Genomic DNA, 56,933 nt, shown 5'->3' on the forward strand with positions numbered 1-56,933 from the left:
CGGATCGAAGCATGTTTGAAACACTTCAACAGCCATAAGAACGCCGACGACGCAGTTGCGGCCGGCTGGATGATTGCCGCGATCCAGGAGCGGGTCAGCGAACGTGACCTTTACGGTTGGCGCAGGAAATCGTGGATGCGGCCGTGCACGAGCTCCTCTTGTCCGAACAGGCGCCGCCGCATTGAGTTGTCGAAACGTCGCTCGTTACAGCAAGCCTGATGGACTGACCAGCTCACCTTCCTTGGTAACAATGGTCGAGCCATAGGGCTCTCGGGAGGTGACGGTCAGTGCGTCATCCGGCAATGGGCGGGCCAGCTCTTTTGCCTCCTCCCATGGCGCCGTCATCCAGACATCGGTCTCTTCCCTGGTCAGCAGCAGCACTGGCATGGCCTTGCCATGAATGGGTTTGACCTCATCGCGTGCGAACCAGGTGTTCGGGACGTTGCCGCCTTCTTTCTGGCTTGCCGGATCCGGCTCGGCAAAGCTGGTGACAGGGACGAGACAGCGATTCTCGACACCGAACCACCGCTTCCAGTGTGGCAGCTTGAGATTACGAACATTGGTGACGCCGCGGTCGACCTGGTCGCGAATGGTCTCTCGAGCGAAGACCTCATGACCGGGAGCGGGGAGATCGTCACGATCAGCGGTGTCGACCGATGCTGGTCGAGCACTCGGACACACGCCGGTCGCTACCTCTCTTTAAAGGCCGCCGTCTGATCGTGGAGAAACTCCATTACCGCTCGCACTCGGGTTGGAAGCAGGGTCTGTTCACGTCGCAGGATGGACATTGGCATTTTGTTGCCGCGCCAGTCCGGCAACACCTCGATTACCGTTCCCGAGGCGAGGGCATCGGCCGCCAGCCACCTTGGCCCCCACATAATTCCCACGCCATTCTCCGCGGCCAACAGAGCGGATTCAGCATCGTCGGTAATGAAATGCCAGGGTGGTGACCGTGGAAAACTATCGGCGCGGAGCCGCCAGTGTTCGACCAACCCGGTGCGGGTGTTGCGGAAACCGATCAGGTCATGTGTGGCAAGGTCGGATGGCGTCCGAGGTGCCCCATACCGCTCCACGTAGCCAGGCGACGCGCATACGACCCAATCAAATTCGAACCACGGCAGACGAACGTGGCCGGGCAACCCGTCAAGCCGCCCGCTGCGGATCGCAAGGTCCAGCCCGACTTCTGCAAGGTCGGCGATCACGTCGCTGGCCCGCAAATCGAGAGCGATGTCGGTATGCTGTTCTTTGAATGCCGGTAGAAGTGGCACGAGGCAGCGGCGAACAAAGGCGGGAGACGCGCCGATCCTGACGTTTCCCGCTGCGGCGCCCTTACTCGCATGCGTCAGGATGGCATCGATGTTCGCGGCTCCGTTCAGCACGTCGCGCGCAGGTCCGATCAACAGCTCACCGGCGTCAGTCGGTGAGATCGAGTGGGTTGAGCGATGCAGGAGACGCAGCCCGTAAACGGCCTCCAGCCGCGAAATCGTTTTTGAAACTCCGGAGGTCGTCAGTGCCAGTTGGCGGGCTGCGCCAACGAATGATCCAGCATCGATCACGGCAATGAAGCATCGGAGCTGGGATAGGGATATGCCGTCAAGGGGCGTGGACATAATGTCAACACTATCCTGCCGAGCGCCCCGATACCAGTAGCTTCCTCCTAAGCTCATATTGGCGATGTAAACGAGCGCGCGGTGACAATCGCGATGCTCCCATCAATGCCCCGGGTCCTTATTCGTCAACTTCCAGGAGTTGCCGATAGTCGATTTGGGCGAAGAACAATGCAACCAGTGTGAGATGATGAAATGAACACCCATCACGTCGAAGCTTACTTCAAGGCCATGAGTGGCAAGGAAACCACGAAGCTCGCAGAGCACCTGTCTGAGAGCGTCATACTGCAAAGCCCTGTTTTCCCGGATCCTTTCGAAGGGAAGGAGACGGTCGTCAAAATCCTGTCTGGTCTGCTTGCCACAATAGACAGCCTCGACGTTGACTTGACGTTTGCCTCTGATCGAGACGTCGCCGTGTTCTTCACCATCCAATGCGACGGGATCACGGTCAAAGGAAACGAACATATTCACCTGGACGAAAACGGTCTGATCGATTTCTTCGAAGTCGCGTGGCGCCCGCTCCCCTCGGCGGTGCTCATTCAGGAAAAACTCGCGAATAAACTGGGTGGGCAGCCAATGCGGCTGGTTCCTGCAACATGACGTGTGCAGGGCGACGCTGAACGCAATGGCCGAGCCGTAGCCCCGGCGCGCCCGGCAACGCCAGCTCACTTTTCTGAGGCGCTGGGGCCGGTTAGCGGATCGGCGCACCGAGATCTGGAGGGGCCGAGAGGCAGACCAGCATCAGGATGGAGGCTCCGTCCTCAAGCCGAAATCCTCTTCACCCCCAACCGTGGACGTTTCATTCCGCGGCGGTGAGAAAGTCGATGATGCTGAACGGCGTCTGAACTTACGCATGGCTCGCATTCCGACGCGTCAGTCGTAGACAAGGCTTTCGAGGGGGGCATCCGCCGTCTTCTGGCTCTGCCCGCCGACGCGGCAGGAAACATCCGAAGCTGCAACGGTCGAATTCTCACGACCTGCAGCCGATGCTACCCAGTGGCACGGCATTCGCCATGTCGTTGCCGTAACGACTCTCGGCCGGGATACGCCCTGGCAAGATCGCGCAGACATGGCAACCGCTTCGATACGCATGGTCGATTTGTTGCGAACAACAGGCGCAGCCGTGCGCGGACTTGCTCTACCAGCCTCCATGGACAACGCGCTCCGTTTGACGGACAGCATTCGCGCGGGCTGCATCTATGGTTCCATTAGTCGGGACGTAAAACTGCCGCATGTCGCGACACGGGACGTGGGTGCCGCTGCAGCCAACCTGCTGCTGGACCGCTCCTGGATTGGACAAAAGGACGTTCCCGTGCTCGGACCCGAGGAGCATTCCTATACCGATATCTCCCGCATTATCAGCGAAGAGACCCGATATCGATGCGGCTATCAGCAGGTTCCATTTGACGAATGGAAAGCGCGGCTTGTTGGTGTCGGATGGCCCGAGCCCTTCGCCGCGGCTTACATCGTGATGTTGAAGGCGAAAGACGAAGGCATGGACAACGTTGCTCCGCGCTCCACTGCGATCATTGGGCCGACCAGTTTTCGGCAGTGGGTTCGCGAGGCATTGTCGTCGATCCTTTGAACTTTAACTTCGGGCTTGTTCGCAAGCGCCGCCTGCTGAGTGCGACGGTGCATTCCATCCGCCGACCGTTGTTGCTGGCTCTTGTAGCATTGAAGGGCGGTGGGTCCGAATCCGTTCAAGGCGAGATATCCAAAACTTGTCCGAGACCCTGAAGGAGTACCATTTCAGCATTCAGTTGGGCATGCTGGCTCGTAGGTGCAGTGCGGCGCCCACCTTTTCGGCCGCTACCCGCAGGCGCTTGTCTCTGGTCCATAGAGCGCTCGCTTGTCAAGAAGGACCGATGCGAGCAAATGGGCATCCGTGTAGCCAATGCCCGTGCTGAAAATGCCATGGCGATCGATCATCGCCATGACTTCGTCGTGCGTGGCCACGACCGCTACGCGTTGAGCCGACAGAAAAGCTATTACGCCGCCGCGATCGCGACGGCTGCCAAGCGCCAACTCACCAATCACGCACGGGTGGCAAAGTGGCGATCGTCCTCAACAATCCTGCGGAGCTCGGCATCGGCATGGCGGAAATGATCGATCCAGATCGAGGTGTCGGCCAGTATCACTTGGCCGCTGCGCTCCGGCGGCGCGGCGCTGCCTCGGCATCAGGCATGGTTCCTCCGAGTGCGATCAGGCGCTTTCCGGACTCCACACGAACAAGTGTCTAACGCTTGACGGACGAGAACTGCGGTTTCTTTAGTGCCGGTTAAGGACCTAGCCCTTTCGATAAGCGTGTCATCGAGGTTGATAGTCGATCGCATTGATCAGCTCCCTTATTGGCTGCGATTATCAGCACCATTTGGTGATAAAATCTACGCCTGGTTTTCGTTCCCATTGTTGGAAGCAGTCCTGTAACGGAAGTAGATAACACATCAGTTTGTTGAAAAACCGCTGGAGCCGCAATTCGTATCCCTTCACATCAAGCGCTTTTGGCCGCGCCCGCAGCTTAACGGAACGACTTCGAGCCCGCCGGCCCAAAGGATTAACAGTGCACTCTTCACCGCCACCCCGGCGTACGCAATGAAGCCGCCCATCTGGTGACGTGATCGGCGACGACGGTGACATGTTCGGCGATCGTGAGACCGGAGACGGCCTTTCTAGGCCGAAAGTCGTGATCTCCATCCTCTAGCCAGAGAATTTCGATCATTTTGGAAAGCGTGTAGCCCGAAACCTCCTCTCGCGATCCGAATAGATCACGTGTGCCCTGGCAGATGAGGGTCGGGGTCTTCATTTCCGCGAGATGGTCTGTCCGCAAGCTGTCAGGTTTTCCGATGGGATGGAACGGGTAACCCAGGCAGAGCAGTCCGGAGATCTTTCCAGTATCGTAGAGGTCATCCGCGATCATGCTGGCCACGCGACCGCCCATGGATTTGCCCGCGATGACGAGGGTTCCTCGCGCACCGAGTCCATCGATCACAGCTTCATATTCCTGCTTCAGGAGTTCGGCGCGTGGGGGCGGCGACCGTTTTCCGGTGGAACGTCGTGCTGCCATGTAATCGAACTCGAACCGGACGACCCGCAGGCCCTGATCGGCAAATGCGGACGACATGTTTTCCATCCACATCGTGTCCATTGCACCGCCCGCTCCATGAGCGAGAACGATCGTGATCTTGGCGTCTTCAGGGCCGGTAACGAGAAAGTCATGGGGCATTCAGATTTTCTCTTCGTTCGTGATACCACTGTCATACCGATGCAGGAGCCGCTGTAAAAGAGCCGGCTGCGATCCACAACAGCAGCAGGTGCCGTCTTGTCCCCGTGCCTGATGAACAGCCATCTCCCGTATCGTCGCGCATTTCCGTAGTCCTCTTCGACGTTTCGGAAGGGAAGCACCTTTGAGAGATCCGCGAAGCGTGGCGCACCTTCCCTCGAACGGTCCTGCACATTTTAGGTGGTGATCTAGTCTACCTATGAGGCCTTACCTGCGGAATGCACCGGGACCTTTGCCATTTCCACCGCATCCCGAGATAGCCACTGGTGGGCGGAAATTGCAGCCTGAAGTTCCGGAAGCGAGCGGTTGCCTTCCCTGAACAAGGTGACAACGGTGGCGGCCGCGATTTCGTATTCCGGGGCGGCACGGTCGATACCGATTGAAGTTCGCCACTCCTCGAGTGCCTGGCTGATGATGTCGAGTTCAACGGACCCGAACGTCGCATTCACAAAGTCTCTCATTGTCTCTCCCGAAAACAAGCGGCAGAGAGATGGGAGCCGCCATGGCCAATGTCAAAGGGAAGACGACGATCGAGTGGCTGTAATCAAATATTCACCATGACTTGCGAGCTTTACCGCGCCACGCAGTTGAATACCCGGCAATTGGGCAGGTGTTGGTTTTGCGTCACCTGCCCAGTAGGCCTGAATGTTCTCAAAGCCCAGAGGCCCGTTGCTGGCGGCGGCGCCGCGTCTCTAACCAGCTTTGACAAGTGAAATCAGGTGCTTACCTACCAGAGTGGACGGCGCAAGTTCAGATCCTTTTAAGAGCAGGTCCAAGATTCGTAAGATAGGAGAGCGGATGACGCGCGGAGTTCGAGCTCCGCTCGTCGTGGCTATCCTCAAGCGATGATAGCCTTTGGCTCCAGAAACGCCTCTAGGCCGAACACGCCATACTCGCGGCCGATGCCCGACTGCTTGAAGCCACCGAAGGGAGCAAGCGGCTCATGGGGCGCAGCGTTGATGACAACACGACCGCTGTCCAATCGATCCGCAAGTGCTTGCATGCGCGAGGCGTCGCTGCCATGTAGATAGGACTGAAGTCCGTAGGAAGTATCGTTGGCGATGGACACGGCTTCGTCGTCGTCACGATAGCCAATGACCGACAGCACCGGCCCGAATATCTCCTCGCGCGCGATGCGCATCTGGTTGTTGACGCCGGTAAATATGGTCGGCTTCGCGAACCAGCCACGATCCAGTCCGGTAGGCCGTCCGAGACCGCCCGTCAGGAGGCTGGCGCCCTCTCGTATCCCCAGCCCGATATAGGACTGGACGCGGTCGTACTGCTTCTGACTGACCATCGGCCCGATCATCGCGTCCGGATCATCGGGAGCGCCGACCTTGAACCTCTCAGTCTCCTGCTTCAGCCTGGCCAGCACTTTATCTAGCCGACGGTTCGGAACCAGAACGCGGGTGCCGGCGATGCAGGACTGGCCGCTGTTGATGAAGCCCATCCGCAGCACGGCGGGGATGGCCACATCCAGATCGGCGTCGTCGAGAATGATGTTCGGACCCTTGCCGCCTAGCTCCAGCGTGACGCGCTTGAAGGTGTCGGCCGCGCTACGCAGGATTTCCCTGCCGACCGCGGTGGATCCGGTGAAGGTCACCTTCGCGATATCCGGATGCCGGCTGAGTTCCGCGCCGACGACATTGCCGAGCCCGTTGACGATGTTGAACACACCTTTCGGCAACCCCGCTCCATGCAGGCATTCGGCCAGGACCTGCGTTTGTATCGCGCTCATCTCGCTCGGTTTGATGACGATGGTGGAGCCGGCGGCGATGGCAGTTGCGAGCTTCGAGGTGATGAAGCCGATGTTGCTGTTCCACGGCGTGATGGCGGCGGCGACACCGACCGGCTGCATGATCACGCGCGCTCGACCTATACGGCGCTCGAAGTCATAGTCCTCTAGAACCTTCGCGATGGTCAGGAAGCTTGAGGCGGCATGGGGAATGGCGAACCGCGTGAAGGTCTGCGGAGCACCGTACTCAAGCGCCATAGCTTCCGTCAGATCGGAGACGCGCGCGGCGACGGCGGCGTTCAACCGCTTTAGCATGTCGATGCGCTCACCTTTCGTGGTGCGCGAAAACGCGGGGAAAGCACGTTTCGCCGCCGCAACCGCCTCTCGCGCATCTTCGACGCTGCCCAGTCTGGCCGTACCGATCTTCTCCTCCGTTGACGGATTGTGGAGATCGGCCGTCTCTGTCGCGCGAGGCGTGACGAACTGCCCGTCGATGTAGATTTTGTCGATGTCGTACATTTCTAACTCCTTTTGGCTGTTGAGGCATATCTGGCATTTCGGGATTGTCCTGATAAGTTGGCCAAAAGTGCTCAGGCTGATAGGAAATTACGGACAATGATGCGTGGTTCGCTTGCTGAACTCGAGGCGGTTCTCGCCGTCTCTTCCCAAGGCGGGTTTAGGGCCGCCGCTCGCGAGCTCGGCATCTCGTCGTCGTCGCTCAGTCAGCAGATCGCTGCGCTAGAGACCCGCATGGGCGTCAGGCTGTTCAACCGCTCGACTCGTAGCGTGGTCCTTTCAGCCGCGGGTGAGCAGTTCGTGGCAAGCGTCGGACCGGCGCTGGAGGCGATCCGCAGCGCCGTCGAGCATGTCGATGAACATCGGGCAGAAGCTACGGGCACTTTGCGGATCAACACGTCGGTGGGCGCAACGCGGATGATCCTGACGCCCCTGATCCTGGAATACATGCGCCGGAACCCGCAGATGGCGGTGGAGATCGTCACGGAGGGCGCGTTGGTCGACGTCAACGCCAAGGGCTTCGATGCCGGAATAAGGATCCGGGAGGCCGTTCCCCCTGACATGGTGGTTGTCCCGATCGGCGACAGCATCCGCCCTGCCATCGTCGGATCGGTCGAATACTTCCGACGCTATGGAAAACCACAGGTTCCGGTTGACCTTCACGATCACCATTGTATCCGCGCCAGAATGGCGAGCGGCACGCTCTATCGCTGGGAGTTCGAGCGAAGGGGAGAGGCTTTCGCGCTCGACGTTCCGGGCAAGCTCACGCTCGACGACAGCGATCTGATGCTCCGGGCGGCCCGCGATGGAGCCGGACTTGCCTATCTGAACGAATGGCAGGTCGCCGATGACCTGGCCGAGGGTAGGTTGGAGCAGGTTCTTGCGGAGTGGACCCCGCCATACCCGGGGCTATGTCTCTACTATCCCGGAAGGCGCAATATCCCGGCAAAGCTGCGCCGGTTCATCGACCTGATCAAGGCTTTGAGGGCAAACCTGAACGTTGAGAGCCGTTCTTCAATTTAGAGGATTGCTCAACCGTGCAGATGCGAAGCTCACCTGTCATTCTCGGCGGTTACGGCACTGTTTCATGCAGCGTAACAGTCCAATGTCAAACATGAGTATTCAGCCGCGCGATCGCGCATTGCATCCTGTGTCCACGGATCGGGAACGAACCCGGCCTTCAAGCAGGAGCGATCACATGAAACTCTATCACCATCCGCTGTCCGGTCACTCTCACCGCGCCCGGCTTTTCCTTTCCCTGATCGGGCTTCCCCACGAGCTGGTCGAGGTCGATTTGCAAGCTGGCGCCCACAAGCAGCCCGACTTCCTCAAGATGAACCCCTTCGGCCAAGTGCCGGTGCTGGCGGATGGCGATGTCTTCATTTCGGATTCCAACGCGATCCTAGTCTACGTCGCCAAGAAGGCAGGTCAGACGGCATGGCTTCCTGAAGATGCAAAAGGAGCGGCCGACGTTCAGCGGTGGCTCTCTGTTGCAGCCGGTGAGATCGTATACGGTCCGGCAGCTGCGCGTCTGGTCACGGTGTTCGGCGCCAAGTTCAACCCGGAAGAGGTGATCGGGCGTGCCCATACCATCCTCGGCCGGATCGAGAACCAGCTGCAAGGGCGTGAATGGCTAGTGGGCAGCCGCCCGACGATCGCCGACGTCGCGATCTACAGCTATGTCGCGCGCGCGCCGGAAGGCAATGTCGACCTTAGCGCCTATCCGTCCGTCAATGCCCTCCTTGCCCGCGTCGAACAACTTCCAGGCTTCGTCGACTTCGTGAAAACGCCCGTTGGCCTTGCCGCCTAAGCCTCGATAGGGCGTGCGACGCCTCGCACGCCCCCGCTTCCTTCTCTGGAGAACGCCGATGTCTATGAACCTTACGAAACTGCCGACGTGGCATGAAGGCGAGACCTTTATCCAGGAAAAGCTCGGCGTAAAGGAACGCATGGCCTCGGTCGGCCAGCGTGTCGTTCGCGATTTCATGCCCGACCAGCACCGGGACTTCTACGCCCAATTGCCTTTCATCGTTCTTGGCAGCGTCGATCAATCTGGCGAAGCCTGGGCGACTTTTGTCGAAGGCCAGCCTGGTTTCATGTCGTCACCCTCTCCCATCGTTTTGGACATTGCCGCGACCCGAGATCCGAGCGACCCAGCAAGCGAAGGACTGGCCGACGGCTTGCCGATTGGTCTTCTCGGTATCGAGATGCACACGCGTCGCCGCAACCGCATGAATGGTTTTGTCTCGACGATCGATGGCGGTTTCCGCGTCGATGTTGACCAGAGCTTCGGAAATTGCCCGCGCTACATTCAGCTGCGCGACTTCGCGTTCGAACGCCAGCCGGGAACCTTGTTTAAAGGTGAGGTTGAGGAACTGCCTGCACTTGATGATCAGGCACGCACGATTATTCGAGAAGCTGACGCGTTTTTCGTTGCCTCCTACGTCGATCGCGAAGACCGGCGCCAGGTGGACGTCTCACATCGCGGCGGGAACGCCGGGTTTGTTCGCATCGGTGACGATGGGGTCCTGACAATCCCCGATTTCGACGGAAATCTCTTCTTCGCGACGCTTGGCAACATCCTGATGAACGGAAAGGCAGGACTTCTGTTCGTGGATTTCAACACCGGCGATATGCTGCAGATGACGGGGAAAGCCGAAGTCATTTTCGACTCGCCCGAGATCGCCGCCTTCCAGGGCGCTGAGCGCTTTTGGACATTCAAGCCGACACGTATCGTCCGTCGCCGCAATGCATTGGCGTTGAGATGGGCTTTCCAGAAGGACGGCTGGTCGCCGAGTTCCCTTATGACCGGGAGCTGGCAGCAAGCGGGCGACCGTCTTCGTGCCGCAGAGATTGCCACAAGCTGGCGGCCAATGACCGTCACCGCCATTGTCGATGAAAGCGCGACGATCAAATCTTTCCATCTGCAGCCTGGCGATGACGCGGGGCTACTCCCTCACAACGCGGGTCAGCATCTCCCTATACGCATCAAGCTGCCCGGCGAAGGAAAGTCGGTCATTCGCACCTACACGCTCTCGGTCGCGCCGTCCGACGGTATCTACCGCATCAGCGTCAAGCGAGACGGCCAGGTGTCGCAATTCCTGCACGATACTATTGCCGTCGGCGATGTCATCGAGGCGCGCGCGCCGGCCGGCGACTTCAGCATCGATGCCCGCTCGTCACGCCCGGCGGTTCTTCTGGCAGGCGGCGTCGGCATCACGCCGCTGCTCGCGATGCTCCGTCATATCGTTTACGAGGGGCTCCGCAAGCAACGTGTCCGTCCGGTCACGTTGTTCTACGCGGCTCGCTCCAAGGCCGATCGACCGTTTGACAAGGAGATCGCCGACCTTGTCGGTGCGACAAAGGGCGTCGTGCGCTTGGTCAGGATCCTCAGTGACACCACGGATGCTGAAGAGGGTAGCGACTTCGACGCGGCCGGGCGGATCGACACGGCCATGCTGACGCGGTTTCTTCCCTTCAACGACTATGATTTCTATCTCTGCGGACCTGCCCAGTTTACCCAAGGTCTTTATGACGGGCTGCGGGGTTTCAACATTGCTGACGATCGTATCCATGCGGAAGCCTTCGGTCCGTCGTCGCTCATTCGCACAGGGCAACCCACACCAGCAGCTGTGTCTTCCACCACGCAGCCGTCGGAAAAGCCTGTGCCGGTCATATTCACGAATTCCCTGAAAGAAGCGCGGTGGACCCCTGGTTCCGGCACTCTTCTGGAACTTGCCGAGGCACGCGGCCTCGAGCCCGAGTTCAGTTGTCGGGAAGGAAACTGCGGCACGTGTCGGACGAAGCTCATCAAGGGTGCCGTCGCTTACGTCAAGCAGCCCACCGCGAAGATCGACGCCGACGAAGTGCTTCTGTGCTGCACAGTTCCTGCCGACCAGGAAGGCGGTCTGCAGCTCGCCCTATGACATCGCGATTGCTGCGTCCAGCGTAACAGGCCCTTGTTCCCCTTCGATCTTCAGCGATCGGCGCCGCGGGGTCATATTCAATCTCAAGAGAGCGACATCTCTCTCAACCAAAAAAGGAGAATACAATGTCACGCATTCCTACCCCGGCAACCATCGACGAAGCACCCGAAGCCTCCCGTCCGATCCTTGAGACCGTCCAGAAGCAGATCGGTTCCGTTCCGAACATCTTCAGGCTGGTGTCCAACAGCCCCGCCGCATTGACGGGTCTGACATCGCTCCAGGGCGCACTCGGCAAAGGCAAGCTGCCGTCGGCACCCGCGAACGCATCGCGCTCGCCATGGCTGAGGCCAACGGCTGTGACTGCTGCCTCTCGGCCCACACCTTCACCGGTACGAAGTTTGCCAAGCTCGACGAGAGTGAAATCGCTGCCAACCGCAACGGCACGTCGAACGATCCCAAGGCAGCTGCCGCAGTCGAATTCACCCGGGCACTGACAGTGGCTCGCGGTTCCGTCGCTGTAGCCGAAATCACCAAGGCCCGTGATGCCGGCTACAGCGACGCTGAGATCGTCGAGATCATCGTCCATGTCGCCCTCAACACCTTCACGAACTACGTGAACGAGGCCCTCGATACCGAGATCGACTTCCCCCGCATTGATCGCGTCGCCGCATGACGCCAAGGCCAAGAGGCTGTGCAAGGCGTACCGTCCTTTGGCCCCCACGGTCAAACATCATCCTGAGAGGAATTTCCACATGTCCCGTCCCCCGCTTCCCCCATTCACTGAACAGAGCGCAATCGAAAAGGTCCGTCTGGCAGAAGACGGCTGGAATAGCCGCGACCCCGCCAAGGTGGCGCTTGCCTATACGCTCGATACACGTTGGCGCAACCGCACCGAGTTCGCAAAGAACCGTGCCGAGGCCGAGGCCTTCTTGACCCGCAAGTGGAACAAGGAGCTCGACTATCGCCTGATCAAGGAATTGTGGGCCTTCACCGGTAACCGTATCGCCGTCCGATATGCCTATGAATATCGCGACGACAGCGGCCAGTGGTTCCGCGCCTATGGTAACGAGAGCTGGGAATTTGCCGAGGATGGCCTGATGCGGGAACGTCATGCAAGCATCAACGAACACCCGATTGCTGAAGCGGATCGCAAGTTTCGTTGGCCGCTTGGCCGCCGGCCGGACGACCATCCGGGGTTGAGCGACTTCGGATTTTAGCCCGCACATCGGGGAGATTGAAAATGGTCGGCTCGTCAATTGATCCACGGGTGAGGCTTTCAATAGAGCTTGCTCTTGCCGGAACCAGTGCGGGCCAGCCCTTACTCGGGAAGCAGGAGGAAGCCGGCCGTGCGCTCGGCATGACCGGCGCTGAGATGGACGTTGCAAGGTGCGGTTCCAGCTTCGATTTCAAGATCTCGGTGGCGATCTCGCTTGCGCTGGATGCCTGCCAGGAAAGCCGCCAGCGCGCATTATACGCTGGCCTTTCTGTAGAAGCCTGTGCGGAAATAGAACGCATTGCGCAAGCCATCCGCGCTAACCCAATCAACCTTGATATTTGGCGTGATGCCCCTTGAGGCTTCGGTTTCGAGCACTTAAAGTATTGGAAAACCGAGTGCTTTGGGGGAGTAGATGGACCGTTGGCAGGCAATGCGGATTTTCGTGAAGGTTGCTGAAACCGAAAGTTTCGCAGATACCGCTCGCCAGATGTTCATGAGCGCCCCGGCTGTCACTCGTGCAGTCGCGTCTTTGGAAGACCTGATCGGGGCTCGTCTCTTTGTCCGAACAACTCGCTCAGTGAAGATGACCGAGGCCGGAGCGCGTTATTTTGACGATTGCCGCCGGATCCTGGCAGATATAGCAGAGGCGGAAGCGGCGGCCGGTGGTTCGTACGCCACTCCGACAGGAACTCTCTACATCACAGCATCAGTTTTATTTGGTCAGATGTATGTGCTTCCGATCGTGACGCGCTATCTCGACACATACTCCACGGTGAAGGCGAAAACGCTTTTCGTCGATCGGCCAGTTAACATCGTGGATGAAGGCATTGATGTGGCCATTCGCATTGGTCATCTCCCGGATTCAGGCCTTACCGCTATCAAGGTGGGAACCGTTCGTCGCGTGATGTGTGGCTCGCCCAAATACTTCGAACGCTACGGTGTTCCGAAATCGCCGGCCGATCTGAAAGACCACCGCATTGCTGCATCGACTGCAGCTTGGGCATCGCCTGAGTGGAGGTTTGCCGATGATCAGCGTGTGATGGTTGAGCCGGTTCTGCAATGCAATACCAATGAAGCTGTCATACATTCAGCACGCGAGGGATGGGGCCTCACAAGAGTGCTTCATTACCAAATTGGACCCGCATTGATGGCGGGAGAGTTGCAGATCGTACTCAGCGAGTACGAAGAACCGCCCATGCCCATTCACATACTGCATCCCGAGGGCCGGCATGCTCCTGCGAAGGTTCGAACGTTTGTTGATATGGCTTCGGCCAGCCTCCGTGAGAACAGGCTTCTCAATTAGCCCTTTAAGTCACCGGAATAGACCCAAATCCAGCTAAGCTGAATGCTCGGTCTCGCCGTCGATTTGTGCTGGATCAACGTTGAAGCAGACACAAGAGCCCGGTTGTTACTAAGCGCAATTGTTGCATGGACAAGCCGATCGCGTTGACTGCGATCTGGTCGAAAGGGACGTTCACCAACGCCGACGCAACTGTCACGGTTCATCCAAACGGCCGCTCTATCCGGCCACTCATATCACCAGACGTAATAATCCCTTGTCCAATACGAACATTCTTTTTCCACGCCGAAAGAGCGATGGTTGTTGCAGGCAACAAGCCGCCCGCAACCAGTCCTGAGGAGAACCACAATGTCTCGCACTCTTGCCGCCCTGCTTCTCGCATCCGCCAGCATCTTTGTTACCGCCCCCGCAAGTAGAGTGTTCGCCGAAACACCTGCGATCGCTCAGCAAGTACCTGCGACGGTCCATTATCGCTCCGTAAAGATCGATGGCGTGAACGTGTTTTATCGAGAAGCAGGCCCAGCCGACGGCCCTGTCGTCGTCCTGCTTCACGGCTTTCCGACATCGTCTCACATGTTCCGCAACCTGATCCCGCTGCTCGCTGATCGCTACCGCGTCATCGCTCCTGACTATCCGGGTTTCGGTCAGAGCGACGCACCCGATCACACCAAGTTCGAATATTCCTTCGGCCACTATGCCGATATCGTCGATACGTTGCTGACCAAGCTCGGCGCCGCCAAGTATTCGATGTATGTCATGGATTATGGCGCACCTGTCGGCTACCGGCTGGCGCTCAAGCATCCGGATCGCGTCACGGGACTGATTGTCCAGAACGGCAATGCCTATGACGAAGGCATCCGCGATTTCTGGAACCCGATCCGCGCCTACTGGAAGTCAGGAACGAAGAAGGACCGGGACGCACTCTCCGTGCTCGTCGCACCTGAGACGACCAAATTCCAGTATACCGATGGCGTCAAGGATCTGACCCGCATCAGCCCCGACAATTGGATTCACGACCAAGCGCTGCTCGACCGGCCGGGGAACAAGGATATCCAGCTCGACCTGTTCTACGACTACCGCACCAACCTGCCGCTCTATCCGCAGTTCCAGGCGTTCTTCCGCGACCGCAAGCCGCCGACGCTGATCGTCTGGGGCAAGAACGACAAGATCTTCCCGGAAGAGGGCGCGCATCCCTATCTTGGCGATCTTCCCGAAGCAGAGTTCCATCTCCTTGATACAGGCCACTTTGCGCTTGAAGACAAGCTGGACGAGATGGCACCGCTGATCCGGAGTTTCCTCGATCGCAATATCGCGAAATGAATAAGCACGGGCTTCCTGCAACTGCCGAACTGGTTGCAGGAAGCCCGATAGTAGCTTTCAATGCCCGCCAAAGATAGCTGTTCAAAAAGCCTGCCCCGTCGGCTCTGGAACCGCAGGTAACTGTTTTACCATAATACAGTCTTGTGTCAGGCAATAAGCATGTGAATCAGATACCTAGCTAAAGTAAGTCGAAGCCCAGCGGTCGAGCTCCCTTCATGCCGCACGATCCTCGCAGCCGTTGCTAAACGAACGGGCAGGCGTTGCCCGCATTATGCTTTTGCCAGAGCGAGCGCAGCTTGGACACCACCTTCCAACAGGGCTGACGCTTTTGATGGGTTGGACATAACCCGGGCAATCTGGAGAATGCCGACCATCATTCCAAAAATCGCTATCGCCCTGTCATGGGCTGAGAATGAAGGCGAAGCGGGAAGCTTCGATGCCAGAAGAGCGGTATACTTGCCCAATTCAACCTCATAAGCCTCACGGGTCGTTTCTGGCTGTCTTCCGATTTCGGGCAATAGCGCAGCTGAGGGGCAGCCGTTTTCCCGCCCGAACATATGAAACTGTATTCCGGGAGAGGTTCGGAACGCTCGATCGGTGGGTCTATGACAAGAACACCTCGGCGGCTCTTGACGACATCGCATTGAGATTTCGTAGAAGTCTCAGATGTTCGTGGCAGTGTAAAATTCAAACGGCACAATGTGCTGCGAAACGGTCGGTGATCGGTTGGTGTCGAGAGCTTGCGCCATTGCCCGCACTAGGGTCTCACCCAGCAGCTTTGCCGGGTGAGACAGGACGACCCTGATCAGCCCCTCAGCAAGACCGGCTCTCGTTTCATTCGTGAGCTCGTGTGCTATGACCACAAGGCGTTTGGCTGCCGGCCCACCGTCCTGCCGCAGGGCTCGCATCACGCCCGTGATGCCGCCGCCGGCAACGTAAAGCCCGACCCAATTCGGCTCGGTCTGCAGAAGGCGTCGCGTTGCTTCATAGGCGATTTCGGGCTCTTCAAGCGTGGCCACAGTCTCGAGCATCTGGAAGTCCGGCGCACTCTCCCGGAAATACGATCGAAACCCCATTTCGTTTAGTTCTTGCGCAAGATATCGGTGACTGCCTACGAAGACGGACACCTTGCCTCCATTGCCATTCAGCCCGGCGATGAACCACGCGGCCGTGCGCCCCTTTTTGACGCAGTCGTTGCCAACATAGGCTGCGCGGGAGGCAGTGGAAATATCGGAGATCATGGTCACGACCGGAATATTCTCTGCTGCAAGACCATCGACGGCGTGGTTCACCTGCGGGTGATCCGAGGTAATCATTCCAATGACGTCGGCTTCGCGACTGAGAGCGTAAATCGCCTCGGCAGCCTTGTCGGGCGCAAGATCGTCCATGAATCTAACGATGGCCCTTCCATGGGCGTCGGGGAATGCTTCAGTCGCAGCAACGAGAACGTCGCTCCACATTTGATAAAGCTTACGGTGAGACTGCTTGAGAAGAAAACCAAATTTGATCACCGGCTTGTCGTGCTCGAGTCGCCGGGCGATGGCCGTCACGCCATGAAAACCAATCTGGCGGGCGGCGTTAAGAACCCGCTCCGCCGTCTGTGGGCGCACGGGGTCGCGACCGTTCAGCACGCGATCGACTGTTGAAATGCTTACATTCGCGGCTTTTGCCAAGTCCGGGATCGTTGGGCGTGACATAACAAGCCTCTCATAATCTGACGCTAATTATGAGATGTTTTGGGAGAAAAATCCACCGGTTTGTTGACACTCAGTGGAATTTTCGCAATTTCGTCTTTCAGTAAAAGCCAATTCGGCGGGAGGGCTTGGGAGAGCTCTCTCATTTGGAGGAAATACTCTCATGTCTGCGACCTTGCAAAAGGTGGCGCCGCTTTCGGGCGGCGAAGGCCATCGCACGCCTATAGATAGCGGAGCCGGCGTCGTTCTTGAAATGCGCTCAATCACGAAGGCCTTCCCTGGCGTTCTAGCGCTCGATGGCATGAGCCTGAAGGTTCGTGCCGGCACGGTGCATGTCCTCGTCGGGGAGAATGGCGCGGGCAAGTCGACGCTTATGAAGATCCTGAGCGGTATCTACGCGATCGACGGCGGAGAGATCTTTTTCAGGGGCGAAAAGCTCGATCACCAGAGTGCTGCATCCGCGCTGGAGCGAGGGATCTCGATGATCCACCAGGAGCTCAGCCCCGTGCTCGACATGACGATCGCCGAAAACGTCTTTCTCGGCCGCGAACCCACTTATAGCCGGACGGGCGTTATGTCCCGGTTCGTCGATTTCGATCGCATGAATTCAGATACGCAGGCGCTGCTCAATCGTCTGGACCTGAAATACAGCCCCCAAACCAAAATGCGCGACCTGTCCATCGCGACGATGCAACTCATCGAGATCGTCAAGGCGATTTCGCGCGAGGCTTCTCTCGTCATCATGGACGAACCGACGTCGGCGATCAGCGACACGGAAGTTGCGATGCTCTTCAGACAGATTGCGGACCTGAAAGCAGCAGGCGTCGCGATCATCTACATCACCCACAAGATGGACGAGATCTTCCAGATCGCTGACGACATCACGGTCATGCGTGATGGCCAATTCGTCGCAGCCGCGCCCGCGAGCGAATACCAGCCGGCAAAGCTGATTTCCCAGATGGTTGGCCGCACGATCTCCAGCATCTTTCCGAAAGAGGAAGTGCCGATCGGCGATATCGTCCTTTCCGTCGAGAACCTCTCTCGTGACGGCGTTTTCGAAAATGTCAGCTTCGAGGTGCGTGCCGGCGAGATCGTTGGCCTTTCCGGCCTGATCGGCGCCGGGCGGACGGAGGTCGCCCGGGTGATCTTCGGCCTGGACGGGGCGGACGCGGGCGTCATCCGCCTGAATGGAAAGCCGCTAAAGCTCACGTCGCCGAAGGATGCAATTGCCAACGGCATCGCCATGGTCTCGGAAGATCGCAAAGCGGAAGGCCTGGTGCTTTGCCGGTCCGTCGGCGAGAACATCTCGCTTGCCAACCTCAAGAAATTCGCGTCCGGCCTCTTCATCAGCGAGCGGCAGGAAGAGACAGCATCCCAGCGCATGATCAAGATGCTCCAGATCAAGACGCCCGACACGGCAATGATCGTGGAGAACCTCAGCGGCGGCAATCAACAGAAAATCGTTCTCGCCAAGTGGCTGCTGGGTGATCTGAAGCTGCTCATTCTCGACGAACCCACACGCGGCATCGACGTCGGGTCGAAATCCGAAATTCACAGACTGATGACCGAGTTCGCTCGTCAGGGGCTCGCGATCGTCATGATCTCATCCGAGCTTCCCGAAATCCTCGGCATGAGTGATCGCGTGGTGGTGATGAGCGAAGGCCGGGTCACCGGCGAACTGACAAGAAACGAGGCCACGCAGGAAAACATCATGCGCCTCGCCACGGGAGGACACTGATGAGTATCGAACGTGCAGAAGCGGCCGTGAAACGAGAAGGCAAGGTCATCCGAGACTCTGGGAAGATGAGCTTTTCCCAGATCTACCGAAAGTACGGCACGGTCCTCATCTTCGTCGGAATTTGCATCCTCGCGTCGATTTTGAGCCCGACGTTCCTGACGGAAGCCAACCTGACCAATGTCCTGCGTCAAGTTGTGGTGGTTAGCCTTCTCGCATGTGGCGTCACTTTTATCATTATTCTGGGACACATCGACGTATCGCTGGGGTCTGTTCTCGCGCTCTGTGGTGTCATTGCGGCGAGCGTGATGGCCATGACCGGGAGCGTCATCCTCGCGATTGTCGCCGGCGTAGCAGTCGGCATGGTGACCGGCATCATCAATGGCTTCGTCATCACTTTTTTCCGCATCCCCTCGTTTATCATGACATTGGCCATGACGACGGTCGCACGCGGCACGGTGCTGCTTTACACGGGCGGTTCGCCGGTAACGGGACTGGGCAACCTCAAAGTGATCGGGCAAGGCTCGCTTGGGCCAGTACCGATCTCCGTGCTCATCCTCGCGATCGTCATCGTCATTTCCTGGATTCTTCTCAACAAGACCAAGTTCGGCCGATACGTCTATGCGGTCGGCGGCAATGAGCGTGCCGCTCGCGCTTCCGGCATCAATCCGGACAGCATCGTCGTGAAGGCTTTCATCTTCAACGGCATTCTGTGCGCCGTTGCAGGCATCGTCCTCATGTCTCGCATCAATTCCGGTCAGCCGGCCGGCGGCGTCGGCTATGAGTTCGACGCGATCACCGCGGTCGTCGTCGGCGGTACCAGCCTGATGGGCGGCACCGGAACCATCACCGGCACGATCATCGGATCGATGATCATCGGCGTCATCAACAACATGCTCAATCTCATGAATGTCAGCTCGTACTGGCAGCAGATCATCAAGGGTCTGATCATTGCGATCGCCGTGATCCTCGATGTTTGGACCAAGTCTGCCCGCAGCAAAAAGAAGGCATGACCGATGTTCTTCGGCGGGCTGGCGCCTGCTGCGGAACCACCTTTTTGTCGGCGGGGACTTCCCGCATCCGGAATGAACCTGAAACTCAATGGGAGGACCTTATGAAAGCCATTTCCAAACTCGCTCTCGCCTGCGCCATATCCCTTGCCGCCATCTCCACCGGCGCCGCGTTCGCAGCAGACAAATTCGTCGTCGGTTACGCCAACATGGCGGATACGGATGTCTTCGTCATGGCGCGCAAGAATGCCTTCATCGAAGCGTCGAAATCCGATCCGGCAGTCGAAGTGAGTTTCTCCGACGCGAACAACGACGTCAGCAAGCAGCTCGACCAGATCGACAACTTCGTTGCGCAGAAAGTCAACGCGATCGTCGTCGTGCCGGTCGACTATCAAGGCATCGTACCGGGCGTCGAGAAGGCGAACCAGGCGGGCATCCCCGTCATCGCTCTCGGCATCCAATCGGCGGGCGGCAAGTACACGTTCGTCGGCTCGAAGAACATCGATGCCGGCCGCCTTCAGGGCGAGTACATGAAGGAACACCTGCCGAAGGACGCCAAGATCCTCTACCTCGAAGGCACGCCGGGGCTCTCCCACACGCAGGAGCGCAAAAAGGGCTTCGAGGATGCGCTCGGCCGCTCTGACGTGACCACTCTCGCCAGCCTCTCAGCCAATTACGACCGCGCAGAAGGCATGAAGGTCACAGAGGACTGGATCCAGAGCTTTCCGAAGTTCGATGCAATCATCGCAGCCAACGACCAGATGGCGCTGGGCGCGCTGGAAGCACTTCAGGGCGCTGACCGCCTCAAGGGCGTGATGATCTCGGGTGTCGATGGCACGGCCGATGCTCTGAATGCGATCAAGGCCGGCACCATGTCCCAGACCATCTTCCAGGACGCTGCAGGCCAGGCGAAGGCCGCCTTCGAGGTCGTGGAAGGCCTGAAAAAGGGGGAGGACGCGCCGGCCGAAAAGCTGGTGCCGTTCGCTTCGATTACCAAGGACAACGTTGACCAATACGCAAAGAAGTAAGCCCTCCCAAGGGTGCGTGCCGGGATGGGATTCCGGCACGCGTTTCGCACAAGGGGCAGTGCTTGCAAGCCGCAAATCGCTGTTCTCCAAACGACAGGAAATATCGAAATGACAGTAAGGATCGCCGTCATCGGGGCGGGACTGATGGGAGCCGACCACGCGCGTATCGTGGCGGAAGATCTGCCTGGGGCGCACCTCCAGGTCGTCTGCGACATGGATGCGGACCGCGCCCGCAAAGTGGCAGACACTTATGGTGCTCACGATGTCGACTCTGACCCCGACCGGGTCGCCGCTCGTCAGGACGTGGACGCCGTTATCATAGCAAGCCCCGATTTCACACACGCACCCCTGTCGCTGTCCTGCATAAGAGCCGGCAAACGGGCTCTTTGCGAAAAGCCGCTGTCGCAGTCATCGCAAGAATGCCTGGAGATCATGCAGGCGGAAGAAGCCGCGGGAAAGAAGTTCATCATGCTCGGCTTCATGCGCCGCTTCGATCAATCCTATGTGGAAATGAAGCAGGCTCTGGAGCACGGTGCAATTGGTCGCGCCCTTATGATGCACAACTTTCATCGCAATGTCGCGACGCCCGCGTCGGACTTCACCGGAGCGATGGCGATCACCAATTCCGCCCCGCACGAGTTCGATGTCGTCCGCCACGTCCTCGACACCGAATACGTATCGATCTCCGCCTTCCAGCCGAAACGTTCCGACTCGCTGGTCGCACCGGTCTATATGGTGCTCGAAACGGCAGACGAACAACTCGTCAATATCGAGATCAACAACAACGCAGCCTACGGATACGACGTCCGCGCCGAACTGGTGGGCGAGAAGGCAACTATTGCCATGAACGCCGTCAACTACACTCGCATCGACCGGGAACTCGGACAGAGCACAAGCTATCAGGCGGATTGGCGCAGCCGCTACGCCGAAGCCTATCGCCGTCAGAACCGCGCCTTCATTCGTTTCGTCGAAACTGGAGTATTCCCGAACAATGCCTCAAGCAGTTGGGATGGATACTGCGCCGCAAAGGTCGCCGAGGCCGGCGTCAGAGCCTTGAACGACGGTTGCAAGATACCCGTGGAAATGATCGCCAAACCGGAGTTTTACGCATGAAACTGGGATTCGTATCAGACAGCCTCGGCGGACTTCCCTTCGAGGCGATGCTCGATCACGCTCAAAGGCTGGGAGTCTCCGGAGTCGAGGTTAATACCTGCGGCTGGTCGACGGCGCCGCATTTCGATCTGTCGACGATCCTGCGGGACAAGAATGCGCAGAAATCATTCCTGGGAGCCTTCGCTGACCGCGAACTGGAAGTGATCAGTTTGAACGCCAACGGAAATCCGCTGCATCCGACCGATCCTGCCCAGGGGCAGGATCTTGAGGATACGATCCGCGCGGCGGGCGAGCTGGGCATCAAGACCGTCTGCGCGATGTCGGGACTTCCAGCCGGGAATGCCACCGACACAGTGCCGAATTGGGTGGTCTCCTCCTGGCCGCCGGAGACGCAGGCGATCCTTCGCTACCAGTGGGAGGAGAAGCTCCTCCCGTACTGGACCCGGATCGTGGCGCTCGCCAGGGATCACGGTGTGGAACGCATCGCGTTAGAGCTGCATGGCAACCAGTGCGTCTACAATGTCCCTTCGCTGCTAAGGCTTCGCGAAGCCGTTGGCCCGGTCGTCGGAGCAAACCTGGACCCGTCGCATCTCTTCTGGATGGGTGCCGATCCTCTTGTCGCCGCAGAAGCGCTCGGCGACGCTGTATACCACGTTCATGCCAAGGATACTTTCCTAAACGCTCGGAAGCAGGCCGTAACCAGCCTCTTGGAGAACGGCAGCCTGATGGACATTCCGGCGCGCAGCTGGTCCTACATCACACTGGGCTTCGGCCATGGCGAAGAATGGTGGCGGCAGTTCTGCTACAGGCTGAAGATGGCCGGTTACGACAGCTGGCTCTCGATAGAGCATGAGGACGTCATGCTCAACAGTCTCGAGGGGCTCGAAAGATCCATCGCACTTCTCAAGAGCGTAATGCCAGTCGCCGCCAGCGATTATAAACCGCAGGACATCTGAACAGCTTTCAGACGTGGAACTTCGCAGCCGCGTACATTACCAGGCGGACGACCAATCGATCTTCACAAAGCAAGGACTGACTTTCCTGTAAACTGCCTGCCTTAGTGCAGTGAGTGTGATTTTCCCGGCAGAACGACGGTTGCCAGACAACACAACTGCCACGTCCCCATACAGTTCCTGTGAGGTTGAAATGCTGGATAAAGTTAGCGACAATGACCGTTTCGCACGAACATTGCAGCAGCTGAAAAAACTCATAGCTCAGGGGGAGATCCAATTCCCTCCTCAGCTGGAACGAGTGGTAAAGCGAATGTTAGAGGAGCCGGACCTCATTGCTTTCGAAAGCGCCGCGACGGTTGCAAAGGAATGCAGTGTTTCACAAACGACCGTCACGAGACTTAGCGTCCATCTCGGACTGCGGACATTCCGAAACCTGAAAAAGCTTTGTGAACACCATGTCAGGCGACGTTTCAACCACTTGTAAGGTGGAGTGCCCGGTAATTGACGAAGGAGGGCGCGGATGCGTCCTTATGAAGACGTTTGTACGTCATGCCGGACACTCGTTTTCGCGACCGTCAAGTTCCATAAATTGGCATTATGCCATGAGCCCACCTTTTCCGATGCTTAAGCTATTTCACCAACCCGTCGCCGATTCGAATCTAATCAAGGCGCCCAAGGCCGGCCGCAATAAAGTTCTCTACTTGCGGGCAGCATAAGGGGCGTGTCTATCGGTTCCCTTCAGGTGCCACGCTTCCCGGGCCAGGCCGTGAGTGCAACGTCGATCAGCCGTTTCAGCAGGGCATTGCAGGCGCCGTCGCAAGCCTGAGCGGACATGCCCTGGATGATCGCACCATAGAAGCGCGCGAGGGTATCGGTATCTGTATGTGTGGGTAGTTCGCCCTCCTCGACGGCCCGATCGAAGCAGGCTTTGAGGGTCTGCATCGACGTCTCGCGCAGTGCCGCCGTCATTCGCGCCACGGATGCATTCTCTTCCGCATGCTGCAGGACAGCGGTCGAGACCATGCAACCTCGTGGCTTGTCCGGCTGCGTGTCACCATCGGCGATATCGTAAAGGTAACGGCTCAAAGCCTCATAGACTGGAAGATCAGATTGCAGGATTTCCGATCGACGGCTGGTCTCCCGGGCAATGCTGAAGTCGAGCGCCTGGCGGTACAATTCTTCCTTTGAGCCGAACATCGAATAAAGCGTCGGCGGATTGATCCCCATGGCTTTCGTGAGATCGGCGGTCGATGTTCCTTCGTAACCGTGCTCCCAGAACAGCCGTGCCGCGATATCGAGCCCGACGTCGCGGTCGAGCACGCGTGGTCTGCCACGCTTGCGGGCTTGTTGATCCATTAAAATAGTGATCCCTATTAAATTGTTGACAGATGCATTTCGTTTCTTATTGTAGGGATCACTATTTATTTTGGCAACGGAGTGATCAATGTCCAAACGACTCGTAGACAAAATAGCCCTCATCACTGGAAGTTCGCGCGGCATCGGTCGGGCGACCGCCCTCGCTTTTGCGAGGGAGGGTGCCGCGCTGATCGGCGTGCACTACACCGCCAATGCGGACGCGGCCAATGCCACGATACGCGACGTTGAAGCGCTCGGCGTCAAGGCCGTCGCTGTGAAGGCCGATCTCAGACAGGGCAAGGACGCGGCCGACAGCCTCTGGGCGCAGTTCAGCGAAGCCGTGCGTACTGAGACGAGCTCGTCCTCTCTCGACATTCTGGTGAACAATGCCGGTATCGCGCCGGCGCTTCCGTTGAAGCAGACGAGCGAAGCTGATTTCGACGAGGTAATGACGATCAACTATAAGGCGCCGTTCTTCCTGATCCAGGCCGTGGCGGACGCCATCCGTGATAACGGCCGCATCATCAATGTCTCGACCGGGTTTACGCGGATCGCGGCGCCGACGCATCCCGCCTATGCGGCTTCCAAGGGGGCGCTGGAGACATTGACGCTGGCGCTGGCACCGGAATTTGCCGCTCGCGGGATAACGGTCAATGCCGTGCTGCCGGGTGTGACGGAGACGGACATGAATGCCGAATGGCTGGCTTCGCCGGATACACGCGCCGGCGCCGAGGCTCTCTCAGTCTTCTCACGTGTCGGAAAGGTGGAGGACGTCGCCGATGTCATCGCCTTCCTCGCATCCAACGATGCGCGTTGGACGACGGGCCAGATGATTGACGCGACGGGTGGCGCCCGGATCTGATCGATCCCGAGGCTCCGCTATATTTGCAACCATTCAAACCGCGGTAGAAGGCGTATTGTTGACGAGTGCCGAACAGGATCGCGCTCGCTGAGCGTCCGTTGTGGTGTCGACCAACGTTGGAGGGAGGGCGGAGCCGGCCGTGTGCTGCTGCGCATGATCGGTGCCGGTATTCTCGGCGTCGTCAATGGCTGGGAGGGTGCGTTCAAGGGGCTGCTGGCGCTGCAACCTCTGCGCTGCTGACACCAGCCATTGCCGATCTCGTCAAGGGCATGCTGCAAAATAGCACTTTGTCTGACCAAGATAAGGCTAAATTACTGGGTGGCCCGTCAGCTTAAAATGTTCTGGATAGCATTGCGGTTCGCGACGTTGCCTAATGGCGGCCGGAACTCTGCCATTGGCTCCCTCGTTTCGTTCGAGCGCCCAAAAGCTCGGAGGAAGTCGATTTGCCGATCATTGCCACTGCGGCCTGGTCCATTCCAAAAAAGGTAGCCGGCCGGTTTGCACAGGAGGGAAGTGCGTTGACTCGATACGCTTCGGTGTTCGATGGCGTCGAGATCAATTCCACCTTTTATCGCCATCACAAAACATCAACTTTTGCACGCTGGGCCGAAACCGTTCCCAAGAATTTCCGGTTTGCGGTAAAGATCCCCAAAGAGATTACCCATACTCGAGCGATGAAAGACATCGCCCAGCCGTTCCAGACATTTCTCGATGAGATCGCGCCCCTTGGAGAAAAACGCGGTCCGCTGCTCTGCCAGCTGCCACCGTCGCTGGCGTTCGACGCTGATGAGTTCGAGACGACGTTTAAGGCGATGCGGAACGCCGATAAGGGACCGATTGTCATTGAGGTAAGGCATAAGAGCTGGGCATCGGCCGAGGCATTGGATCTGATCAAAAGCTTTGCGATTGACCGGGTTCTCGCCGATCCTGCGCCGGTGTGGCAGGCAGAGGATTTCGACACGGTGCCGCGATACGTTCGTCTCCACGGGAAACCTAAAATCTACTACTCGAGCTATGCAGATGAGGAGATGCGATCGTTTTCGAAACTTTTGGCGCCGGACGGCTGGTGCGTGTTCGACAATACCGCTTCCGGAGCCGCAATCGAAAACGCGCTGGCGATGCGGGTTTTGCAATCTGCGCTGCGGCCCGCAGGATGTTCGGATGCGGCGACCTGCGGTGGAAGCTGAAGTGTTCAGACTTTTGCGCATCATAATTGCAAATCGGGCGGCCGGATCGATGGTTCGACTCCTTCCAAGAGCACAGATGTTCTCTGTCCTGATAACAGCCAATTTGTTTCGCTTCTTCAAAGGTCGCGGTACTCCTTGCGCTGCATTGGTTTTACCTGCCAGGTATTTATGCGTTCGTACCCGGCAGGCTGTAGGCCTGTTGGAAATAACGGCGGAAGGCAAGCATGGGCGGGCTGAACTCGACATTGGCTCGCCAGGCGAGTCCTACATCCATAGGCGGAACTGGGTCCTGTATGTTGACCGTCTCGATGCGCCTTCCCTCAAGCGACCAGGGGCGGTGCACCATGTCCGAAAGGATGGCGACGCCGAGGCCGTTTGCCACCATCGACCTGACAGCCTCGATCGAACTGGTCCTCAGAAGCACCTTGGGCTGATAGGAACTCTGGCTCCAGTAGCGCAGCGAAGAATGTGCCGCCTCATCGACCGTCAGCATGATGTAGGGTTCTTCGGCGATTTCACGCAGACCTATCCCGTCGCGACGTTGCAGGTCGTGGCCGGCTGGCAGCCAGAGGCGCCTGACCGAACTTAGAAGCGTTTCGGTCATCAGCATCGGATTGAGGATGTTCGAGGTCAGCAAGACCGAAATGTCGTAGCGATTGGTCAGCAAGCCTTCCTCGATTGACTCGCGATTGACCTCGTAGAGCTGGATTTTCAGCTTCGGATAGAGGCGGCGGATACGCTCGACATGCATCGGCAGGAAATAGCCGATGACGGTGTAGGTCGCTGCGACGACGAGTTCGCCTTCGATGTCGCTGCTAACGAGGTTGAGATGGGTCGCCTCGTCGACTTTCGCCAAGATCTCATAGGCATGGGACAGGAATTGCCGGCCTGCTGTCGTCAGGTCCATGCCCTGTGGCGTACGGTTGAACAAAGAGACGCCGACCGTGAGTTCGAGATCCTTGATTGCCGCAGTGACGGCAGATTGGGAGATCGAGAGGCTGACGGCCGCATGCGAGATTTGTCCATATTCCGCCGTTGCGACGAAGTAGCGAAGCTGCCGCAGGCTCAAGCTCATGATGTTATTCCCATCTATTTATCTGAAAACATCTGCTGCGATTCAGATTTCATGGATCTAAAACGGGCTGATTTTCGATAAAACGTGCGCAACTTTAATAAGTAGTTGATATTGCAAGATATTTTCCGATGCTATTTTAAGCATAGATATCAGTTTATCAGATATCATGGCTTTAAAAATTGTATTTTTCAACGGCAGCCTTTGCCTCTAGCGTTCACATATCGGTCCCGATTGGGATGCAGGTGCGAGGGAAGGCATTTTGAAGGAAGCTGTCGATATCAATTGCGACATGGGGGAGGCCTTCGGTCGGTGGCGGATCGGCGATGCGCATGACGAGGAGCTCATCTCGCTCATCAGTTCGGCCAATATTGCCACCGGATTTCACGCCGGCGATCCCAATCTGATGGATGAGACCGTGCGGATGGCCGCCGCCCACGGCGTCGGCGTCGGAGCTCATCCCGGCTATAACGATCTCCAGGGCTTCGGACGACGCAAGATTAACGGCACCAGCCGCGAGATCGTCAACGATCTGATCTATCAGGTCGGTGCGCTACGCGAATTTGCCAGACGCCATGGCGTGCCCGTCCAGCATGTAAAGCCGCATGGCGCTCTCTATATGGAATTGGCGGCGAACGCCGATCTCTCGCAGATCTTCATCCAATATATGCGCACCGTGGCGCCGAACATGTTTGTTTTCTGCATGGATGGCTCGGCCACTTGCCTAGCTGCGCACGAGGCGGGCCAACCTGTCGTGCGCGAGTTCTATGCCGATCGCGACTACGGTGATACGGGCTGGATCGTCTTTACCAGGGATGCCGGTCGCCCTGATCCCAAGGCAATTGCCCGCAAGGTCGTGAGAGCCTGCACCGAAGGTGTCGTTCGCACCGTCAACGGTGCGGATATTCCGATCGCCTTCGATTCCATATGCTTTCATTCCGATACTTTGGGTGCGCTCGATATCGTGCGCCACATGCGCAAGGCCCTCATTGCCGAAGGCATAAAAATTGCACCCGTTTCACAGATTTTGAACAGCGACGCAGCGCGGAGGTCCCATGAGCAGGCTTGAGATCAGATCACCCCTTCCGGGAACCTTCTACCGGGCTTCCTCTCCGGATACGCCGCCCTTCAAGGCTGATGGCGATGCCGTTACCGCCAGTGATACGATCGGCCTTATCGAGGTCATGAAAACCTTCCAGCAAATTCCTGCCGGGCTCGATGGCAAGAACATCACCTTCCTCGTCGACAATGAAGAGCCTGTCATGGCCGGGCAGATCATCGCGGAGGTGGACCCATGACGATCCGCTCGGTCCTCATTGCCAATCGCGGCGAAATCGCCGTCAGGATCATCAGGGCTGCCAAGGCGCTCGGCATCCGCACGGTGCAGGTCTATAGCGCCGCGGATGCTGACATGCTTGCGGTCAAGCTCGCGGATGAGGCGATCAATATCGGCCCGCCGGCCCCGAAGAAATCCTACCTGAACATCGAAGCCATCATCGCCGCAGCGCGGGCCGCCGGCGTTGATGCCGTCCATCCGGGATACGGGTTTCTGTCCGAGAATGGAGATTTTGCCGATGCCGTTGAGGCGGCGGGCATGATCTTTATCGGGCCGAGCGGCGAGGCCATTCGATTGCTCGGCGACAAGGTGGCAGCCCGCGAGATTGCGAAACGGGCCGGTGTTCCGACAGTTCCCGGAAGTGACGGTCGCGTGGCGGACATTGCCGCCGCTGAGGCGATTGCCGAGCGCATCGGCTTTCCCGTTATGATCAAGGCGGCAGCCGGCGGCGGTGGACGTGGCATTCGCATCGTGCAGTCGCTCGCCGAGCTTAGGGAGCAGTTTCCACTTGCCTCGGCGGAGGCGGCGGCCGCTTTCGGCGATGGCGGCCTCTACATGGAGAAGGTCATCACCCGCGCCCGGCATATCGAGGTGCAGATTTTCGGCGACGGACGGAATTTCGTCCATTGCTTTGAGCGCGAATGTTCGCTGCAGCGTCGCCGTCAGAAGGTGTGGGAGGAAGCACAAGCCTTCCTTCTACCCGATGACATCAGGCAGCGCCTCTGTGCCAGTGCCGTCGCGCTTGCCACCGAAGTCGGTTATCGCGGTGCGGGCACCGTCGAATATCTCTACGACGAGGATAGCAGGCAGTTCTACTTCATCGAAGTGAACACCCGCATCCAGGTCGAACACCCGGTGACCGAAATGATTACCGGCATCGATCTGGTGCGGGAGATGTTCAAGGTGGCCGGCGGCGCTTCCCTGTCGCTGTCGCAATCCGATATTCGCACGCGCGGTCACGCCATCGAATGCCGCATCAATGCCGAGGATCCGGCCAAGGGCTTTCTGCCGACGCCCGGCACCGTGACGCGGCTTGCAGTTCCGGAAGGCGAGGGCATTCGGTTCGATACGATGCTTTACGCCGGCTATACCGTGCCGCCCTTCTACGACTCTCTGCTCGGCAAGCTGATCGTCTGGGCCGAGGATCGCAATGCCTGCCTCGACAGGTTGGCCAGCGCTCTTTCCAACCTGACAATTGAAGGCTTGCCGACGACGATCCCTCTGCACCTCGCTCTCGCCCGCGATCCATCCGTGCGCAAGGGCGCATTCCACACGCGTTTTCTCGAATCCTGGCTGGAGACCGATTTTGCCGCGGTTGACGGCGTATCGGCGGAGGTTGCCTGATGCCTGCTCGTTTTACGTTCGGAGGTGACGAGCATCTCTTCGTCGAATGCAGCGACGAGATGTCCCTCGAAGCCTTCTTCAAGAGCCTGTCGATGGCCAAGGGGGTGCGCGAAAGCGGCATCAAGGGCGTCACCGAAATCTGCCCGGCCAACGCCTCCTTCCAGATCAAGTTCGATCCGGACCTGATCAAGCCGGACGATCTCTTGCGCGAGGTAAGGGCGATCGAGGGCGCAGCCGAGAAGGCGGAGCCGATCATTACGACCCGCATCGTCGAAATCCCTGTTTTCTACAATGATCCCTGGACGCATGAGACGCTGATGCGTTTTCGCGAGCGGCATCAGGAGCCGGCGGGGACCGATCTCGACTATGCCGCCAGGATCAATGGTTACGATGCGGTCGAGGATTTCATTTCGGCCCATGCCGGCTCGCCCTGGTTCGTCTCGATGGTCGGCTTCGTCGCCGGCCTCCCATTCATGTATCAGATGGTAGAGCGGCAACGGCAGATCGAGGTGCCGAAATATCTGCGCCCGCGGACCGATACGCCGCGGCTGACTGTGGGACACGGCGGCTGCTTCGGCTGCATCTATTCGGTGCGCGGAGCAGGCGGGTACCAGATGTTCGGCATCACGCCGATGCCGATCTTCGACCCTACGCAATCGACGAGCTATCTCCGTGATTTCATGGTGTTCTTCCGGCCCGGCGACATCGTGAAGTTCCGGCCGATCGATCGCGACGGCTACGACCAGGCGGTCGAGGATGTCGATAAAGGCCGCTTCGCTCCGCCGATCTGCGAGGTCAGCTTCGATCTGCGACAATACCAGGCCGATATCGACGGCTACAACGCCAAGCTGGAGGGTGCGCTGCATGGCCATTAAGGTTCTTCATCACGGCCTTTCGACCACCGTTCAGGATCTTGGACGGCCTGGCTATTTCCATCTCGGCATTCCCATCGGCGGCGCGATGGATCGCTATGCGATGCGGGCGGCAAATCTTCTCGTCGGCAATGATGAGGGTGCGGCCGGGCTCGAAGCCGTCTTCATGGGGCCTAAGCTCGAATTTCTCGACGATGCGTTGATTGCGGTCACCGGCGCCGATATGCCCGTCAGGATCGATGGCGAGCTGCAGCCGGGATGGACGGCACTCAAGGTCAGGGCAGGGCAGACCGTAAGCTTTGACTTTCTGAAATCTGGAGCGCGGATCTGCATTGCGGTGTCTGGCGGCATCGACGTTCCCGAAGCGCTCGGTAGCCGGTCGACCTATGTCATCGGCGCGCTTGGCGGTCTTAACGGCAAGGCTGTCGCTGCCGGAGATGAGCTTCCCGTTGGCTCCGGTTCCATGATGAGTGAGGGGCTATCCGTTGCCGAAGAGCTGCGCCGCAAGCCCGGCACGCCGGCCGAGCTCCGGGTTTTGCCCGGGCTTTATTGGGATCGGTTGACCGAACAGACAAAGAGCAACTTCTTTGCTGATCAATGGAAGGTGGCACCGGAGGCCGATCGTATGGGTTATCGCTTCCGCGGCGGCCGCAAGCTTGAATTCGTCGCGCGCAAGCAGCCCTTCGGCGCAGGCTCGGATCCGTCGAATATCGTAGACAGCTGCTATCCCTATGGCTCCATCCAGGTGCCAGGCGGAACGGAGCCGATCATCCTGCATCGCGACGCCGTCTCGGGCGGCGGCTATTTCATGCTGGGAACGGTGATCTCGGCCGACATGGATCTGATCGCCCAACTGCAGCCGCATATGCCGACTCAATTCGTGGAGGTCACCATGGATCAGGCGCTGGCGGCGCGGGCGGACCGGCAGGCATTGCTTGCGCGCCTTCGCGCTGCTCTGGCGTAAGGGATCAAGCGGATGACTGCTCCTTCGATCCCCCGTTTCCGGCATGGATGGAATAGGTCTGGGATCACGTGTGTCTCACTCGAGAACGCGGGTAAGATAAGCGGCGGTCACGCCGGGGCCAGGGATGATGGCGACGATTTTCATTTGCGCGATCGTGCGGTCGACGGAGGCTTCGAGATGGTTTTCCATCATCGCCGCCGCCGCCTTCACCGCGCCCCGCAGCAGCAGTTCCGCGATCAGGCGGAGCTCCGTGATGATCGCGGGATCGCCGGGCAGGCCAAGGCGCCGCAGCAATCGCTCCGTCGCCGTGACAGGCAGCAGATTGTTGCGGATGGATTCCTTCAGCCGCTCGTTCGGCGTTGCGAGAACGCAGATCTCGATAAAGTCGGTGTGGATAGCCTCCAGCGCCGCAAGGTGATCGGCCGGTTCGTGGCGCTCCAGATCGGAGAGGCGCTGGAACAGATCGCCCAGTCGCTCCCGGTCGACACGGCTGGCCCCAGCGACCAGCGCCTGCGGCTCCAGCATGCCGCGCAGGCCGTAATGATCCTTGATCATCTGCGCCGTCAGCGGGCCGGCGATCCAGTGGGACGATTGGTTCTTGCGCACGAGGCCACGCTCGCGCAGGCGTGTCAGCACGTCACGCACCACGGTACGGCTGACGTTGAAATGGTCGGCAAGTTCGATCTCGATGATGCGATACTGGCCGAAGACAACGCAGCCGGCGACATCGGCCTCGACGGTATTGTAGATGCGCTCCCAGGAGGCGCGGCTCTGCAGGGCCTCGTCCGCGTGGCGCGGAATGGTCAGGCCGAGGGTCTTGATATCGGTGCGCTTCGGCTCGATGCCCTGGCCGGCGGGACCGACGAGATAGCCGCGTCCGTTGAAGCGATGCACCAGTCCTTCGCTCTCCAGCGCCTGCAGCGCCCTCTGCACTGGCGCGCGCGAAATCTGCAGGATATCGGCGATCGGCCCTTCGAGCAGGACCACGCCGCGCGGCAGCGTATTGTCCTCGATATTGCCACGCAGAACATCCTCGGCGATCTCATAACGCTTTTGCGCATTCGGGCGCGCATAGTTTTCGGTCATCTGATGCAATGGACTCACGTCGTTCTGATGCCTCACTCTTACGCGTTTTGTCATTCTAACATAGCGCAAAAATAAATGACTATTGAATACAAAATATGTTTTCTGCTCACAGATGCAGTGAATCTCCTTTCGCTGATTGTTGACGCGTAGCGCAGCGATTGGCGCTATTTGCTGAATGTACCGGGTGCGGCGCGTCACGTTATGGCGGCTGTTAAAGTCATTTTGTCGCCAATTCTATGCGGAGGGCAAGAGTGCCCGTCGATATCGCCGCCTTTCGCCAATGTCCCTCAATCAGTTGTTACTTCGGGGTTCGTCATTTTCTGAAAAAGTCTATTGAATACAAAAATCATTTATGTAATGCTCTGAACATCAAGACGCTCGTCAGAAGCGTCGCAGGTGGAACTCTTTGAAACGCCAAGGAACATCTCTTTGACGCGCATGTGATCATGCGCGAGTGCAGGCTGACGTCTGAACGTCCGGATCAATGCGATCCAGGCGAAAGCGGAGCTTTGCCCGAAGGATGGTCCTTGCCTTGAAACTGGTGGGAATTCGGTGTCGACCGTTCTTCAGCTCAGCCAAGTCACCAAGTCCTATGGCGCGTCAGCCGCGCTGGACAGCGTGGATTTCTCTTTGCCTGACAATGCCTATATCTCGCTGCTCGGCCCCAGCGGCTCCGGTAAGACGACACTTTTGCGCGTCATCGCCGGCTTCGAGGAACCGGATGCCGGTTCGATCCTCTTTCACGGCAAACGGCTCGATGGCGTGGAGCCGCATGATCGCGGCATCGGCTTCGTCTTTCAGAACTTCGCTCTGTTTCCGCATCTTTCCGTTGCCGAGAACGTTGCCTTCGGCCTGCGCAATCGCAAGGTCGATCCGGTGACGGATGCGCGCGTCCTGGCAAAAAGGGTACAGGACATGCTGTCGCTGGTCGGCCTCAGCGGATTTGACGACCGCGCGGTGACGCAGATTTCCGGCGGGCAGCGCCAACGCGTCGCCTTGGCACGTACACTGGTGACGGAGCCGAAGATGGTGCTGCTCGATGAGCCGCTCGGCGCGCTCGACGCCAATCTGCGCGGCCGCATGCGCAATGAGCTCAAGATCATCCGCGAACGCTGCGGCGTAACCTTCCTGCATGTCACAGGCAGCGAGAGCGAAGCCCTGGCGATGGGGGACCTGGTGCTTGTGCTCGATCGCGGCCGCATCGCGCAGGCCGCCGCCTCGGACGCCGTTTACAATAGCCCGGCAACGGCCTCGGTCGCCCGCTTTCTCAATTGCTATAACCTCTTTGCCGGCGATGTCGTTGCGGATGCTTTCGTCGGGCCGGCCGGTCGCTTCCCCTTGAATGGTTCGCGCCGAAAGGCGCCGCAGCCAGCCTATGCGATCCGCTACGACCGCGTTTCGATCCGCTCCCGCGATGCAGTGCTATCGGATGACGAAGTGCGCATCGAGGCGGATTTCATCGCCAGCGAATATTCCGGCGCAGCGGTCAATTCCTTCTTTGCGCTCGATGGCGGCCACGTCTTCGAGGTCGAATCCCATCTGAGCCATGCCCGTCCGCCTGCCTTTGTCGAAAAGGACCGCTATGCGCTCGTTTGGAAGAAGGAGGATGCCCTTGTTTTCGGTTGATGTGAGCCCTTCGAACCCTTCCAGCGGACCCTCCAAGGAGAGCGAGAGATGACCATGGTCGCGACATCAGAGGAAGCCGTGCAGGAAGGCGCAGCCGTGCGCCGGAGATCGAGCAAGACATTCTGGCTTCTGGCGCCGGGCATGATCTGGATGGTCGCCTTCCTCGTCCTGCCGATGCTGATGATGGTCTATGTTTCCTTCTGGACGCAGACGACCTTCAAGATCGAACCGACGCTGACCTTGCAGAGCTGGATCACCTTCCTGACGAGCGCCACCTATCTCGGTGCGCTCTGGACGACGATCCGCATCTGGTTGCTGGTGCTGGTATCGACGCTTGTCGTCGGCTATCCGGCAGCGCTCTTCGTCGGGCTTCTCATCAAGAACAAGACGCTGCAGACCGTGTTGCTCGTACTCTGCGTCATCCCGTTCTGGACTTCCTTCCTGATCCGCGTGCTTGCCTGGCGGCCGATGCTCGGCACCGAGGGCGCGATCAACATGATCCTGATGAATCTGGGCGTTATTCGGCAGCCGATCGAGGTACTGTTGTTTTCGGAACTGTCCGTCATCATCGGCATGACCCAGATCTACTGCGTCTTCATGGTTGGGCCGATCGCCTTCATGATGGGTCGTATCGACGCCTCGGTCATCGAGGCTGCCCAGGATCTTGGTGCCGGCTTCTGGCGCATCTTCCGCACGATCATCCTGCCGCTTTCGATGCCCGGTGTAGTGGTCGGCGCGATCTTCGTCTCCGTCATGGTTCTGGGTGAATTCGCAACGTCCGCCGCCCTGTCCGGCCGCAAGGTCAATCTGCTGGGCAATATCATCGTCACCCAGGTCGGCTCGTTGAAATGGGCCTTTGCCGCAGTTGCCGGCGTTGTGCTGACGATCATCATGGGCGCTGCTGTCGCAGCCCTGCTCAAGGTCGTCGACCTCAGAAAGGAGCTCTGATCATGAATGCTGGCGGCATTAAGCTCGGCCTGGGCGTCTATACGACCCTCTTTCTGATCTTCCTCTACGGCCCGCTCGCGGTCCTTGCGATCCTGTCGTTCCAGACCGGTCCGGAGGGTGGTCCGCAATTTCCGATCATCGAATGGTCGACCTATTGGTATCGGCATCTCTTCGGTCTGACGCCGCCGTCGCGCATCGCGCCCCTGCCGATCGATCAGGCGCTGATCCGCTCGCTCTCGCTGGCGCTGATGACTATGATCGTCTCGACGGTGCTCGGCGTCATGTCAGCGCAGGCCTTTCGCCGCAAGTTCCGCGGTTCGGGCGTGGCTTTCTATCTGATCGTTCTCGGCATGATGGTGCCGGGCGTGCTCGTCGGCCTTGGCATGGCGCTTGTCGCCAACGCCTTCGGCATCGATCGGCACTGGTGGAGCACCGCCTTCGTCCTGCATGTCGTCTACACCTTCCCCTTCGCCTTCCTGGTCATGCTCGCGATCTTCAACAGGTTCGATCCGAGCATGGAGGAAGCCTCCTGGTCGCTCGGCGTCACGCCGGCGCGCACCTTCCGCAAGGTGACGTTCCCGCTGATCTTTCCGGGCGTGCTTTCGGCTATGCTCTTCGCCTTCACGCTCTCCTATGATGAGTTTTCACGCACCCTCTTTGCCTCCGGCCGCGAGTTGACCTTGCCGCTTGCGATCTACGGCACTTTCTCGGTCGAGGTGCATCCGAATGTCTTCGCTTTCGGGGTGCTGACGACGCTGTTTTCCTTCGCCCTTCTCGGCACCTACGCGATCCTGATGGGTCTGTCGGTGCGGCGCGCTAAGCGCGTCCGCATTCAGGAGGACGCATGATGGCTGATAAGTCTTCTGCCCCGATCTCCGCCATTGTCACCGGCGCCGGCTCCGGTATCGGCCGTGCCATTGCGCTACGCCTTGCCGCCGACGGCTATGCGGTTCTGGTCAACGATCTCTCGGGCGAGCGGGCGGAGGCCGTCGCCTCGGAAATCACCAAGGCGGGCGGCGCGGCGACCGCGATCGCTGGCGACGTCGCGCGGCCTGAGGATGTGGTGGCGATCCATGCGGCTGCGAAAGCCTCGCACGGCGACGTCGCGCTTCTGGTCAACAATGCCGGTATTGCGCATCAGGCAGCATTCGAGATCCTCGAGCTTGAGGATTTCGATCGGATGTTTGCGGTGCATGTGCGCGGCACCTTCCTGATGACCAAGGCCGTCTTGCCGTCGATGCTGGCGCGCGGCGAGGGCGTCATCGTCAACGTCGCCTCGCAGCTCGGGCAGATCGGCGGCATCGAGCTTGTTCATTATTCCGGCGCCAAGGCCGCGATCATCGGCATGACAAAGGCGCTCGCCCGCGAGGTATCGAGCCGGGGCGTCCGGGTCAATGCGGTAGCGCCCGGACCGGTCAACACGCCGCTGGTGCGCAGTCTTTCCGAGGAATGGCGCGAACGCAAGCAGCGTGAATTGCCGCTCGGCCGCTTTGGCGAACCGGAAGAGGTGGCTGCGACCGTGGCGTTCCTGGCCTCGCCGGCCGCGAGCCTTTTCGTCGGCCAGACGCTCGGGCCGAATTCCGGCGATGTGATGCTCTGAGGGAGACAAGCAGATGGACAGTTTAGAAAAGCGGGTGGTCATCGTCACGGGTGCGGGCATCGGTATCGGCCAGGCAACGGCGAAGGCTTTTGCAGCACTCGGCGACCATGTCGTCGTCACCGATATCCTCGAGAAGGAAGGCGAGCAGACGGTTCGCGACATTCTGACCGCTGGCGGCTCGGCCGAGTTTCATCTTTACGACGTGCGCTCAACGGAAGCGGCAAACCAGCTAGTCGCCAACGTCGAGGCGCGCTTCGGCAAGATCGATATCATCGTCGCCAATGCCGGCATCGCGCATCGGACACCCCTCGACAAGCTCACCGACGACAAGTGGGACCTGACGATGGATGTCGACCTGAAGGGCATCTTCAAGCTGGTGCGCGCCGCCGTACCCGGTATGCGCGCCCGCAGATCGGGCAGCATCGTCGCGCTCTCCTCGATCATGGGCGTCGCCTATGGCTGGGACGAGCATGTCCATTATTCGGCGGCGAAATCCGGTGTCGTGGGATTGGTGCGCGGGCTCGCCGTCGAACTGGCGAAGGACGGCGTCAGGGTCAACGGCATTGCACCGGGCTATATCCGCACGGCTCAGCTCCTTTCGGAAGAGAATTCGCTCGGCCCCGCAGGCGCGGAAAAGGCCGCCGAATTCATTCCGATGGGCCGGCTCGGCGAACCGGAAGACATTGCCGACGTGATCGCATTCCTCGCGTCAAACGGCGCGAGATACATGACCGGCCAGGTTCTGGTCGTCGATGGTGGCCTCCTTGTGGGGCGGTACTGATCGTCATCGTCCGGCGATGGCTGGGTAGAGGGCGATACGGCAATGAAGAGGCCCAACAAGGGCCAAGGGAACAGCAATCAGCACTGGAGAACAAAAATGTCCAAAATGGAATTGAACAGACGCTCTCTGTTGAAGCATTCGGCCGGCGTCATGGCGCTCGCGATCGGCGGCGGTACGCCCTTCCTGTCATCGCGCGCGGCTTACGCACAGGCTGCCAATCTCGCCAAGGAGCAGTTGCGCACCATCGGTCTATCGGTCACGGTCCAGGAGCGTATCCTCGATGAATTCCGTAAGGTGAGCGGCGTCGGCCAGACCTCGGGTACTGCGGCGACCTTTCCGGACGCTCAGACCAAGATCCTGTCTGGCTCCAAGGATTACGATTGCTGGGAGATCATCGGCGAGCGCCTGCCGTCGATCGTCATGACCAACAATGTCGAGCCGGTTCCGGCCGCCTCCCTGAAGAACTGGGCCAATATCCGCGATACCTTCACTACGCCCTCCGACAAGTGGGAGCCGAAGCAGCAGATCGTCGGCCAGATCTGGGCCGATGATGCCAAGACCACGCTGAACATGGTGCCCGCAGTCTATAATTATGATTCCATCGGCTACAATCCGGACGTTCTCTCCGCCGAGGAAGCCAATACCTGGGCGGCGATCTTCGATCCGAAGTTCAAAGGCAAGTCCGGCCTCAACACCGATCCGCTGATCGCCTTCGGTCAGGCCATCATGGCCATGAATACGCTTGGCCTTCTGAACGTGAAGAATCCGGGCAATCCTAGCACGGCGGAAATCGACGAAGCGGCGAAGTTCCTCGTTTCCAAGAAGAAGGACGGGCAGTTCCGCGCGCTTTGGGGTGATTTCGGCGAGCTGGTCAACCTGATGGCATCGGGAGAGATGGTCGTTTGCGACGCCTGGCAACCGGCTGTCATGGCGGTCAAGGCCCAGGGCAAGGCATGCAAATATGCCGTGCCGAAGGAAGGGTATCGCGGCTGGGCGATCGGCCCGTCGATGATCGCTGGCACGCCGAACAAGGAAGCCGTGATCGCCTATGCCGATTACTGGCTTTCCGGCGAGCCCGGCATCACCGTTTCCGAGCAGGGCTACTATTCGCCGTCGACCAATATCCAGAAGGTCATGGCGCCGGACAAATATGCCTTCTGGTACGAGGGCAAGCCATGGGTCGGCGCTGCCGAGCGCGGCATCAAGGAAGGCGACCTGCGCGATGGCGGCTCGCTGACGGAGCGCGCCAAGAATGTCGCCTACTGGCACCAGTGGCCGGACGAATACGACCATCTTGTCCAGAAATGGGATGAATTCCTCAATGCCTGATCCGATGGCTGCTGCCGGCCATCCTATGCCGCGCGGGGAGGCGATGTCCGCCTCCTCGTCCACGCCCGGAGATCTCTCATGATATATGATTTGGAACTCATCAATGTCGGCAAAGTCTATGACAATGGCACGCCCGCCGTCATCGACTTCAACCTTTCGATCAGGAAAGGTGAATTCATCGCCTTCCTCGGCCCATCTGGCTGCGGCAAGACGACGACGCTCCGCATGATCGCCGGCTTCGAAAGCATTTCCTCCGGCGACATGATGATCAAGGGCGAGCGCATGAACGATGTCAGGCCGCAGAAGCGGCCGACATCGATGATCTTTCAGAATTATGCTCTATTCCCGCATATGACCGTCCGGCGGAATGTCGGATATGGTCTTGAGGTCAAGGGCATGGCGAAGGCCGAGCGGGATGCGCGGGTCGATCGTATCCTCGCGACGCTTGGGCTGGAGGATATCGCCGAGCGCAAGCCGGACAAGCTTTCCGGCGGCCAGCGCCAGCGCATCGCGCTTGCTCGCGGCCTAGTGGTCGAGCCGGATGTGCTGCTTCTCGACGAGCCGCTGGGCGCGCTCGATGCCAATCTGCGCAAGGCGATCCAGAACGAGCTGAAGCTGCTGCAGAAGAAGCTTGGCGTCACCTTCGTCTTCGTCACGCATGCCCAGTCGGAAGCGCTCGCATTGTCCGACCGCATTGTGGTCATGAACCAGGGCAGGGTAGAGCAGATCAGCCCGCCACATCAGCTTTATACGCGCCCCGATACGCCATTCGTGGCACAGTTCATCGGCCGCAATACCATCTTCGAAGGCGAGGTCGCCGGCACCGAGGCCGATAGCACATTCGTCTCCACATCCTTCGGCACGCTTTCGGGCAGCGCCAATGGCGGCCTCAGCAGCAAGGTCAACATCGTCATTCCTTCGGAGGCGATCGAGGTTCACGCGGCGAGTGGCTCGGCGCGCGAAAATCTCGTCGGAGCTTTCGGCGGCAATGTGGTCGGCGCCCGCGTCGAGCGCTTCGACGTGGTCGGCCATATCTCGCAGATCGGCATCAGCCTGCCCGATGGCCGAGGCCTGGCGCTGGAAGCCCATATCGACAAATACCGGCCCGGCGCCTTTCCCCTAGGCGCCGAGGTCATGCTTACCTGGGATCCGGCCGACGCGACCGTCATCCCGGCTCACTGATTACAGAAAACTCAAATTGAAGGAGGTCATCCCATGGCAAAGGAAATCTTGTGCAGTTTTGGCGTCGACGTCGATGCTGTCGCCGGCTGGCTCGGCTCTTACGGCGGTGAGGATTCGCCCGATGATATCTCGAGAGGCCTTTTTGCCGGCGAAGTCGGCAGCCCGCGACTGGTGAAGCTCTTCGAACGCTTCGGCATCAAGACGACATGGTTCATTCCTGGTCACTCGATCGAAACCTTTCCGGAGCAGATGCAGGCGGTGGCTGATGCCGGCCATGAAATCGGCATCCATGGCTACAGCCACGAAAATCCGATCGCCATGACGCGCGAGCAGGAGACGGAAATCCTCGACAAATGCATCGAGCTGGTCACCAAGCTTTCCGGCAAGCGTCCGACTGGCTATGTCGCGCCGTGGTGGGAATTCTCCAACGTGACGAACGAGCTGCTTTTGGAGCGCGGCATCAAGTACGATCACTCGCTGATGCACAATGACTTCACGCCCTATTACGTGCGCGTCGGCGACAGCTGGACCAAGATCGACTATTCGCGCAAGCCGTCGGACTGGATGGTGCCACTGAAGCGCGGCCAGGAGACCGATCTGATCGAAATCCCGGCGTCCTGGTATCTCGATGACCTGCCGCCGATGATGTTCATCAAGAAATCCCCGAACAGCCACGGCTTCGTCAATCCGCATCACATCGAGCAGATGTGGCGCGATCAGTTCGACTGGGTCTATCGCGAGATGGATTATGCCGTCTTCCCGATCACCATCCATCCCGATGTCGCCGGCCGGCCGCAGGTGTTGATGATGCTGGAGCGGCTCTATGCGCATATGATCAAGCATCCAGGCGTCAAGTTCGTGACGATGAATGAGATCGCCGACGACTTTGCTGCCCGCTTCCCGCGCGGCAAATAGCCGGCTAGTCTGGGCAGGGCTCAGCCGTTTTCGGAAGGAATGACCATTATGTGCTCACTGTGCGGTGTTCTCGGTGGCAATGAGCATTGGACCGATGCGGCGGCCCGGCCGGGCGTCTTTACGCGCAATCACGCCAGCCCGGAGCGGCGGCGTGAACGCGCGGAACGGGTGCGCGCCGCCAATGAGATGCTTTCCGCCTTCGGGCTCATTCTCTCCGATTGGCAGGGCACCTCCTTCGTCCTGTCGACGAGAACGGGTAAAAGCGAGATCATCGAGGATCTCGGGCATCTCTGGCCGGGGGCTGAAAAGCTCGTCGGCCGGCCGTGTGATCCCCTTGATGTCGCCTTCGTTTCCAGAATGGAGGCACGGCATGATGATTGAGGCAGACGGCTTTCTGCCGGTCAATCTTCTCACGGGCTTCCTCGGCTCCGGCAAGACGACGCTCCTGAAGCGGATTCTTTCGGATCCGGCATTCGCCGATACTGCGGTGCTGATCAACGAATTCGGCGAGATCGGGCTCGATCATGATCTTGTCGAAACCGTTGATGGCGAGATGGTGCTTCTCCGGTCGGGCTGCGTTTGCTGCACAGTGCGCGGAGAACTCGCCACCGCACTCAAGGATCTCTATTCCAAACGCGAGCGCGGATTGTTGCCGCCGTTCCGCCGCGTCATCATCGAAAGCACGGGCCTTGCCGATCCGTTCCCGGTCTTGTCCACGATCAAGGCCGACCCGGTGCTTAGGCACCATTTCCGCGCCGGCAACGTGATCACGACTGTCGATGCCGTCAACGGATTGCGCCAGCTCGACACCTATATCGAATCCAACCGGCAGGCGGCGGTTGCCGATCGCCTCGTCATCACCAAGACCGATCTCGCTGACGATCGTACGACACAGGCCCTTAAGGCGCGGCTTCGCACCTTGAACCCCGATGCCTCGCTCGTGATGGCAACCGACGCCGATCTTGATCTGTCGTCATTGGCGGACATGCGTGAGAAAGCCTCGCTAGGCGACAATCTGTCGCCGAGCGGGTTTTACTGCGAAGAGTGGCTGCAGCTGGTTTCGGCTGATGGGGCGCCCCATCAAACGACGATTTCCTCCATTGCGCTGAGGGTCGACCGGCCGGTTGACTGGACCGCATTCGGCCTTTGGCTGACCATGCTTCTCAATCGTCATGGGGCTCGGGTGTTGCGCGTGAAGGGCATCCTCAATCTCAAGGGCGAAGAGCGTCCCGTCGCTGTGCATGGGGTTCAGCATCTGGTTCACCCGCCGGTGCATATGGAGGCTTGGCCTTCCGAAGATCGCGCCTCGCGTCTGGTCTTCATTCTGGATGGGTTGGATGGCGCGCTATTGAAACGGTCTTTCGAAGCCTTCACACTGGCCCGTATGCCGCCTGTCGCCCCATCCTTGGCAGCGGCGCAATAGGATAGTCGATCCGTTCATGAACAAGCATCAATCGATAACGAAGACCGCGCCTGCTCCAGCACTGCATCTGAAGGGCCGGCCGCGCCTGCGCGTTCTCGGCACCGCGATCTCGCTGCTGGAGGAATTGCGCCTGCGCGCGCAGGACGATCTCGGCATCGACGTTATTTTCGACAACAACGACTTCCTGACGACTCAATACAAGGCGGCCCGCGAGCCGGAGACCTACGATATCTACGACCAGTGTTTCCACAATCTCGATATCGTCTGGCATTGGCGTGCGATCCAGCCTGTGGACACCCAGCGCATCGTGCTCTGGGATGAGGTCAACGATCTGACGAAGACCGGCCACATCGGCCCCAATCCGCGATTGGGGCTCGGCGACGTGCCGGCGAAGAAGCTCTTCGTGCAGCCGAACCTCGCCTTGGGCGATACGCCGTCGCGCTTCATCTCCATGCTGCCGACGACGCATAATTTCGATAGCTTCGCCTATCGGACCGATCTGGCGCCCAATGGTGTCGGCATGCATTCCTGGGGCGCGCTCTTCGACGAACGCTGGGCGGGCAGGGTGGCGCTGGTCGATGAGCCCGCCATCGGCATTTTCGATGCAGCGCTCGCGGCACAGGCCGCTGGCCTCATGTCCTTCGACGATATCGGCAATATGTCCATTCAGGAGATCGACCAGCTGATCGATCTCCTGGAGCAGCGCAAGAAGGCTGGCTTCTTCCGGGATTTCTGGAAAACCGCGGAGGATGCGGCCCGGCTGATGATCGCCGGCGAGACCAGCGTCCAGAGCATGTGGTCGCCCGGCATCGGCATCCTGAATTCGAAGGGCGTGCCGGTCGAGCAGGCCATTCCCGCCGAAGGCTATCGCGCTTGGCATGGTGGCCTGTGTCTTTCGAAACAGTTGAGCGGCCGTCTCCTCGACGTTGCCTACGACTATATGAACTGGTGGATATCGGGATGGCCGGGCGCCGTGGTCGCGCGGCAGGGCTATTACATTTCGACACCGCAGCGTTCGCGGCAGTTCATGACCCAGGCCGAATGGGACTACTGGTATGAAGGCGCGGCGGCCACCGAAGACTTGCCCGGCCCGGATGGCCAGATGCGGATCAGGAAAGGATCGGTGCGCAGCGGCGGATCCTATTGGCAGCGCGCCAATTGCATTGCCGTCTGGAATACGACAATGGATGAGCACAATTATCTCGTGCGCCGCTGGATGCAGCTGGTTGGCTGAGAAGGAGAGCAGGACCTGTGACAAAGACACATCTCGGCAAATCGATCGCGCAACTCTCGGTCCTGATCCAGTCCGGCAGTCTCGACCCGGTCGCGCTGGCCGAGGAGACTCTCGACGCGATCCGGACCTATGAGGACCAGGCGATCTTCACGCAGCTTTTGGAGCGGCGCGCGAAGGAGGAGGCGGCTGCTTCGTCCAAGAGGCTGCGCGAGGGGCGTTCGCGCGGGCTGCTGGATGGCATTCCCGTCGCCTGGAAGGATCTCTTCGCCATCGCCGGCCTGCCGACGACGGCCGGCTCGGTCGTGCTTGCGGATGCCGCGCCTGCCGAACACGATGCCGACGTCGTCAGGGCGCTGCAAGCGGCGGGCATGATCGCAGTCGGCCGGGTCAATATGAGCGAATTCGCCTTTTCCGGTCTCGGCCTCAATCCGCATTACGGTACGCCGCTAAACCCGCTGGCAACGGATGTGCCGCGAATTCCCGGCGGTTCGTCCTCGGGTTCCGCCGTTGCGGTTGCGGCCGGTCTCGTGCCGGTGGCGATCGGCACGGATACCGGCGGCTCGGTGCGCATACCGTCTGCTTTTAACGGCCTTGTCGGCTATAAGGCGAGCCATGGCCGCTACAGCATGGGCGGCGTCTTTCCGCTGTCGACGAGCCTCGACTCGCTCGGTCCGCTGTGCCGCAGCGTCCAGGATGCGATCTGGGTCGATGCCGCGATGCGTGGACGTTTTGTCCCCGAGATAGAGCGCGCCGAAGCCGGCGGGCTTTCCATCGTGGTGCCGACAAATATCGTCATGGATGATGCGCAGGATGGTGTTCTTGCAGCTTTCGAGGCGACGCTGGCGAGATTGAGTGCTGCTGGCGTTAAGATCCGGCGAGCCGCGTTTCCAGCTTTCGAAAGGCTCTTTGAACTGATGGCCGAGTATGGGCCGTTGGTTACTGCCGAAGCCTTTGTGCTGCATCATCGTCGCTTGGCAGGGCCGGAGGCTCAAGCCATGGATCGGCGCGTTGTCGCGCGGACACGCCTTGGAGAGAGGACGACGCTGATCGGCTATCTGGAAACGCTCAAAGTACGTGAGCAACTGATCAAGGAGGTTGCCGCAACGCTTGGGCCGAATGAGTTCATCGCCTATCCGACGGTTGCCCATGTCGCGCCGGCGCTTGGCCCCCTGGAGGCCAATGACGAGCTGTTCATAAAGATCAATGGCAGAACGCTGCGCAATACGGCGATCGGTAATTTTCTTGACTGGTGCGGCGTTTCCCTGCCTTGCGGGGCGGGCGAAGGCGGCATGCCGGTCGGCTTTCTGCTGTCGGCTCCCAAGAACCATGATGAGCGATTGTTGGGGGCGGCTCTGACGCTGGAAGAGGCAGTAACTAATGTAGACTGTTCAAGAATGTACGGATGAAAACAACCGATGTCGGGGCGCGGTTGCGGCGCGATGCGGCCCTGTAGTCGCCCCTGCAGTGAGGTTGTTGCCGGCGCCGTGCCTCGGCGGGTCGCATCTCTTCTCAGTCGACGAAGCAGATAGTAGTCCTGGCAGACCGGTCTTGATCCAGGCCCGTTGCACCCTGTGTCTTTGACGGACCGATCAATGGCCAGTGCTTTCGAGCTTATGTCGAACGCCAACTCCTACCTGTTCTCAAACCCGGCGACGTCGTCATGATCCTTAGAGGCGTTGCAGTTGTTCGTCCACGCCACCTTGCTTCTCATTTCATGTCCCCCCTGCCAGCTATCGTCCTTGAAACTGATTAGAAAAAACCAAGCGTTGCTCACGTGGCTCGGCGGCACAACCGCCGCCGCCAAGCCTTGCTATAAGGGCTAAATCATACCTCCTCGGCCTTTGGCGCTATCGTCACGCAGCGTCCAAATCCAACCGAAAAATCCTCGCGGCCGGTCTTGCGATAGGCGAGAAAGCGGGGAGCCTCTTTCAGAGACGCCGGTGAGATAGTTGTGTCTCGCAAGAACGGGGCGTTTTGTCCTTCCTTGTTGATTTGTATTGGGTCAGCAGCAGCCCGGCAACCGAAACAACGATCATGGCAGCGCCGATGAGGATGGGCGTCGTTACGCTCTCCCCCAGAAATGTGCAACCAAGAGTAACGGCAATGACTGGATTGACAAACGTGTAAGTGGCGACCAACGAAGGCGATATTCGCTTTAACAGCCACGTATATGCAGCGAAGGCTATCACGGTGCCGAACAGAATCAGATAGGCCAAGCCGCCCAGCGAAACTGCGGAAATCCGGGTCGGCTGCAAAGTGTCTAACTCGCCCGACAGCGCGCTGATGACGGCCAAGGCAACTCCGCCGGCGAGCAGTTCCAGCCCCGCGAGCCCCGCCGAGGCAAATTTTGCGGAATGGCGCTCCGATATGACTGTTCCGACCGCCCATGAGAAGGAGGCCCCCAGCAGGAGAATCAAATCGACGGGGTGCACCGCGCTCGCGCCGGAAGATATTTCCTGCCATGCGATGAGAGCTACGCCTGCGATGCCGGGAACGAGGAGTGCCGCTCTCATCCCGGTCGGCCGCTCACCTCCGGGATTGAAAGCCTGCAGGAGTACGATCCAGAACGGGATCGTTGCCAGGAGCAGAGCCGCCACGCCGGATGGAACGCGTTGCTGCGCATATGCCAGAACGCCGTGGCATCCAACGAAGAACAGCAAGCCACAAACTGCCGCGATCCCCCACATCGTAACGGAGGGAGCTTCGGAACCCCTTACCCTCGCATAGGCATAGAGAATGGTGCCCCCTATCAAACAGCGTATGCCCATCAGAAGAAAGGGTGGCAGCGTTTGCAGACCCAAAGCTAAGGCAAGATAGGTCGATCCCCAAATGATATAGATCGCGGCAAAGGCCGCGCCAAGCGTGATATGTGTCCTTGAAAGCATCATGGCTGATCCTAACCTTTTATAGGGTTAGAGACCAAACCAGGATCAAGATCATGAGTTCCAAAGAATATCGACATTCAAGCGCCGACGGCGACCCCAAAGAGGAATTGGCGATCCGGTTTGTGAATACGGCAGCGTGGCGTTTGCGCTCGTCTCGTGAGGAACGGCTTCCGGATGCGCACGCACTTTTGCGCTGGCTGACTGCCAACCTACCTGGGAGTGAACAGCAGTCGGACCTGATGAGTGCGCGTTGGCACACATATCAAGATGATGGCGCCAAAGCCTATGAGGCGGCGATTGCACTGCGCGAGGCTATCTATGAACTCCTCGCCGCTCGCATCGCCGATGTGGCCCCGCCGATCGAGGCTCTCGAGTATTTCAACGCGTTTTTGGCTCGGCCCGCAGATGGAATAAGGCTCGCAGGGATGGCGGGTGAAATGGTCTGGTGTATCGATGAAGCCAGTGCCTCAGATCTGCTCAAACCCATCACTATTTCGGCGGCGAACCTCATGACCGGTCCTAAAGCGCATCGTATCCGCCAGTGCCAGGATGACCGCGGCTGCGGCTGGCTGTTTGTCGATGAGAGCAGGGCGATGAACAGGCGCTGGTGTTCGATGGGAGATTGCGGGAACCGTGCAAAGGCGCAGCGGCATTATCGACGTTCGCGCGGTAAAAGCGATAGTCCCTCCAGCTAGCGAGTGTTCTCTTACACTGGGTAGTCAGCAAACATGCCAGCATCATGCGGATCGATCGCAAGCGCGGCGTCGATGCGATGAAGACTATCGGTATGGAGGACCAATGATTGCGGCCGCCGGATTCCGGCTTGTTACTCGCCTTGGAGAAGAAGCCCGCTCGCAATTAGACTAAGGGTCGTGGTCAATGCGGTTCCTCCCCATTGCCAGTTGTCGAGATGGCAGCTCTCTGGCCTCCTCTCTTCCTCCCAAATCCTGTAGGCGCGCTCGCGGCGCTTTTCGTCATTTTGTTCTTCGTTGCCGGCCGTTGAAGTTTCTCCTCGTTCCTGAAGACGGATTGGTTTCCTTCGGACAAGCTGATCGTAAGGGCATCTCGTTCGTCAGTTCATCGAAGGAAAGTGTTTTGCGCTTCGCCGCCATGAGCAAATCAAGCTCGATCGAAGAAGGGCCGAACCGAACGAACAGATCCTCGGCCGTCACGTCATCGAGTCCGTATTTCTTCTGGAAATCCGCCAGACTATAGGGGGCGCCTCTTGTCGGTCGGCGCCGTTCGAAAGATCGTTGCATTTCCATATCTGATGATCCTCCTAACTCCGATCCAAGCAACTCGATCGGCGAGCTAAAAGTTCCTTCGAGCATGGAATATAACGAAAGGAGCACGCAATGATTGATATCGTCGCGGGGCCGAGTTGGCCGAGTTGCGTCAGCCCAGCGCTAATGGTCGCTGCGAGACAGCGAGGCGACCGATCCGCGCGGGATCAGACTTGTTTTTATGGTAGCGCGTCCAACAGGAATATCCTTGCCGCTCAGGCGCGAAATCAGCCGTTCGGCCGCCTCCTTGCCCATCTCGTAGACAGGCTGGTCGATGACGGTGATCGGCGGTGTCGTGACGGTTGTCCAATCGGCGTCCAGAAACGAAATCATCGAGATGTCGCGCGGTATCGATAACCCGAGGGTTTGCAGAGACTTGAAAACTCTAAGGCCGACGAGACTGTCCGAAGCGATGAGGGCGGTTGGGGGTGCTGCGTCTTGCAACAAGCGCTCGACGACACCATCCGTTTTCGGCTGGTCCGTGGCGCCGAGACGCACGTAATGCCGAGCCTCCTCTATGCCGGCGTCGGCTTGCTCCCTCAGAGCCCCCTCCACGCGTTCGCGCACCGCCGAATTGGAAATGCTGCTGATATCGTCAAGGAATTCGCTCTCAGCATCCATCGCCGATATATAGGCGATCCGCCGATGCCCCATGTCGATAAGATGGCGGGTCGCGCTCGCGGCAGCGTCAAAATCATCACCGGTGACCGCATCGACGCCTAGTTCCGGAATGGTTCTGTCAAACAGAACGAGCGGCACGCCGACGCGGCGTATATCCTGGAGATGCTCCATCCGGTCGCATCGTGCCGGTGTCACGATCAATCCATCGACACGCTTGCCAATGAGCAGGTCGACCGCTGACTTCTCCGCCTCGATCTCCTCGCCGGAATTGGCGATGATGACGTTGAAACCAGCCATGCGTGCGACATCGCTGATCCCTCTGACGGCGAGACTGAAGAAAGCATTCTCTATATCGCCGACCACAACCCCGATGATGCCGGATTTGCCTGTGGTCATGCTGCGGGCGAGTTCGTTGGGTCGATATTCGAGTGCCGTCGCCGCGGCTAGCACCTGCTCGCGAACCCTGTCGCTGACGACACCATAGCCACCGAGCACGCGCGCCGCAGTCGCCTTTGAGACATTCGCGGCTCTTGCGACATCGGCGACAGTGACGGAGCGTTTCGAGGTGAGGGATTCTTCCATTCGATGACGATTACAAGAGTTATTGACGGACGGTCAATCTCACGGTAACAAATAAAGTGAGACCGGTCTCTTTTTAGTGTGAAACCGGTCTCTTGTCCAGATGATCTCTTTCCGATGTATGGGTGAGGGATGGACGCGCATGCATGAATGCCAATAAGAGCATCCTTCAGAGCGGAGAACGAACATGAAACTATCTGCCATATTCTCGGCCTTTGCCGTGCCCTTGGGCGCCGGCCTGCTGGCCTGCCTCGTCGCAGCAAGCGCGGTCCCAGCAGTTGCGGCCGACAATCCCTATAATCTGATCGATCCGAACGTCATCAGCGTCGGCACGATGGGCGATTCCAAGCCCTACACCTTCACGACCGCCGATGGCCAATTCACCGGCTTCGATATCGAACTCTTTCTGAACGTCGTTTCGCGCATGGGCTTTCCCAAGGACAAGGTGACGTTCACCGGCCAGGAATTCTCGGCCCTGTTGCCCTCCGTTGCCAACCAGCGTTTCGACGTCGCCGTTGCCGCAATCGGAACCACCGAGGCACGCAAGAAGACGGTCGATTTCTCCGATGGTTATCTCGCCGGCTATCTCTCGGTTCTGACATCGGATGCCTCGATCAAGGATGCAGCCGGCCTTAAGGGCAAGCGCCTCGGCGTCGTGCAAGGCACGCTGCAGGAGATCTATGCGACAAAGAATTTTGCCGGCACCGATCTCGTCAAATTTCCGGACAACAATTCCGCCGTGGCGGCGCTGAACAACGGTACCATCGACGCGCATTTCCTCGACTATGAAGCCGCCAAGCAATATGGCGAACGCTATCCCGCGCTGAAAATCGCGGTGAATATCCCATCCTTCGACGCACCGGCGGGCTTCGTGGTCCACAAGGGCAACGACGCCTTCCGTCTGGCGCTCAACAAGGCGCTGCATGAGGCAATGCGGGACGGCACCTGGAAGACGCTCTATGAGAAGTGGTTCCCCGGCTCGCCGATGCCCGATCAATATCTTCCCAAGAAGTAAAGGCTGCGCCGCCGTCCGGGTGCTCTGGGCGGCGGCCATTGACCTGCCTCGCGAATTTCATGGGGAATTGAATGGATTGGCTTGAAAACCTCCGTCGCAGCTTTCTTGACTGGAATGCGATGGCCGAAGTCCTGCCGAGCATGATCACGGTCGGACTGAAGAACACACTTATCCTGGCGGCAGCCTCCACTGTGCTCGGCGTTGTGATCGGCATGGTGCTGGCCGTGATGGGTATCTCGCAGTCGCGCTGGCTGCGTTTGCCGGCGCGCATCTATACCGATATATTTCGCGGCCTGCCGGCGATCGTGACGATCCTGATCATCGGCCAGGGCTTTGCCCGCATCGGCCGCGAGATCTTCGGTCCGTCGCCCTTTCCGCTGGGGATCATCGCACTCAGCCTGATCGCCGGCGCCTATATCGGCGAGATTTTTCGATCCGGCATTCAAAGCGTCGAACGCGGGCAGATGGAGGCCTGCCGTGCGCTTAGCATGAGCTACGGGCAGGGGATGCGGTTGATTATTATCCCTCAAGGCGTGCGGCGCGTCCTGCCGGCTCTCGTCAACCAGTTCATCGGCAACGTCAAGGATTCGAGCCTTGTCTATTTTCTAGGATTGCTGGCTTCGGAGCGCGAGATTTTTCGCGTCGGCCAGGACCAGGCCGTCGTCACCGGCAATCTCTCACCCTTGTTGCTAGCCGGCGTCTTCTATCTCGTCATCACCGTTCCGTTGACCCACCTCGTCAACTATATCGATGCACGTCTGCGTCTTGGACGCCAGGGTCGCAGTTCCGGTGCGACAAGCGGTCTTGTCGAGGTCGGCGAACTCGAGGCGGCTTCGAATGTTCAGGCTTCCGGCGCCTTGCGCTTCAAGGGCGGGGCCGTTCAAATCCGCGATCTCAGCATGTCCTACGGTGACCTCGAAGTGCTGAAGGGCATTGATCTCGACATAGCAAAGGGCACCGTAACCTGCATCATCGGCCCGTCGGGTTCGGGCAAGTCGACACTGCTCAGATGCATCAACCGCTTGGTGGAGCCAAAACGCGGCGATATCCAGCTCGATGGCGAAAGCATTCTGTCGATGAAGCCGGAAAGCCTGCGCCGCCGCGTCGGCATGGTTTTTCAGCACTTCAATCTCTTTCCGGATCACACGGCGCTTGAAAACGTCATGCTGTCGCTGACGAAGATCAAGAAGATGCCAAGAAACGAGGCTCGCCGGATCGCCGAAAGCCGCCTCGCCGAGGTCGGGCTCGCCGGACGCAAGGACCATCGGCCCGCAGGCCTCTCCGGCGGCCAGCAGCAGCGCGTCGCCATCGCCCGGGCTCTCGCCATGGATCCGGAAGTCATCCTTTTCGACGAAGTTACGAGCGCACTTGACCCCGAACTGGTGAAGGGCGTTCTCGATTTGATGGCGAATCTCGGACGCCAGGGGATGACCATGGCGGTTGTCACCCACGAAATGGGATTTGCCCGCAGGGTGGCCGACCAGGTCGTCTTCATGGATGAAGGCCGCGTCGTCGAAGCCGGCACGCCGCAACAGATTTTCGACAGTCCGCAAAGCGAACGCCTGAAGCGCTTCCTCGCTGAGGTTCTCTGACAAACAGGGTCGGCGAGACTTCCGACGGCCTTTCGATTGCAACATTCAAACTGATAAGGTTTCCCAACATGCATGCTTCCACTCGCCCTTCGAAAGTCGTTGTCGTCGGCGGCGGTATCTTCGGAGTTTCCACGGCCGTTCATCTGGCTCGGCTTGGCGTTCAAACAACGCTGATCAATGACGGTCCTTTGGCAAATGGCGCATCCGGCCGCTCACTCGCCTGGCTCAATTCCGCAAGGCGTCGGTCCGACGCCTATCATCGGCTGCGCCTGGCTGGGATCGACCGTTATCGTACACTTTCCGCCAAATATCCGGATGCGGCTTGGCTGCGCTTCGATGGTGGTCTCACCTGGGATGCTGATGATGCCGGCAACGACATTGCCGCCGTTTTCGAGTATGAGCGTGACCTTGCCTATCACGCGCTGTTGCTGACGCCCGATCAGATCGCCAAGGCGACGCCTGGCGTCGATGCCGGCTCGGTGACCAGACAGGGAGCGATCTTCAATCCGGGGGAGGGTTGGGTCGACCTGCCTTCCCTGATCGGCGTTCTTGCTGAAGAGTTCCGGTCACTGGGCGGCGAAGTCGTCACCGATGCCGGCCGGGCAACGGTGAATGTGCGGAATGGCCGCGCTACGGGCGTTACGACAGCGAACGGTGCCGATTGGGCCGCGGATGCCGTGCTGCTGGCGGCTGGTGGTGAAGTGCCGGCGATCGTTGCGGAGGCAGGCCAGCATATCGGTGATGATACACCAATTGCGCTTCTCGTTCGCACGAAGCCGATCAAGCACCCGCTGAAGGCGGTCCTCAACACGCCGCGGGTTGCCATCCGCCCGACACCCGACGGCGCCTTTGCGCTGGATTCGGCCTGGTCGGAGGAAGAGGTGATTAAAAATGCCGACGGTAGCTACGAGATCAAGCCTTCAACGCTCGAAGGCTTGCTGCTTGAAGCCTCCAAGGTGCTGGAAGGGAATCCGAAGCTCGAAATCGGCGACTACGGCGTCGGCCCCAAACCTATTCCGGGCGATGGCGAGCCGGTATTCGGCGAATTGCAGGCGATCCCGGGGTACTTCGTCGCCTTCAGCCATAGCGGTGCCACTCTCGGCTTGATCGCGGGCGAGTTGCTTGCCGACGAGATCGCCGCCGGCAAACGGCATCCGCTTCTGGCTTCCTTCCGGCCGGAACGCTTCGCGAGGTAGTGTGATCGGAAAGTGCTGGATCTTCCGATCCTCGCCATTGCGGGAACAGGGCGAGGATCACACCCTCAGAAACATGTCGGAGATAGGCGGACGCCTACGCACGGAACGGATGGAACAATCGTAAAGGTCAGTGATTTACCGTGCGAAGATCACGTCATGTCGATCGCGAAAGACGCCGGCATTCAATGCTTGCGGAAAAAGGCATGCGTGAATGCCCCTGAATAGATGTAGGACATCTGTTCGGGCTTGTCGCACAGGAAATCGTCACAGGCCTTTTTTACGCCGGGAAGATAGTTCCATCCGTCCGGATTGATCTCGGTGTCGCAATAGTCATCAACAAGACAAATCCCGCCTTTCGAAAGCCGCGGATAAACATTTTTCAGGCTGATCATGATCGAGTCGTAGAGATCTCCATCCAGATAGGCGAAGCTTATCTTTTTTGGTAGCCCGTCGGCCAACGTATCCTTGAACCAGCCTTTGTGAATTATCGGGAGGCGTAATCCATGCAATTTGAAATTGTGAACCAGAACCTCTTCCGAGGTTGAGAGATCGCCCTCCCTGTAGGAAGCGCCATCCACATCGCTCGCCGGTGGAAGGCCTTCGAAACTATCGAAAACATGAAGCTGCTTTGAAGATCCGAAATCGCTGATCACCTTTGCGATCAGCACGGAGGACTGGCCCTGATTGCAGCCTACCTCCACCAGGTCTCCCTCCACGTCATAGGCGATTGTCTGGGAGACCAGATGGAACATGTTCATTCTCTGCTCGACATTGGTGGAAACACCTGAATGCACAGCAGAAAATTTCATGCCTGTTATCCGGTATAAGGCCGCATCGACAAAAGAAGCGGTTCGCGATTCGACGCCGAAGCGCCTTGTTATGAGATTAAGCGCTCGATCGGCATGAGACGATCTCCGTAAACCCCAATCGAAATTTCTTGTGATAAAGAAATTGTCCACGTTAATCCTCCCAATGTTCTCCCATGATGACAATATCATCATGACATTGTACTTTCTATGTTCAGTTGGCAGCGAGAATTGCAAATGTGAATTCTGCTTCCACAGGCGTTGCGAGCCCGTAAGATCTCTAAAGTGTATAGTGGCTGTTAAGCCGAAGGGATCCGTAACCTCGCTCTATTCAAGGAAACCATAGTGGGGAGGAATGGATGATCGCCATCACGAGAAGAGTGAATTCGGCGACACCTGCCGGAAGTAAGGTCGCATCGACAAAGCTGGGCGGCCAGTCCAGAGGCTGTCCTGTTCACTATGGCTTGCGATCATAAGCTGACATTCCGTTCTCGGCCTCCGGCACTCCATCGAGATCAAGCCGATGTATGCTATCGAAAAATTTGAGATGAAGAACTTTCTTAAAGTCGGATTCGACAGTTCGATCCCCATCAAGAGCTTAGATCATCTTCCGAACGCGTTTGCCTGCAGCGGAACACCACCATGGCAGCCACTGTTTGATAGACTTGTGCACCAGAGTCGCGGCCACTTTTCATCTCAGAAGTGTCGCTTCCAGTAGACGTGGCGAGTCGCGCGCCGAGTTGTGTTACACTTCAGATCGACTTTGAAGTTGTATATACAAATAAGAATTGGATATTTTGCTGTATTTGTGAATAGATATACATGTAGTTTCGTAATAATAATCCATTTCGATATTTATCCTCGGGCGACGATAAATGAAGGACTGAAGCTACATGGCTCTTCCGTCGAAAAAATTGCCTCGAACATTTCTGATGGCGGTGCTGACGTCCCTTCGAAAGGCGTTCTTCAGCATTGCGATTACGAGTGCCGTGATCAGCGTACTGGCCCTGACAGGTTCCTTTTTTATGCTTCAGGTCTACGACCGGGTAATTCCCGGTCACAGCCTTTCGACACTGGTCGGTATTGCGATCATCGCTGCAACCCTTTTCGTGTTTCACGGCGCTCTTGAGCTGCTGCGTTCGATGCTCCTGGCGCATGTTGGCGTGGCTCTGGACGAGCGGATGAACGATAAGGTCTTTGCCTCGCTGGTGCTTCAACCACAAGTAATGCCGGCGGCAGGCGATGGAATGCAGTCAGTTCGCGATCTGGACAGAGTTCGATCTTTTCTCTCCAGCACCGGTCCGATCGCCCTGTTCGACCTGCCATGGATACCGCTTTATCTCGGATTGTGCTTTCTTTTCCACTTCTGGATCGGGCTGACCGCGACCTGCGGCGCCATCGTTCTCATCGCTCTGACCGTTCTTGCCGAGATCTTGTCGCAACGTCCGGCAGCCGAGGCGGCCAAACAGTCGGCAGCGCGCCTTGCTTTTGCTGAAGGTGCACGACGAAACTGGGAAGCGGTTGTCGCAATGGGTTTCGTCGGTCGGATGGCGGAACGATGGGCCGATCTGAACGGCGCCTATCTCGAAAATCAACTTGCCGCCGCCAACGTAACCGGAATCCTGACGACCACCTCCCGCATCCTTCGCATGATGCTTCAGTCTGCCGTGCTTGCGGTTGGCGCAGTCCTCGTCATCCGGCAGGAAGCGACGGGTGGCATCATGATCGCAAGCTCGATCCTGGTCAGCCGGGCGCTCGCACCGGTGGAGCTTGCTATCGGCCAATGGAAGGCATTCGTTGCTGCCCGACAAAGCTGGTTGCGCCTTGTCAGACTGCTTGAAATCCTGCCTGCTGAAGAGCGGAGCATCAGCTTGCCGGCACCCAGATCAAAATTGACGGTGGACGGTCTAAGCCTCGCCTCCCCGGGAAGCCGTGAACTCATCCTTCGTAACATCTCGTTTGACATATCGGCCGGGACCATATTGGGGGTCATTGGTCCCAGCGCCTCGGGAAAGTCGTCCCTTGCCCGCGCGGTCACCGGCCTCTGGCCGACGACGATCGGCGCGGTACGCCTTGATCACGCCGCTCTCGCGCAATGGGATCCCCCGGAACTTGGGCGCCACATCGGCTATCTTCCACAGGATGTCAGCCTCTTCGATGGTTCGATTGCCGAGAACATCGCCCGCTTTGAAAAGCAGCCTTCATCGAAATTGGTTGTCGCTGCTGCAAAGTCTGCCGGCGTCTATGACATGGTCGTGGAGTTGCCGCAGGGCTTCGATACGATGATCGGGGAGGGCGGCTCCCGGCTTTCCGCTGGGCAGCGGCAGCGCATTGCGCTTGCGCGAGCGCTCTATGGCGATCCGTTTTTGGTGGTGCTGGATGAACCCAACTCCAATCTCGATGCAGAAGGCGATGCGGCTCTGACCCAAGCTCTCCTCGGCGTTGGTGCGCGGGGCGGCATCGCAATGGTCATCGCCCACCGGCCGAGCGCTTTGGTGGCGGCCGACATGTTGATGGTCATCGCCGCGGGACGGCTGCAGGCATTTGGACCTAAGGACATGGTCCTCGGAAAGCCGGTGAAGCAACCAATCAAACAGAGTGCAGTCCGCCTGATGGTCGCCGGCGAGGACGCCGGATCATGAGCACAGAAAAGCCGTCACCCAGCGAGCGTTCGATACGCCGGCTTTCCGTTGCGGCGTTTGGGACGATCGTCCTGCTTGTCGGCGTGATCGGTGGCCTTGCCGCGACCACCGAGATCTCGGGTGCGGTCATTGCCCCCGGAACGCTTGCGGTCGACAGCTATGTAAAATCAGTTCAGCATCTCAAAGGGGGAGTTGTCGGCGACATTCAAGTCAAGAACGGTGATCGTGTCGATGCTGGGCAGCTTTTGATCCATCTCGACGATACGCAAACGAACGCCAATCTCGCGATCATACGAAAACGATTGGATGAACTGTCCGCGAGAACGGCGCGGCTGGTAGCGGAACGCGACGGCGCGCCAGCGATCGCCTTTTCGGCGGAACTGCTTTCGCGGGCCGACGAAGACGAAGTCTCGCGCACGATCGCCGGCGAGACGCGTCTGTTCGAAGATCGATTGGCATCCAGGCAAAGCCGCAAATCACAGCTGAGCGAGCGTATCCAGCAACTGAGCCAGGAGGTGGAGGGTCTGGTTGCGCAAGAGAATGGCAAGCGCAGGGAGATCGATCTGATCGCCAAGGAGCTTTCCAGCCTTCAAGGGCTGTTCGATAAGGGCATCATCCCTGCGGCGAAGGTCTATGCGCTGCAGCGCGAAAGTGCCAGCCTGACCGGAGAGCTCGGTAATCTCGTGTCGAGCATCGCGCAAGCCAAAGGTAAGATGACCGAGACGGAACTACAGATCACCCAGGTCGACGATGATCACAGCGCC

52 protein-coding genes and 6 pseudogenes (1 of these 58 running past the window's edge) are annotated in these 56,933 nt (G+C 58.9%); 43 read left to right on the forward strand and 15 right to left on the reverse strand.

Annotated elements, in window-relative coordinates; translation table 11 throughout:
• Window positions 1–219 (forward strand): annotated as a pseudogene (locus FHT85_RS30345) (hypothetical protein); the annotation flags it as partial.
• Here the strand turns inward: FHT85_RS30345 and FHT85_RS04720 are convergent.
• A pseudogene (locus FHT85_RS04720) lies at window positions 205–636 on the reverse strand (SOS response-associated peptidase); the annotation flags it as partial. The pseudogenes FHT85_RS30345 and FHT85_RS04720 overlap by 15 nt on opposite strands.
• A 53-nt stretch (window positions 637–689) precedes the next feature.
• Complete coding sequence (locus tag FHT85_RS04725; protein ID WP_162709606.1) at window positions 690–1,610, reverse strand: LysR family transcriptional regulator; 921 nt, start codon at window positions 1,608–1,610, stop codon at window positions 690–692.
• 192 nt (window positions 1,611–1,802) lie between these two features.
• On the opposite strand from FHT85_RS04725, the gene FHT85_RS04730 reads away from it, so the two are divergent.
• Window positions 1,803–2,207 (forward strand): nuclear transport factor 2 family protein, encoded by a 405-nt coding sequence (locus FHT85_RS04730; protein ID WP_112339097.1) that lies wholly within the window; start codon window positions 1,803–1,805, stop codon window positions 2,205–2,207.
• A gap of 469 nt (window positions 2,208–2,676) precedes the next feature.
• A complete protein-coding gene (locus tag FHT85_RS04735; protein WP_112410159.1) occupies window positions 2,677–3,192 on the forward strand; it encodes a hypothetical protein in 516 nt (171 codons plus the stop codon).
• A gap of 171 nt (window positions 3,193–3,363) precedes the next feature.
• On the opposite strand, the pseudogene FHT85_RS30400 reads toward FHT85_RS04735, so the two are convergent.
• The 5 genes and pseudogenes from FHT85_RS30400 to FHT85_RS04760 all read right to left on the reverse strand — a co-directional run bounded on the left by FHT85_RS30400 (window position 3,364) and on the right by FHT85_RS04760 (window position 7,141).
• Window positions 3,364–3,745, reverse strand: a pseudogene (locus tag FHT85_RS30400) (type II toxin-antitoxin system VapC family toxin).
• Window positions 3,742–3,940 (reverse strand): annotated as a pseudogene (locus FHT85_RS04745) (type II toxin-antitoxin system VapB family antitoxin). The pseudogenes FHT85_RS30400 and FHT85_RS04745 overlap by 4 nt, the downstream one beginning before the upstream one ends.
• Before the next feature lie 236 nt (window positions 3,941–4,176).
• Window positions 4,177–4,830 carry an alpha/beta fold hydrolase gene (locus tag FHT85_RS04750; RefSeq protein WP_112410160.1) on the reverse strand — a complete coding sequence of 218 codons (654 nt, stop codon included), beginning with the start codon at window positions 4,828–4,830 and terminating at the stop codon, window positions 4,177–4,179.
• 254 nt (window positions 4,831–5,084) lie between these two features.
• Window positions 5,085–5,348 (reverse strand): hypothetical protein, encoded by a 264-nt coding sequence (locus FHT85_RS04755; protein ID WP_112410161.1) that lies wholly within the window; start codon window positions 5,346–5,348, stop codon window positions 5,085–5,087.
• 377 nt (window positions 5,349–5,725) lie between these two features.
• Complete coding sequence (locus FHT85_RS04760; RefSeq protein WP_112410162.1) at window positions 5,726–7,141, reverse strand: aldehyde dehydrogenase family protein; 1,416 nt, start codon at window positions 7,139–7,141, stop codon at window positions 5,726–5,728.
• A gap of 99 nt (window positions 7,142–7,240) precedes the next feature.
• On the opposite strand from FHT85_RS04760, the gene FHT85_RS04765 reads away from it, so the two are divergent.
• The 8 genes and pseudogenes from FHT85_RS04765 (at window position 7,241) to FHT85_RS04800 (ending at window position 14,900) form a co-directional block, all read left to right on the forward strand.
• Window positions 7,241–8,161, forward strand: a complete 921-nt coding sequence (locus tag FHT85_RS04765; RefSeq protein WP_112339401.1) for a LysR family transcriptional regulator — start codon at window positions 7,241–7,243, stop codon at window positions 8,159–8,161.
• Window positions 8,162–8,336: 175 nt separating this feature from the next.
• Window positions 8,337–8,948 (forward strand): glutathione S-transferase family protein, encoded by a 612-nt coding sequence (locus tag FHT85_RS04770; RefSeq protein ID WP_112410163.1) that lies wholly within the window; start codon window positions 8,337–8,339, stop codon window positions 8,946–8,948.
• 58 nt (window positions 8,949–9,006) lie between these two features.
• Window positions 9,007–11,064, forward strand: a complete 2,058-nt coding sequence (locus FHT85_RS04775) for a pyridoxamine 5'-phosphate oxidase family protein (protein WP_112410164.1) — start codon at window positions 9,007–9,009, stop codon at window positions 11,062–11,064.
• A gap of 125 nt (window positions 11,065–11,189) precedes the next feature.
• Window positions 11,190–11,737 (forward strand): annotated as a pseudogene (locus FHT85_RS04780) (carboxymuconolactone decarboxylase family protein).
• A 79-nt stretch (window positions 11,738–11,816) separates the two neighbouring features.
• Entirely contained in the window at window positions 11,817–12,281 is a 465-nt protein-coding gene (locus FHT85_RS04785) for a DUF1348 family protein (protein ID WP_112410165.1), read from the forward strand.
• Window positions 12,282–12,304: 23 nt separating this feature from the next.
• The gene (locus FHT85_RS04790) at window positions 12,305–12,637 is read left to right on the forward strand and encodes a hypothetical protein (protein WP_112400911.1); all 333 of its coding nucleotides are present in this window, start codon (window positions 12,305–12,307) and stop codon (window positions 12,635–12,637) included.
• 55 nt (window positions 12,638–12,692) lie between these two features.
• A complete protein-coding gene (locus FHT85_RS04795) occupies window positions 12,693–13,583 on the forward strand; it encodes a LysR family transcriptional regulator (RefSeq protein ID WP_112410166.1) in 891 nt (296 codons plus the stop codon).
• A 345-nt stretch (window positions 13,584–13,928) separates the two neighbouring features.
• Window positions 13,929–14,900: an alpha/beta fold hydrolase gene (locus tag FHT85_RS04800; RefSeq protein WP_112410167.1), complete on the forward strand. Its 972-nt coding sequence runs from the start codon at window positions 13,929–13,931 to the stop codon at window positions 14,898–14,900.
• 662 nt (window positions 14,901–15,562) lie between these two features.
• Here the strand turns inward: FHT85_RS04800 and FHT85_RS04805 are convergent.
• Window positions 15,563–16,597: a LacI family DNA-binding transcriptional regulator gene (locus FHT85_RS04805; RefSeq protein ID WP_112400912.1), complete on the reverse strand. Its 1,035-nt coding sequence runs from the start codon at window positions 16,595–16,597 to the stop codon at window positions 15,563–15,565.
• 160 nt (window positions 16,598–16,757) lie between these two features.
• Here FHT85_RS04805 and FHT85_RS04810 point away from each other — a divergent pair, with 160 nt between their 5' ends.
• The 6 genes from FHT85_RS04810 to FHT85_RS04835 all read left to right on the forward strand — a co-directional run bounded on the left by FHT85_RS04810 (window position 16,758) and on the right by FHT85_RS04835 (window position 22,917).
• A complete protein-coding gene (locus FHT85_RS04810; RefSeq protein ID WP_112339365.1) occupies window positions 16,758–18,332 on the forward strand; it encodes a sugar ABC transporter ATP-binding protein in 1,575 nt (524 codons plus the stop codon).
• On the forward strand, window positions 18,332–19,342 hold the full coding sequence (locus FHT85_RS04815) for an ABC transporter permease (protein WP_112410168.1): 1,011 nt from the start codon (window positions 18,332–18,334) through the stop codon (window positions 19,340–19,342). Before FHT85_RS04810 ends, FHT85_RS04815 begins: the two co-directional genes overlap by 1 nt.
• Before the next feature lie 101 nt (window positions 19,343–19,443).
• A complete protein-coding gene (locus tag FHT85_RS04820; protein WP_112339367.1) occupies window positions 19,444–20,367 on the forward strand; it encodes a sugar ABC transporter substrate-binding protein in 924 nt (307 codons plus the stop codon).
• A gap of 108 nt (window positions 20,368–20,475) precedes the next feature.
• Window positions 20,476–21,480, forward strand: coding sequence for a Gfo/Idh/MocA family oxidoreductase (locus FHT85_RS04825; RefSeq protein ID WP_112339368.1), 1,005 nt, complete (start codon window positions 20,476–20,478; stop codon window positions 21,478–21,480).
• The gene (locus tag FHT85_RS04830) at window positions 21,477–22,436 is read left to right on the forward strand and encodes a sugar phosphate isomerase/epimerase family protein (protein WP_112410169.1); all 960 of its coding nucleotides are present in this window, start codon (window positions 21,477–21,479) and stop codon (window positions 22,434–22,436) included. The genes FHT85_RS04825 and FHT85_RS04830 overlap by 4 nt, the downstream gene beginning before the upstream one ends.
• 190 nt (window positions 22,437–22,626) lie before the next feature.
• Entirely contained in the window at window positions 22,627–22,917 is a 291-nt protein-coding gene (locus FHT85_RS04835; protein ID WP_112410170.1) for a hypothetical protein, read from the forward strand.
• A 254-nt stretch (window positions 22,918–23,171) separates the two neighbouring features.
• Here FHT85_RS04835 and FHT85_RS04840 read toward each other — a convergent pair whose 3' ends face one another.
• Window positions 23,172–23,789, reverse strand: a complete 618-nt coding sequence (locus FHT85_RS04840; RefSeq protein WP_112410171.1) for a TetR/AcrR family transcriptional regulator — start codon at window positions 23,787–23,789, stop codon at window positions 23,172–23,174.
• Between the two features lie 88 nt (window positions 23,790–23,877).
• On the opposite strand from FHT85_RS04840, the gene FHT85_RS04845 reads away from it, so the two are divergent.
• Complete coding sequence (locus FHT85_RS04845; RefSeq protein WP_112410172.1) at window positions 23,878–24,651, forward strand: SDR family oxidoreductase; 774 nt, start codon at window positions 23,878–23,880, stop codon at window positions 24,649–24,651.
• A 443-nt stretch (window positions 24,652–25,094) separates the two neighbouring features.
• Window positions 25,095–25,838 carry a DUF72 domain-containing protein gene (locus FHT85_RS04850; protein ID WP_112400918.1) on the forward strand — a complete coding sequence of 248 codons (744 nt, stop codon included), beginning with the start codon at window positions 25,095–25,097 and terminating at the stop codon, window positions 25,836–25,838.
• 166 nt (window positions 25,839–26,004) lie between these two features.
• Here the strand turns inward: FHT85_RS04850 and FHT85_RS04855 are convergent, their stop codons facing one another.
• Window positions 26,005–26,913, reverse strand: coding sequence for a LysR family transcriptional regulator (locus FHT85_RS04855; RefSeq protein ID WP_112400919.1), 909 nt, complete (start codon window positions 26,911–26,913; stop codon window positions 26,005–26,007).
• A gap of 259 nt (window positions 26,914–27,172) precedes the next feature.
• Here FHT85_RS04855 and FHT85_RS04860 point away from each other — a divergent pair, with 259 nt between their 5' ends.
• From FHT85_RS04860 to FHT85_RS04880, 5 genes are read left to right on the forward strand one after another with little or no spacing between them, the layout of a single operon-like run.
• Window positions 27,173–27,979, forward strand: coding sequence for a 5-oxoprolinase subunit PxpA (locus FHT85_RS04860; RefSeq protein ID WP_112410173.1), 807 nt, complete (start codon window positions 27,173–27,175; stop codon window positions 27,977–27,979).
• Window positions 27,966–28,208 carry an acetyl-CoA carboxylase gene (locus tag FHT85_RS04865; RefSeq protein WP_112400921.1) on the forward strand — a complete coding sequence of 81 codons (243 nt, stop codon included), beginning with the start codon at window positions 27,966–27,968 and terminating at the stop codon, window positions 28,206–28,208. The genes FHT85_RS04860 and FHT85_RS04865 overlap by 14 nt, the downstream gene beginning before the upstream one ends.
• A complete protein-coding gene (locus FHT85_RS04870) occupies window positions 28,205–29,590 on the forward strand; it encodes an acetyl-CoA carboxylase biotin carboxylase subunit (protein ID WP_112410174.1) in 1,386 nt (461 codons plus the stop codon). The genes FHT85_RS04865 and FHT85_RS04870 overlap by 4 nt, the downstream gene beginning before the upstream one ends.
• Entirely contained in the window at window positions 29,590–30,465 is an 876-nt protein-coding gene (locus FHT85_RS04875; protein ID WP_112410175.1) for a 5-oxoprolinase subunit B family protein, read from the forward strand. Before FHT85_RS04870 ends, FHT85_RS04875 begins: the two co-directional genes overlap by 1 nt.
• On the forward strand, window positions 30,455–31,426 hold the full coding sequence (locus FHT85_RS04880; RefSeq protein WP_112410176.1) for a biotin-dependent carboxyltransferase family protein: 972 nt from the start codon (window positions 30,455–30,457) through the stop codon (window positions 31,424–31,426). The genes FHT85_RS04875 and FHT85_RS04880 overlap by 11 nt, the downstream gene beginning before the upstream one ends.
• Window positions 31,427–31,501: 75 nt before the next feature.
• Here the strand turns inward: FHT85_RS04880 and FHT85_RS04885 are convergent, their stop codons facing one another.
• Window positions 31,502–32,512: a GntR family transcriptional regulator gene (locus tag FHT85_RS04885; RefSeq protein ID WP_112410177.1), complete on the reverse strand. Its 1,011-nt coding sequence runs from the start codon at window positions 32,510–32,512 to the stop codon at window positions 31,502–31,504.
• 552 nt (window positions 32,513–33,064) lie between these two features.
• Between FHT85_RS04885 and FHT85_RS04890 the strand changes: the two genes are divergently transcribed.
• From FHT85_RS04890 to FHT85_RS04950, 13 genes and pseudogenes are all read left to right on the forward strand, one after another.
• Window positions 33,065–34,138: an ABC transporter ATP-binding protein gene (locus FHT85_RS04890; RefSeq protein WP_112410178.1), complete on the forward strand. Its 1,074-nt coding sequence runs from the start codon at window positions 33,065–33,067 to the stop codon at window positions 34,136–34,138.
• Between the two features lie 48 nt (window positions 34,139–34,186).
• Window positions 34,187–35,086: an ABC transporter permease gene (locus FHT85_RS04895; protein ID WP_112400926.1), complete on the forward strand. Its 900-nt coding sequence runs from the start codon at window positions 34,187–34,189 to the stop codon at window positions 35,084–35,086.
• A 2-nt stretch (window positions 35,087–35,088) separates the two neighbouring features.
• A complete protein-coding gene (locus FHT85_RS04900) occupies window positions 35,089–35,934 on the forward strand; it encodes an ABC transporter permease (protein ID WP_112339383.1) in 846 nt (281 codons plus the stop codon).
• A complete protein-coding gene (locus tag FHT85_RS04905; RefSeq protein ID WP_112339384.1) occupies window positions 35,934–36,686 on the forward strand; it encodes an SDR family NAD(P)-dependent oxidoreductase in 753 nt (250 codons plus the stop codon). The genes FHT85_RS04900 and FHT85_RS04905 overlap by 1 nt, the downstream gene beginning before the upstream one ends.
• Window positions 36,687–36,699: 13 nt before the next feature.
• Window positions 36,700–37,467 carry an SDR family NAD(P)-dependent oxidoreductase gene (locus FHT85_RS04910; protein WP_112400928.1) on the forward strand — a complete coding sequence of 256 codons (768 nt, stop codon included), beginning with the start codon at window positions 36,700–36,702 and terminating at the stop codon, window positions 37,465–37,467.
• A 96-nt stretch (window positions 37,468–37,563) separates the two neighbouring features.
• Window positions 37,564–38,796 carry a PotD/PotF family extracellular solute-binding protein gene (locus FHT85_RS04915; RefSeq protein WP_112410179.1) on the forward strand — a complete coding sequence of 411 codons (1,233 nt, stop codon included), beginning with the start codon at window positions 37,564–37,566 and terminating at the stop codon, window positions 38,794–38,796.
• Window positions 38,797–38,874: 78 nt separating this feature from the next.
• Window positions 38,875–39,978, forward strand: a complete 1,104-nt coding sequence (locus FHT85_RS04920; RefSeq protein ID WP_112410180.1) for an ABC transporter ATP-binding protein — start codon at window positions 38,875–38,877, stop codon at window positions 39,976–39,978.
• 33 nt (window positions 39,979–40,011) lie between these two features.
• On the forward strand, window positions 40,012–40,893 hold the full coding sequence (locus FHT85_RS04925) for a polysaccharide deacetylase family protein (RefSeq protein WP_112410181.1): 882 nt from the start codon (window positions 40,012–40,014) through the stop codon (window positions 40,891–40,893).
• A 48-nt stretch (window positions 40,894–40,941) separates the two neighbouring features.
• A complete protein-coding gene (locus tag FHT85_RS04930) occupies window positions 40,942–41,274 on the forward strand; it encodes a hypothetical protein (protein WP_112339389.1) in 333 nt (110 codons plus the stop codon).
• A complete protein-coding gene (locus tag FHT85_RS04935) occupies window positions 41,264–42,316 on the forward strand; it encodes a CobW family GTP-binding protein (protein WP_112339390.1) in 1,053 nt (350 codons plus the stop codon). The genes FHT85_RS04930 and FHT85_RS04935 overlap by 11 nt, the downstream gene beginning before the upstream one ends.
• Window positions 42,317–42,332: 16 nt before the next feature.
• Entirely contained in the window at window positions 42,333–43,550 is a 1,218-nt protein-coding gene (locus FHT85_RS04940) for a PotD/PotF family extracellular solute-binding protein (protein WP_112410182.1), read from the forward strand.
• Window positions 43,551–43,567: 17 nt separating this feature from the next.
• Window positions 43,568–44,956: an amidase gene (locus FHT85_RS04945; protein WP_183774007.1), complete on the forward strand. Its 1,389-nt coding sequence runs from the start codon at window positions 43,568–43,570 to the stop codon at window positions 44,954–44,956.
• A 158-nt stretch (window positions 44,957–45,114) separates the two neighbouring features.
• Window positions 45,115–45,216 (forward strand): annotated as a pseudogene (locus FHT85_RS04950) (IS630 family transposase); the annotation flags it as partial.
• A gap of 262 nt (window positions 45,217–45,478) precedes the next feature.
• Here FHT85_RS04950 and FHT85_RS04955 read toward each other — a convergent pair.
• Window positions 45,479–46,438: an EamA family transporter gene (locus tag FHT85_RS04955; RefSeq protein WP_112410184.1), complete on the reverse strand. Its 960-nt coding sequence runs from the start codon at window positions 46,436–46,438 to the stop codon at window positions 45,479–45,481.
• Between the two features lie 50 nt (window positions 46,439–46,488).
• Here FHT85_RS04955 and FHT85_RS04960 point away from each other — a divergent pair, with 50 nt between their 5' ends.
• Entirely contained in the window at window positions 46,489–47,130 is a 642-nt protein-coding gene (locus FHT85_RS04960; protein WP_112410185.1) for a CGNR zinc finger domain-containing protein, read from the forward strand.
• Window positions 47,131–47,409: 279 nt separating this feature from the next.
• Here the strand turns inward: FHT85_RS04960 and FHT85_RS04970 are convergent, their stop codons facing one another.
• Entirely contained in the window at window positions 47,410–47,700 is a 291-nt protein-coding gene (locus FHT85_RS04970) for a hypothetical protein (protein WP_112410186.1), read from the reverse strand.
• A 141-nt stretch (window positions 47,701–47,841) separates the two neighbouring features.
• A complete protein-coding gene (locus FHT85_RS04975; RefSeq protein WP_112410187.1) occupies window positions 47,842–48,921 on the reverse strand; it encodes a LacI family DNA-binding transcriptional regulator in 1,080 nt (359 codons plus the stop codon).
• Between the two features lie 184 nt (window positions 48,922–49,105).
• On the opposite strand from FHT85_RS04975, the gene FHT85_RS04980 reads away from it, so the two are divergent.
• The 3 genes from FHT85_RS04980 to FHT85_RS04990 all read left to right on the forward strand — a co-directional run bounded on the left by FHT85_RS04980 (window position 49,106) and on the right by FHT85_RS04990 (window position 52,721).
• Window positions 49,106–49,933 carry an ABC transporter substrate-binding protein gene (locus FHT85_RS04980; RefSeq protein ID WP_112339397.1) on the forward strand — a complete coding sequence of 276 codons (828 nt, stop codon included), beginning with the start codon at window positions 49,106–49,108 and terminating at the stop codon, window positions 49,931–49,933.
• A 71-nt stretch (window positions 49,934–50,004) separates the two neighbouring features.
• Window positions 50,005–51,525: an amino acid ABC transporter permease/ATP-binding protein gene (locus FHT85_RS30785; protein WP_112410188.1), complete on the forward strand. Its 1,521-nt coding sequence runs from the start codon at window positions 50,005–50,007 to the stop codon at window positions 51,523–51,525.
• Between the two features lie 68 nt (window positions 51,526–51,593).
• Window positions 51,594–52,721 (forward strand): NAD(P)/FAD-dependent oxidoreductase, encoded by a 1,128-nt coding sequence (locus FHT85_RS04990; RefSeq protein ID WP_112410189.1) that lies wholly within the window; start codon window positions 51,594–51,596, stop codon window positions 52,719–52,721.
• 182 nt (window positions 52,722–52,903) lie between these two features.
• Here the strand turns inward: FHT85_RS04990 and FHT85_RS04995 are convergent, their stop codons facing one another.
• Window positions 52,904–53,680: a TylF/MycF/NovP-related O-methyltransferase gene (locus FHT85_RS04995; protein WP_112410190.1), complete on the reverse strand. Its 777-nt coding sequence runs from the start codon at window positions 53,678–53,680 to the stop codon at window positions 52,904–52,906.
• Window positions 53,681–54,420: 740 nt separating this feature from the next.
• On the opposite strand from FHT85_RS04995, the gene FHT85_RS05000 reads away from it, so the two are divergent.
• Both FHT85_RS05000 and FHT85_RS05005 read left to right on the forward strand, forming a co-directional pair.
• Window positions 54,421–56,169 (forward strand): type I secretion system permease/ATPase, encoded by a 1,749-nt coding sequence (locus tag FHT85_RS05000; RefSeq protein WP_112410191.1) that lies wholly within the window; start codon window positions 54,421–54,423, stop codon window positions 56,167–56,169.
• Window positions 56,166–56,933 carry the 5' portion of an HlyD family type I secretion periplasmic adaptor subunit gene (locus FHT85_RS05005; protein ID WP_112410192.1) on the forward strand. The gene runs 543 nt beyond the window's last position, so only the first 768 of its 1,311 coding nucleotides appear in the window; the start codon lies at window positions 56,166–56,168; its stop codon lies beyond the right edge, outside the window. The genes FHT85_RS05000 and FHT85_RS05005 overlap by 4 nt, the downstream gene beginning before the upstream one ends.

This window comes from Rhizobium sp. BK312 (assembly GCF_014193605.1).
GTDB lineage: Bacteria > Pseudomonadota > Alphaproteobacteria > Rhizobiales > Rhizobiaceae > Rhizobium.

Bases quoted from the DNA above. Each gene is read 5' to 3' on its own strand.
- FHT85_RS04725 (WP_162709606.1), bottom strand. From the start codon at position 1,610: ATGTCCACGCCCCTTGACGGCATATCCCTATCCCAGCTCCGATGCTTC.
- FHT85_RS04730 (WP_112339097.1), top strand. From the start codon at position 1,803: ATGAACACCCATCACGTCGAAGCTTACTTCAAGGCCATGAGTGGCAAG.
- FHT85_RS04735 (WP_112410159.1), top strand. From the start codon at position 2,677: ATGGCAACCGCTTCGATACGCATGGTCGATTTGTTGCGAACAACAGGC.
- FHT85_RS04750 (WP_112410160.1), bottom strand. From the start codon at position 4,830: ATGCCCCATGACTTTCTCGTTACCGGCCCTGAAGACGCCAAGATCACG.
- FHT85_RS04755 (WP_112410161.1), bottom strand. From the start codon at position 5,348: ATGAGAGACTTTGTGAATGCGACGTTCGGGTCCGTTGAACTCGACATC.
- FHT85_RS04760 (WP_112410162.1), bottom strand. From the start codon at position 7,141: ATGTACGACATCGACAAAATCTACATCGACGGGCAGTTCGTCACGCCT.
- FHT85_RS04765 (WP_112339401.1), top strand. From the start codon at position 7,241: ATGCGTGGTTCGCTTGCTGAACTCGAGGCGGTTCTCGCCGTCTCTTCC.
- FHT85_RS04770 (WP_112410163.1), top strand. From the start codon at position 8,337: ATGAAACTCTATCACCATCCGCTGTCCGGTCACTCTCACCGCGCCCGG.
- FHT85_RS04775 (WP_112410164.1), top strand. From the start codon at position 9,007: ATGTCTATGAACCTTACGAAACTGCCGACGTGGCATGAAGGCGAGACC.
- FHT85_RS04785 (WP_112410165.1), top strand. From the start codon at position 11,817: ATGTCCCGTCCCCCGCTTCCCCCATTCACTGAACAGAGCGCAATCGAA.
- FHT85_RS04790 (WP_112400911.1), top strand. From the start codon at position 12,305: ATGGTCGGCTCGTCAATTGATCCACGGGTGAGGCTTTCAATAGAGCTT.
- FHT85_RS04795 (WP_112410166.1), top strand. From the start codon at position 12,693: ATGGACCGTTGGCAGGCAATGCGGATTTTCGTGAAGGTTGCTGAAACC.
- FHT85_RS04800 (WP_112410167.1), top strand. From the start codon at position 13,929: ATGTCTCGCACTCTTGCCGCCCTGCTTCTCGCATCCGCCAGCATCTTT.
- FHT85_RS04805 (WP_112400912.1), bottom strand. From the start codon at position 16,597: ATGTCACGCCCAACGATCCCGGACTTGGCAAAAGCCGCGAATGTAAGC.
- FHT85_RS04810 (WP_112339365.1), top strand. From the start codon at position 16,758: ATGTCTGCGACCTTGCAAAAGGTGGCGCCGCTTTCGGGCGGCGAAGGC.
- FHT85_RS04815 (WP_112410168.1), top strand. From the start codon at position 18,332: ATGAGTATCGAACGTGCAGAAGCGGCCGTGAAACGAGAAGGCAAGGTC.
- FHT85_RS04820 (WP_112339367.1), top strand. From the start codon at position 19,444: ATGAAAGCCATTTCCAAACTCGCTCTCGCCTGCGCCATATCCCTTGCC.
- FHT85_RS04825 (WP_112339368.1), top strand. From the start codon at position 20,476: ATGACAGTAAGGATCGCCGTCATCGGGGCGGGACTGATGGGAGCCGAC.
- FHT85_RS04830 (WP_112410169.1), top strand. From the start codon at position 21,477: ATGAAACTGGGATTCGTATCAGACAGCCTCGGCGGACTTCCCTTCGAG.
- FHT85_RS04835 (WP_112410170.1), top strand. From the start codon at position 22,627: ATGCTGGATAAAGTTAGCGACAATGACCGTTTCGCACGAACATTGCAG.
- FHT85_RS04840 (WP_112410171.1), bottom strand. From the start codon at position 23,789: ATGGATCAACAAGCCCGCAAGCGTGGCAGACCACGCGTGCTCGACCGC.
- FHT85_RS04845 (WP_112410172.1), top strand. From the start codon at position 23,878: ATGTCCAAACGACTCGTAGACAAAATAGCCCTCATCACTGGAAGTTCG.
- FHT85_RS04855 (WP_112400919.1), bottom strand. From the start codon at position 26,913: ATGAGCTTGAGCCTGCGGCAGCTTCGCTACTTCGTCGCAACGGCGGAA.
- FHT85_RS04865 (WP_112400921.1), top strand. From the start codon at position 27,966: ATGAGCAGGCTTGAGATCAGATCACCCCTTCCGGGAACCTTCTACCGG.
- FHT85_RS04870 (WP_112410174.1), top strand. From the start codon at position 28,205: ATGACGATCCGCTCGGTCCTCATTGCCAATCGCGGCGAAATCGCCGTC.
- FHT85_RS04875 (WP_112410175.1), top strand. From the start codon at position 29,590: ATGCCTGCTCGTTTTACGTTCGGAGGTGACGAGCATCTCTTCGTCGAA.
- FHT85_RS04880 (WP_112410176.1), top strand. From the start codon at position 30,455: ATGGCCATTAAGGTTCTTCATCACGGCCTTTCGACCACCGTTCAGGAT.
- FHT85_RS04885 (WP_112410177.1), bottom strand. From the start codon at position 32,512: ATGACCGAAAACTATGCGCGCCCGAATGCGCAAAAGCGTTATGAGATC.
- FHT85_RS04895 (WP_112400926.1), top strand. From the start codon at position 34,187: ATGACCATGGTCGCGACATCAGAGGAAGCCGTGCAGGAAGGCGCAGCC.
- FHT85_RS04900 (WP_112339383.1), top strand. From the start codon at position 35,089: ATGAATGCTGGCGGCATTAAGCTCGGCCTGGGCGTCTATACGACCCTC.
- FHT85_RS04905 (WP_112339384.1), top strand. From the start codon at position 35,934: ATGGCTGATAAGTCTTCTGCCCCGATCTCCGCCATTGTCACCGGCGCC.
- FHT85_RS04910 (WP_112400928.1), top strand. From the start codon at position 36,700: ATGGACAGTTTAGAAAAGCGGGTGGTCATCGTCACGGGTGCGGGCATC.
- FHT85_RS04915 (WP_112410179.1), top strand. From the start codon at position 37,564: ATGTCCAAAATGGAATTGAACAGACGCTCTCTGTTGAAGCATTCGGCC.
- FHT85_RS04920 (WP_112410180.1), top strand. From the start codon at position 38,875: ATGATATATGATTTGGAACTCATCAATGTCGGCAAAGTCTATGACAAT.
- FHT85_RS04925 (WP_112410181.1), top strand. From the start codon at position 40,012: ATGGCAAAGGAAATCTTGTGCAGTTTTGGCGTCGACGTCGATGCTGTC.
- FHT85_RS04930 (WP_112339389.1), top strand. From the start codon at position 40,942: ATGTGCTCACTGTGCGGTGTTCTCGGTGGCAATGAGCATTGGACCGAT.
- FHT85_RS04935 (WP_112339390.1), top strand. From the start codon at position 41,264: ATGATGATTGAGGCAGACGGCTTTCTGCCGGTCAATCTTCTCACGGGC.
- FHT85_RS04940 (WP_112410182.1), top strand. From the start codon at position 42,333: ATGAACAAGCATCAATCGATAACGAAGACCGCGCCTGCTCCAGCACTG.
- FHT85_RS04955 (WP_112410184.1), bottom strand. From the start codon at position 46,438: ATGATGCTTTCAAGGACACATATCACGCTTGGCGCGGCCTTTGCCGCG.
- FHT85_RS04960 (WP_112410185.1), top strand. From the start codon at position 46,489: ATGAGTTCCAAAGAATATCGACATTCAAGCGCCGACGGCGACCCCAAA.
- FHT85_RS04970 (WP_112410186.1), bottom strand. From the start codon at position 47,700: ATGGAAATGCAACGATCTTTCGAACGGCGCCGACCGACAAGAGGCGCC.
- FHT85_RS04975 (WP_112410187.1), bottom strand. From the start codon at position 48,921: ATGGAAGAATCCCTCACCTCGAAACGCTCCGTCACTGTCGCCGATGTC.
- FHT85_RS04980 (WP_112339397.1), top strand. From the start codon at position 49,106: ATGAAACTATCTGCCATATTCTCGGCCTTTGCCGTGCCCTTGGGCGCC.
- FHT85_RS30785 (WP_112410188.1), top strand. From the start codon at position 50,005: ATGGATTGGCTTGAAAACCTCCGTCGCAGCTTTCTTGACTGGAATGCG.
- FHT85_RS04990 (WP_112410189.1), top strand. From the start codon at position 51,594: ATGCATGCTTCCACTCGCCCTTCGAAAGTCGTTGTCGTCGGCGGCGGT.
- FHT85_RS05000 (WP_112410191.1), top strand. From the start codon at position 54,421: ATGGCTCTTCCGTCGAAAAAATTGCCTCGAACATTTCTGATGGCGGTG.